General features: G+C 71.6%; 54 protein-coding genes. 4 read left to right on the forward strand and 50 right to left on the reverse strand.

Features of this window, described 5'->3' with window-relative positions:
- Nucleotides 1-121: 121 nt before the first annotated feature.
- From hemC to ABZ719_RS32155, 4 genes are read right to left on the reverse strand one after another with little or no spacing between them, the layout of a single operon-like run.
- On the reverse strand, nt 122-1,096 hold the full coding sequence (gene hemC, locus ABZ719_RS32140) for a hydroxymethylbilane synthase (protein ID WP_366728676.1): 975 nt from the start codon (nt 1,094-1,096) through the stop codon (nt 122-124).
- The gene (locus tag ABZ719_RS32145) at nt 1,093-1,563 is read right to left on the reverse strand and encodes an NUDIX hydrolase (RefSeq protein ID WP_366728677.1); all 471 of its coding nucleotides are present in this window, start codon (nt 1,561-1,563) and stop codon (nt 1,093-1,095) included. The genes hemC and ABZ719_RS32145 overlap by 4 nt, the downstream gene beginning before the upstream one ends.
- Nucleotides 1,564-1,574: 11 nt before the next feature.
- The gene (locus ABZ719_RS32150; RefSeq protein WP_366728678.1) at nt 1,575-2,096 is read right to left on the reverse strand and encodes a hypothetical protein; all 522 of its coding nucleotides are present in this window, start codon (nt 2,094-2,096) and stop codon (nt 1,575-1,577) included.
- Nucleotides 2,093-2,527 (reverse strand): ATP-binding protein, encoded by a 435-nt coding sequence (locus ABZ719_RS32155; RefSeq protein WP_366728679.1) that lies wholly within the window; start codon nt 2,525-2,527, stop codon nt 2,093-2,095. Before ABZ719_RS32155 ends, ABZ719_RS32150 begins: the two co-directional genes overlap by 4 nt.
- A gap of 158 nt (nt 2,528-2,685) precedes the next feature.
- On the opposite strand from ABZ719_RS32155, the gene ABZ719_RS32160 reads away from it, so the two are divergent.
- On the forward strand, nt 2,686-4,038 hold the full coding sequence (locus ABZ719_RS32160) for a transcriptional regulator (protein WP_366728680.1): 1,353 nt from the start codon (nt 2,686-2,688) through the stop codon (nt 4,036-4,038).
- A 57-nt stretch (nt 4,039-4,095) separates the two neighbouring features.
- Here the strand turns inward: ABZ719_RS32160 and ABZ719_RS32165 are convergent, their stop codons facing one another.
- From ABZ719_RS32165 to ABZ719_RS32390, 46 genes are all read right to left on the reverse strand, one after another.
- Complete coding sequence (locus ABZ719_RS32165; protein WP_366728681.1) at nt 4,096-4,440, reverse strand: hypothetical protein; 345 nt, start codon at nt 4,438-4,440, stop codon at nt 4,096-4,098.
- The gene (locus ABZ719_RS32170; RefSeq protein WP_274031391.1) at nt 4,437-4,676 is read right to left on the reverse strand and encodes a hypothetical protein; all 240 of its coding nucleotides are present in this window, start codon (nt 4,674-4,676) and stop codon (nt 4,437-4,439) included. Before ABZ719_RS32170 ends, ABZ719_RS32165 begins: the two co-directional genes overlap by 4 nt.
- A 61-nt stretch (nt 4,677-4,737) precedes the next feature.
- A complete protein-coding gene (locus ABZ719_RS32175) occupies nt 4,738-5,814 on the reverse strand; it encodes a peptidoglycan-binding protein (RefSeq protein WP_366728682.1) in 1,077 nt (358 codons plus the stop codon).
- A gap of 76 nt (nt 5,815-5,890) precedes the next feature.
- Entirely contained in the window at nt 5,891-7,492 is a 1,602-nt protein-coding gene (locus tag ABZ719_RS32180; protein ID WP_366728683.1) for a hypothetical protein, read from the reverse strand.
- Between the two features lie 108 nt (nt 7,493-7,600).
- Entirely contained in the window at nt 7,601-8,326 is a 726-nt protein-coding gene (locus ABZ719_RS32185; protein ID WP_366728684.1) for a hypothetical protein, read from the reverse strand.
- Nucleotides 8,326-9,441: a hypothetical protein gene (locus tag ABZ719_RS32190; RefSeq protein WP_366728685.1), complete on the reverse strand. Its 1,116-nt coding sequence runs from the start codon at nt 9,439-9,441 to the stop codon at nt 8,326-8,328. Before ABZ719_RS32190 ends, ABZ719_RS32185 begins: the two co-directional genes overlap by 1 nt.
- Nucleotides 9,438-10,439, reverse strand: coding sequence for a hypothetical protein (locus ABZ719_RS32195; protein ID WP_366728686.1), 1,002 nt, complete (start codon nt 10,437-10,439; stop codon nt 9,438-9,440). The genes ABZ719_RS32190 and ABZ719_RS32195 overlap by 4 nt, the downstream gene beginning before the upstream one ends.
- A gap of 13 nt (nt 10,440-10,452) precedes the next feature.
- Nucleotides 10,453-11,763: a hypothetical protein gene (locus ABZ719_RS32200; protein ID WP_366728687.1), complete on the reverse strand. Its 1,311-nt coding sequence runs from the start codon at nt 11,761-11,763 to the stop codon at nt 10,453-10,455.
- A 2-nt stretch (nt 11,764-11,765) separates the two neighbouring features.
- A complete protein-coding gene (locus tag ABZ719_RS32205; protein WP_366728688.1) occupies nt 11,766-14,174 on the reverse strand; it encodes a phage tail tape measure protein in 2,409 nt (802 codons plus the stop codon).
- Nucleotides 14,175-14,430: 256 nt separating this feature from the next.
- Nucleotides 14,431-14,910, reverse strand: a complete 480-nt coding sequence (locus ABZ719_RS32210) for a hypothetical protein (protein ID WP_366728689.1) — start codon at nt 14,908-14,910, stop codon at nt 14,431-14,433.
- The gene (locus tag ABZ719_RS32215; protein WP_366728690.1) at nt 14,907-15,380 is read right to left on the reverse strand and encodes a hypothetical protein; all 474 of its coding nucleotides are present in this window, start codon (nt 15,378-15,380) and stop codon (nt 14,907-14,909) included. The genes ABZ719_RS32210 and ABZ719_RS32215 overlap by 4 nt, the downstream gene beginning before the upstream one ends.
- 13 nt (nt 15,381-15,393) lie before the next feature.
- A complete protein-coding gene (locus ABZ719_RS32220; protein ID WP_366728691.1) occupies nt 15,394-15,807 on the reverse strand; it encodes a minor capsid protein in 414 nt (137 codons plus the stop codon).
- Complete coding sequence (locus ABZ719_RS32225; RefSeq protein WP_366728692.1) at nt 15,800-16,153, reverse strand: hypothetical protein; 354 nt, start codon at nt 16,151-16,153, stop codon at nt 15,800-15,802. Before ABZ719_RS32225 ends, ABZ719_RS32220 begins: the two co-directional genes overlap by 8 nt.
- Entirely contained in the window at nt 16,150-16,470 is a 321-nt protein-coding gene (locus tag ABZ719_RS32230; protein ID WP_366728693.1) for a hypothetical protein, read from the reverse strand. The genes ABZ719_RS32225 and ABZ719_RS32230 overlap by 4 nt, the downstream gene beginning before the upstream one ends.
- Nucleotides 16,467-16,856, reverse strand: a complete 390-nt coding sequence (locus tag ABZ719_RS32235; protein ID WP_366728694.1) for a hypothetical protein — start codon at nt 16,854-16,856, stop codon at nt 16,467-16,469. The genes ABZ719_RS32230 and ABZ719_RS32235 overlap by 4 nt, the downstream gene beginning before the upstream one ends.
- A gap of 4 nt (nt 16,857-16,860) precedes the next feature.
- Nucleotides 16,861-17,259 carry a hypothetical protein gene (locus ABZ719_RS32240; protein ID WP_366728695.1) on the reverse strand — a complete coding sequence of 133 codons (399 nt, stop codon included), beginning with the start codon at nt 17,257-17,259 and terminating at the stop codon, nt 16,861-16,863.
- Nucleotides 17,260-17,261: 2 nt separating this feature from the next.
- On the reverse strand, nt 17,262-18,224 hold the full coding sequence (locus ABZ719_RS32245) for a major capsid protein (protein ID WP_366728696.1): 963 nt from the start codon (nt 18,222-18,224) through the stop codon (nt 17,262-17,264).
- 20 nt (nt 18,225-18,244) lie between these two features.
- Nucleotides 18,245-18,991 (reverse strand): hypothetical protein, encoded by a 747-nt coding sequence (locus tag ABZ719_RS32250; protein WP_366728697.1) that lies wholly within the window; start codon nt 18,989-18,991, stop codon nt 18,245-18,247.
- 105 nt (nt 18,992-19,096) lie between these two features.
- Nucleotides 19,097-19,258, reverse strand: a complete 162-nt coding sequence (locus tag ABZ719_RS32255) for an Rmf/CrpP fold protein (RefSeq protein ID WP_366728698.1) — start codon at nt 19,256-19,258, stop codon at nt 19,097-19,099.
- 10 nt (nt 19,259-19,268) lie between these two features.
- Nucleotides 19,269-21,497 (reverse strand): phage minor capsid protein, encoded by a 2,229-nt coding sequence (locus tag ABZ719_RS32260; protein ID WP_366728699.1) that lies wholly within the window; start codon nt 21,495-21,497, stop codon nt 19,269-19,271.
- A 17-nt stretch (nt 21,498-21,514) separates the two neighbouring features.
- Nucleotides 21,515-22,939 carry a phage portal protein gene (locus ABZ719_RS32265; protein WP_366728700.1) on the reverse strand — a complete coding sequence of 475 codons (1,425 nt, stop codon included), beginning with the start codon at nt 22,937-22,939 and terminating at the stop codon, nt 21,515-21,517.
- A 49-nt stretch (nt 22,940-22,988) separates the two neighbouring features.
- On the reverse strand, nt 22,989-23,168 hold the full coding sequence (locus tag ABZ719_RS32270; protein ID WP_366728701.1) for a hypothetical protein: 180 nt from the start codon (nt 23,166-23,168) through the stop codon (nt 22,989-22,991).
- Nucleotides 23,165-24,418, reverse strand: coding sequence for a terminase family protein (locus ABZ719_RS32275; protein ID WP_366728702.1), 1,254 nt, complete (start codon nt 24,416-24,418; stop codon nt 23,165-23,167). Before ABZ719_RS32275 ends, ABZ719_RS32270 begins: the two co-directional genes overlap by 4 nt.
- A gap of 4 nt (nt 24,419-24,422) precedes the next feature.
- Nucleotides 24,423-24,953: a helix-turn-helix domain-containing protein gene (locus ABZ719_RS32280; RefSeq protein ID WP_366728703.1), complete on the reverse strand. Its 531-nt coding sequence runs from the start codon at nt 24,951-24,953 to the stop codon at nt 24,423-24,425.
- A gap of 148 nt (nt 24,954-25,101) precedes the next feature.
- Nucleotides 25,102-25,524, reverse strand: coding sequence for a hypothetical protein (locus ABZ719_RS32285; protein WP_366728705.1), 423 nt, complete (start codon nt 25,522-25,524; stop codon nt 25,102-25,104).
- Between the two features lie 57 nt (nt 25,525-25,581).
- Entirely contained in the window at nt 25,582-26,226 is a 645-nt protein-coding gene (locus ABZ719_RS32290) for a hypothetical protein (protein WP_366728706.1), read from the reverse strand.
- Nucleotides 26,227-26,283: 57 nt separating this feature from the next.
- On the reverse strand, nt 26,284-26,610 hold the full coding sequence (locus ABZ719_RS32295; RefSeq protein WP_366728707.1) for a hypothetical protein: 327 nt from the start codon (nt 26,608-26,610) through the stop codon (nt 26,284-26,286).
- 56 nt (nt 26,611-26,666) lie between these two features.
- Nucleotides 26,667-27,020, reverse strand: a complete 354-nt coding sequence (locus ABZ719_RS32300; protein WP_366728708.1) for a hypothetical protein — start codon at nt 27,018-27,020, stop codon at nt 26,667-26,669.
- 54 nt (nt 27,021-27,074) lie between these two features.
- Complete coding sequence (locus ABZ719_RS32305; protein WP_366728709.1) at nt 27,075-27,935, reverse strand: hypothetical protein; 861 nt, start codon at nt 27,933-27,935, stop codon at nt 27,075-27,077.
- A 166-nt stretch (nt 27,936-28,101) separates the two neighbouring features.
- Nucleotides 28,102-28,920, reverse strand: coding sequence for a hypothetical protein (locus ABZ719_RS32310; RefSeq protein WP_366728710.1), 819 nt, complete (start codon nt 28,918-28,920; stop codon nt 28,102-28,104).
- Nucleotides 28,921-28,973: 53 nt separating this feature from the next.
- Nucleotides 28,974-29,777, reverse strand: a complete 804-nt coding sequence (locus ABZ719_RS32315; RefSeq protein ID WP_366728711.1) for a hypothetical protein — start codon at nt 29,775-29,777, stop codon at nt 28,974-28,976.
- Nucleotides 29,774-29,986 carry a hypothetical protein gene (locus ABZ719_RS32320; RefSeq protein ID WP_366728712.1) on the reverse strand — a complete coding sequence of 71 codons (213 nt, stop codon included), beginning with the start codon at nt 29,984-29,986 and terminating at the stop codon, nt 29,774-29,776. The genes ABZ719_RS32315 and ABZ719_RS32320 overlap by 4 nt, the downstream gene beginning before the upstream one ends.
- Complete coding sequence (locus tag ABZ719_RS32325; RefSeq protein WP_366728713.1) at nt 29,983-30,639, reverse strand: hypothetical protein; 657 nt, start codon at nt 30,637-30,639, stop codon at nt 29,983-29,985. The genes ABZ719_RS32320 and ABZ719_RS32325 overlap by 4 nt, the downstream gene beginning before the upstream one ends.
- Nucleotides 30,640-30,735: 96 nt before the next feature.
- Nucleotides 30,736-31,212: a single-stranded DNA-binding protein gene (locus ABZ719_RS32330; protein ID WP_366728714.1), complete on the reverse strand. Its 477-nt coding sequence runs from the start codon at nt 31,210-31,212 to the stop codon at nt 30,736-30,738.
- Nucleotides 31,213-31,214: 2 nt separating this feature from the next.
- Entirely contained in the window at nt 31,215-31,730 is a 516-nt protein-coding gene (locus ABZ719_RS32335; protein ID WP_366728715.1) for an HNH endonuclease signature motif containing protein, read from the reverse strand.
- Between the two features lie 118 nt (nt 31,731-31,848).
- A complete protein-coding gene (locus tag ABZ719_RS32340) occupies nt 31,849-32,019 on the reverse strand; it encodes a hypothetical protein (RefSeq protein ID WP_366728716.1) in 171 nt (56 codons plus the stop codon).
- The gene (locus ABZ719_RS32345) at nt 32,016-32,495 is read right to left on the reverse strand and encodes a hypothetical protein (protein WP_366728717.1); all 480 of its coding nucleotides are present in this window, start codon (nt 32,493-32,495) and stop codon (nt 32,016-32,018) included. The genes ABZ719_RS32340 and ABZ719_RS32345 overlap by 4 nt, the downstream gene beginning before the upstream one ends.
- On the reverse strand, nt 32,492-33,199 hold the full coding sequence (locus ABZ719_RS32350; RefSeq protein WP_366728718.1) for a cell surface glycoprotein: 708 nt from the start codon (nt 33,197-33,199) through the stop codon (nt 32,492-32,494). Before ABZ719_RS32350 ends, ABZ719_RS32345 begins: the two co-directional genes overlap by 4 nt.
- Nucleotides 33,196-34,146, reverse strand: a complete 951-nt coding sequence (locus ABZ719_RS32355) for a mucin-2 (RefSeq protein ID WP_366728719.1) — start codon at nt 34,144-34,146, stop codon at nt 33,196-33,198. The genes ABZ719_RS32350 and ABZ719_RS32355 overlap by 4 nt, the downstream gene beginning before the upstream one ends.
- Nucleotides 34,147-34,371: 225 nt before the next feature.
- A complete protein-coding gene (locus ABZ719_RS32360) occupies nt 34,372-36,066 on the reverse strand; it encodes a DNA cytosine methyltransferase (protein ID WP_366728720.1) in 1,695 nt (564 codons plus the stop codon).
- A complete protein-coding gene (locus tag ABZ719_RS32365; RefSeq protein WP_366728721.1) occupies nt 36,063-36,767 on the reverse strand; it encodes a hypothetical protein in 705 nt (234 codons plus the stop codon). The genes ABZ719_RS32360 and ABZ719_RS32365 overlap by 4 nt, the downstream gene beginning before the upstream one ends.
- Nucleotides 36,764-37,846, reverse strand: a complete 1,083-nt coding sequence (locus tag ABZ719_RS32370; protein ID WP_366728722.1) for an ERF family protein — start codon at nt 37,844-37,846, stop codon at nt 36,764-36,766. Before ABZ719_RS32370 ends, ABZ719_RS32365 begins: the two co-directional genes overlap by 4 nt.
- Entirely contained in the window at nt 37,843-38,217 is a 375-nt protein-coding gene (locus ABZ719_RS32375; protein ID WP_366728723.1) for a hypothetical protein, read from the reverse strand. Before ABZ719_RS32375 ends, ABZ719_RS32370 begins: the two co-directional genes overlap by 4 nt.
- The gene (locus ABZ719_RS32380; protein ID WP_366728724.1) at nt 38,214-38,588 is read right to left on the reverse strand and encodes a hypothetical protein; all 375 of its coding nucleotides are present in this window, start codon (nt 38,586-38,588) and stop codon (nt 38,214-38,216) included. Before ABZ719_RS32380 ends, ABZ719_RS32375 begins: the two co-directional genes overlap by 4 nt.
- A 69-nt stretch (nt 38,589-38,657) precedes the next feature.
- A complete protein-coding gene (locus ABZ719_RS32385) occupies nt 38,658-38,861 on the reverse strand; it encodes a hypothetical protein (RefSeq protein ID WP_366728725.1) in 204 nt (67 codons plus the stop codon).
- Complete coding sequence (locus tag ABZ719_RS32390; protein WP_366728726.1) at nt 38,858-39,082, reverse strand: XRE family transcriptional regulator; 225 nt, start codon at nt 39,080-39,082, stop codon at nt 38,858-38,860. The genes ABZ719_RS32385 and ABZ719_RS32390 overlap by 4 nt, the downstream gene beginning before the upstream one ends.
- Before the next feature lie 276 nt (nt 39,083-39,358).
- Here ABZ719_RS32390 and ABZ719_RS32395 point away from each other — a divergent pair, with 276 nt between their 5' ends.
- The 3 genes from ABZ719_RS32395 to ABZ719_RS32405 are packed head-to-tail and all read left to right on the forward strand — an operon-like array spanning nt 39,359 to nt 41,949.
- A complete protein-coding gene (locus ABZ719_RS32395; RefSeq protein WP_366728727.1) occupies nt 39,359-39,805 on the forward strand; it encodes a helix-turn-helix transcriptional regulator in 447 nt (148 codons plus the stop codon).
- A gap of 15 nt (nt 39,806-39,820) precedes the next feature.
- Nucleotides 39,821-40,240, forward strand: a complete 420-nt coding sequence (locus ABZ719_RS32400) for a hypothetical protein (protein ID WP_366728728.1) — start codon at nt 39,821-39,823, stop codon at nt 40,238-40,240.
- Entirely contained in the window at nt 40,237-41,949 is a 1,713-nt protein-coding gene (locus ABZ719_RS32405; protein WP_366728729.1) for a recombinase family protein, read from the forward strand. The genes ABZ719_RS32400 and ABZ719_RS32405 overlap by 4 nt, the downstream gene beginning before the upstream one ends.
- Nucleotides 41,950-41,990: the final 41 nt, after the last annotated feature.

Here is a 41,990-nt window from a genome sequence, read left to right on the forward strand (position 1 = left end):
CAGTTCCACAACTGTGAGCGCAAAGGGGCATCCCCACCAGGGCCAGTATCACGGCCCTACGACACACGGCGCCCCCGCCGGGAGAGATCCCCGACGGGGGCGCCGCCGCGTTACCGCTCCGTCAGTGCGGAATGCCCTCGATGATGTCGCGGGCCCCCTGCCGCAGCAGTTCGGCGCAGACGCGCGAGCCGAGTACGGCGGGGTCGTTCATGGACTCGCCCCAGAAGTGGGCGTGAACGAACTTGGAGCCGTCCCGCGAGAAGACCATCCCCCGCAAGCTGAGCTGTCCGTCAGGGTCCGTGACGCAGTGCCCGGCGATCGGGCTGTTGCAGTGGCCCCGTAGGCCGTGCAACATCACGCGCTCGGCGGTGATCTCCGTCATGGTGGGTTCGTCATTGAGCTGCTGGAGCAGGTAGGCGACCGCGTCGTCATCCTTGCGGCATTCGAGGCCGAGGGCGCCCGCGCCGACCGCAGGCAGCATCTCGGCGACCTCGAACACCTGGCGGGCCCGGTGCATGAGGTCGAGGCGTTCGAGACCGGCCCGCGCGAGGACCATCGCGTCAAGCTTGTGATCCATCGGCTTCCGCCCGTCGAGCTTGTCGATACGGGAGCCGACCAGGCCGCGCACGCGTACGACGTTGAGGTCTGGTCGCACGCGGTTGATCTGTGCCTTACGGCGAACCGCGGACGTGGCGACCGACGCGCCGGGCGGGAGGTCGGCGAGCGACTGCACGTCGGACCCCTCGGGCACGAGCAGCACGTCGCGTACGTCGTCGCGAGGCAGGTACGCGGCGAAGATCAGGCCGCGCGGCATGGGCACGTCGCCGGGTACGTCCTTCATGCAGTGAACGGCCATGTCTACGTGCCCGCGCTGCAACATCTGGTCGATTTCGCGGACGAACAGGCCCTTCCCGCCCAGCTGCGCCAAGTCGCCCTGCCACTTGTCCGCCTCGGTTGTCACCGGCACGACCTCGATATCGAGGTCGGGCTCGAACTTGCGCAGCAGGGCCGACACCTGCTCTACCTGGGCGAGAGCAAGCGGCGAGCTGCGCGTACCGATGCGCAGTTTCCGGGCGGGAAAGTCGGTCGTGTTCATAACGTCCCTTCGTGTCTGGTTTCAAGGTAGACCGCGCTGCCGGGGGTCTGGAGCGGCCCCACGATCCGGCGGGCGATGGCGGGGTGCAGGAGCGTTTCCGCTTCGGCGCGGTCGGCCCACCGCCAGGCGGAGAGTTCCGCGCGCTGCAAGGTGATGCGGTCGGTGTCGGCCGGCTGGAGTACCGGGCCCGCGAACAAGAAGGCGAGCCGGTTCCGGCGGCCGGGTCGGGTGGCTTGCAGCCACTCGACGGCGAACAGGTCGAACGGTCGTATGTCGAGGTCGAGGCCGAGTTCTTCCCGGCCCTCACGGCGGACGGCGTCGAGGGGGGACTCGGGTTCCTCGACGATGCCGCCGGGCAACTGCCACGGTCCATCGTCGCTCTTAGCCGTGTGGACGATGAGCAGGTCGTCGCGTGGATTCGTGATCAGTACGGCGGCGGTCACGGGGTGGCCGGGGGCTGATGGCATGGCGTATCCCCTCACCGGTTCCGGATGGTCGTCGCGCCCATGTAGGCGCGGCCGGTCGCGCACACGCGGGCGAGGTACGCGGAAACAGCGTCCGGGCCCGCGCCGGGCGGGATCGGGTCGAGGCCGATCGTCAGGCACACGTGACCACCAGAGTTCACGTGCGTGCGCCATGCGTCGGAGGTGTGGGGGAGCCGCATCGTGTAGCGGGGGTGCCCGTAGTCGAGGGCGACGTACGGGCCGCGCAGGATCAGGCGGGCGCCGACGATCGGCACGCGTTCGGCGGCAGGCCGTAAGCGCATCGCGTCGACCATGCCCAACAGGCCGGTCTCGACCGTCTCGGCCGACTCGTTGGCGCGGCGTGGCGGTGCGTGGCCGATCAGTACGTACGCGACGGGTACGGCGAGGGTGTCGCCTGCGTGCAGCCACGTTGACACCGTGCAGCCCACGACGAACCCGGGGCCAGGGACGGCCCGGATGGTCGGGGCGCTTCCGGGGCCCTCATCCTGCCGAATCGCGATGCTGTTGTCGGTCACCGTGTCACCTCTGCCCATACCTTCTTGCCGAACGGCCGGTCGTTCACGTCCCACCGCGCCGCGAGGGCGTCAACGATGTGCAGACCGCGCCCGCCGGTCTGTTCGGCCGACACATCCCGCAGTTGGGGACGGCGGCGACAGGGGTCGTCGACCTCGACGCGTACGGTCTCGGCCGTCGTCAACACGGTGACGAGTAGCGAGTCGCCCGGGTCGGTGCCGTGCACGTGGGCGTTCGTCACCAACTCGGAGACGATCAACAGCACGTCGTCGAGCCGGTCGTCGGCGAGCTTCAAGTCGTCGTCTGCCAACAGCTCGCGCACATAAGCGCGGGCGGCGTGCGCTGCCTCGGGGCCCGTGGGGAACATCGCCTGTGCTGGCGTCCCAGGGGGCGGCTCGCAGCAAGGCGAGGTATCCCGCCGTCGTTCGGTCATGCTTAACCCCTTCGGGCAGCCACGACCCGTTGCCGCGGCTGCTTTACGAGCGAATGAGTTTGCCCGTCTAGGCAACACCGGCCACAAAACCGGGGGTACCGTCGAGGGGGGTGTCGAAGGGTGTCGCTTTCGTCGCCCACGGTCGCGGAGGTGCGGGGATGAATACGCCAAACGATCAGCTCGCCTACTGGCTCGGGCGCTCGACCATCAGCAACAAGGAGCTAGCGCGGCTCGCGCAATCGAAGGCGCGGGAGTGGGGACAACCCAACATCGCGCCCAATGCGACGCGCGTACGCCGCTGGTTGGAAGGTGAGACGCCTCGCCCGCCTGTCCCCGACATTCTCGCCGGGGTGTTCTCGGATCACTTCGGCTTCCGCGTCACAACGTACGACCTCGGCCTCGGCGAGGGGAGTTCGACCGACGCCGCCCTCGCCTACGACCCTTCGTTCGCCGTTACGGTGGAAGTCGTAGCCGATCTGGGGAGAGCCGACGTGGATCGTCGTAAGTTCCTTGCAGCCGCACCGTTTGCGGCCGTGGCCGGTGTCGGTCCCTCGCGGGACTGGCTGTTGAACACCCTCGACCAGGAACCGGAACCGGGCCCGCGCGTACGCATCGAGGATGTGCTCTCGGTGAAGAACATGTTCGCGTCGTTCCAACGGATGGACGTGCTACAGGGCGGAGGGTCTGGGCGCCTGGTCCTCGCCGAGTACATGAACCACCACGTCTACCCGCTGTTGCGGCGGTCGCATGACGACACGGTGCGACGCGCCTTGTGTGAGGCAGCAGCCGAACAGACCTATCTACTCGGTTGGATGGCCTACGACAACGGCGAACACAGCACTGCACAGAGGTACTTGATCCAGTCGCTACGCCTCGCCGAGGAGTCGCAGAACGCCCCGCTGGGCGCGCACGTCCTCGCTGGCATGGCGGACCAGGCGACGCTACTCGGCAACCCCGCCGAGGGGCGACGCCTTGCACAGGCGGGGCGACAGGGGCTGTCGAGGTCGGAGTCGCCGGCGTGCCTCGCCGACCTGTGGTGCCTGGAAGCGAGGGCGCTCGCCCTGCTCGATGACAAGGTCGCCGCAGCCCGCGCGGTCGTCCAGTCGGAACGGGCGTACGAGCGGGTCGACCTCACCACGGAACCGGACTGGGCAGCGTTCATCGACCCCGCGTACCTGCACGGCGAGCACGCGAACACCATGCGGGACATGGGCGACGCCGAGTCGGCCGAGCAGCACGCGCGCCGGTCTATCGAGCACGCGAAGAAGCAGAAGCGGGCCCGCCGGGGCGCCATGTCGCAAGCGGCGCTTGCGGTGTCCCACCTGCAACGGCGCGACCTCGACGGCGCGTACGCGGCCGGTCTGCGGACACTGAGCCTGTCGGGTCAGGTGAAGTCCTCGCGCGCGGTCGAGGCGGTACAGGACTTGCAGCGGCGCATGCAGACGTTCGGCAGTGACCGCCTGGTCGCCGACTTCAACGAACGGGCGCGCGCGCTGGTCGCTGCGGCGTAGGCGGCTACGGCAAAACGCCCCCCGTACGGCCATGCGCGGCCGTACGGGGGGCGTTGCTCATGTGCGGGTGGCGATCTGCCACAGGGTGAGTGCGAGGCCGACCAGGGCGACCAGGGCGGCGACCGATGGCAAGGGCCACCGGGACCGTTCGAGGTCTGCGAGGCGTATGTCGTTGCGCTTCTGGCGCTCGGTCTCGCCGCGTTCGAGGGTGTCGAGGCGGGCGTCGTGGTCGTCGAGCCGGCGGGCGTGTTCCTTGATCGCTTCGTCGGTCTGGTCGTGGCGTTGTACGAGCAGGGCGAGGGCGCCGTCGGTGCGCGTGAACCCGACCTCGATCGTCCGCCTGATCCGCTCCAGTTCGAGGGCGACTGCGGCCGGGTCGGACGGCGAGGGCTGGGTCGTCACGGCGCGGTGTGCTCCTTGTCGTCGTCGACCAGGCCGAGGCCGAACCGGTCGAGCAGGGCCTCGACGCTCGGCAGGGCCATGACGCGGGCGAGGCCGCCGGCGGCGGCGAGACCGGCGGCGACCCACGGCAGGGACTCGGGCACGCCGGACGCGTCCACGATGGCGGGCAGTGCGACGGCGAACCCGACGATGCCCTGTATGACGGTCCGCGCGGTGCGCTTGTTGGCGTCGGTCATGTGGTGGTGCTCCTGTTCTGGGTGGGCCCGCCCCGCGCGCGGCGGGGCGGGCGGGGCGAGGTCACGCGGTGACGGTGAACCCGTGGTGCTTGGCGAGGGTGTCGAGCGAGGCGCGGCCGGGCAGGCCGTCGGCGTCGGCACCGTGGTACCCGCAACGGCGCTGCCACGCCGCATACGCGGCCTTGGTCTGGGTGCCGAAATGGCCGTCTACGTACTTCTTGGCGAGCAGCCCCTCGGCGGCGAGGGCGTCCTCGACGATCCGAGCGCCCGCGTACGAGACCGGCGTACCAGCCTTGGCCGGGTCGGTCCGGGCGGCGGCGAGCAGCTTGGACAGGTCGACGACCTTCGCCGCCGGCTTCGGCTTGCTGGGCAGGGTGCCGAGCAGCTTCCGGAGCGTCGTTTCCCCCGGCACGCCGTCGGCGTCCGCTCCGGAGTAGCCGAGGCTGCGCTGATAGTCGGCGTAGTTCTGCGTATCGGCGTCCGACCAGGTCGGGCCGGGTCCCTCGGCGTAGTGCTTGCCGAACCCCTTCGCGACCAGGGCGCGGCCGACCTTGGTCACGTGGTCGCCCTTGGCGCCGTACCCGTAGGCGAGGCCGCCGATCGTGACCGTGTAGCGGGCGACGCCGGTCGGCTCGCTCGGCGCGGTGCTGCCGGTGAGCTTCTTCGCCCGGCGGACGATCTCGGGCAGCTGGGCGACAATCCGGGAGCCGGGGCACGACGTGTGTCCGCCCCACGCGCTACCGCCGAGGCCGTGGTACGCGAGGCCGCGGTCGCTGGTCGACGTGGCGACCTTGAGCGGTACGCCGTAGGTCACGTGGGCCCACGCCAGTACCTCGGCGTTGCGGTCGAGCTGGTCGTCGGTGAGGGTGTCGCCGCCCTCGCCTTCGTTCTCGACGGACAGCCACGCCGTGTTGCCCGCGGCTTGGGCCCATGCGCGGTCGCTCGTGTCGACCCACTGATACAGGGCGCCGCCCTTGCCGGTGCCGAAGTGGCTCGACGCGCGGGCCTTGCTGTCGCGAAACCAGCTGTCCGTACCGGCGAGGGTTCCGGCCATGATGTGCACGACGACGCCGCGTACCTCGGCCTGTCCGCCGTCGGTGTAGTTGATCGGGATCGGGCGCCATGTAGCGCCGGGCATACGTGCCACGGTGGGTGTCTCCAGACATGAAAAAACGCCCCGGCGCGGTGCGCGAGGCGTACGGGTCGAGCAGGTGTCAGACGTTGGCGAGAGCCATGATCGGGATGTCGTGGTCGGCGAGGACGGCGGCGGCGGACTGGCTCACGGTGGTGGGCAGTGCGGCGTTCGCCTGGCCTTCCGTGTACCAGGCGCGCGCGAACGGCGTTCCCGGCATCCAGAAGTTCGCCGTGGCGACCGGCGCCTCGTTCTGCACGTGGTAGAACGCGAAGTCGGCGGTACCGCCCACCACAAGCGCCCACGCGGCCCAGTACCGGCCGGGCGTCAGCACGGTTTGTGTGACCGCGAGGGGCACGGCGCCGATGTGGTTCGAGACCATGGCGGGCATCGAGCCGGATTCCTGCCCGGCCATGGTGAGCGCGACGGCGGCCGACTCAACGACCTTGGTCCCGTTCTCCCGGTAGATCCCCGCGCGGTAGCGGTTGGTGGACACGCCCCCGTAGCCGCGGGCGAACATGACGATCCTGTCCACGGTCGTGGATTCCGTGATGTTGAACCCCACGAAGTACAAGCGGTTGGGCTTGAGGTACTTCGCTACGGGGTTCGCCACGGTGTACGGGTCGCATGACCACGCCTCGAATCCGAGGGCCTGCGGCGTCCACATGTTCCGACCGGCGGCGGCGGGAAGCTGCGCAATCGGGACGCGGGCCGAGGCGTCGAGAGACGCGACGCCGTTCGCCGCTGCTCGCGCGGTCGTGGCGAGGGCGCCGACCTGGGCGGCGGTGTGCGTGTGCCCGGCGGTCGCCGCGCCCACGTCGCCGGCGGCGAGGACGACAACGCCCGTGTACCCGTTGACCGATGCGACGGCGCCCCCGCCGCTGGACGCGGGGAGCTGGGCGGCGGGCACCTTCCCGGACGCGTCCAGCTGCGCGACGCCGTTCGCCGCGCCCGGCGCGGTGGCCGGTACGGCGCCCACGGCGGCAGCGTCGAGAGTGACCTCGGCGGCGCTGATGCCGTTGACCGACTGCACGACGCCCGGCGCTCCGGGCGCTCCGTCTGCTCCGTTCGTGCCGGGCGTACCGGCGGCGCCCTGGTCGCCCTTGACGCCCTGGGGGCCGACCAGGGACGCGAGCCACTGGGCGCGGGTGCCGCTGTAGCCGGCGGCGACGGCGACCTCGTACGCGTCGTTGCCCTCGGGGCCGGTCGCTCCGGTGTCGCCCTTGACGCCCTGGGGGCCGACCAGGGACGCGAGCCACTGGGTAACGGTGCCGTTGAAACCCTCCTCGACGGCGACCTCGTACGCGCTGTCGCCTCGTACCGCGACGTAGTTCGGCGTCGATGGGTCGGTCGGCGCGATGTCGGCGAGGTCGACCTCGGGGGCCTCGGCGGGCAACAGGATCGAGTACACGCGGTTCGTCGCGACGCCCGCGAGCTGTTCGGCGACCTGGTACGACCAGTCGTCGGGGATCATTCCGGGGGCGTCGGTCGCCGGTAGGACGACCTCGAACGCCCCTGTGGAGTCGAGCGGCGCGGTAACGGGCCCGCCGAGGATCACGTCGAACTCGCCGAACGTGACCAGGGACGGCGCCCGCACCACGACCTGTCCCGTGAGGGGACGGCCGTCAGGGGTCAGGAACCGGCCCGTCAGTTGGACGGTCGGTATCCCCTCGGGGAGCGGCATCGGTGGGTTCCTCCATGGTCGGCGGTGCGTAGGTGTGGGGGTCGTTGCCCGGGTCGGGCATAACGCCGCTGCTCGCGGCGTCCGGGGCGGGGTCGGGCGCGGCCGTGGTCACGGGGCCTCCGCTGTGGTGAAAGCGTTCCGGGTGTAGACGCCGAGGCAGTTCGTCTGAATCGGGCCGTTGCCGCTCCGTACGGAGTGCTTCAACCGGTAGTTGACGTGGTCCATGAAGCCCTGCCGGACCGGCTTCGTGATCTGGCGCAGCGTCCAGCCGTTCGAGGTGTTCGCGACCCACGACTCGATCACGCCGTCGCTGTCCTCGAACTGAACATTGGCCGTGGTCCCGGCAGGCGTGTAGGTCTCGAACGCCGCGTACAGAACGCTGTTCATGAGCCTGGTCGCGCCGGTCCACGCGGTGGTTGTGCCGGTGTTCGCGGTCTGCTGCCCGGCGGTCGACTGCATGGGGATGGGCATCGAGGGGCGGCCGAGGAACCCGTCGGCGTAGGCGTCATCCATGACGATGACCTCGCCGTCGCGTGACCACATGCGGATCATTTGCGCGTCGGCGCTGTTCACGTCGTCGCCGACGGTCAGGGCGGCGGTGCCGCTCTCCCGGCCGAGGCCGACGCCCCAATCGCCCTGCGGTGTCTGCCCGACGATGAACGTCCGTTGACCGCCCGGGGTCTGGGCGATCAGCTGCCCGCCCTCGCCGATCACCACGTCGCCGGCCATGACCTGATTGAGGGCGGGGCGCATCTGCGCGCGCCCGCGCAGCTGCCTTACCTCGCGTTCGAGGGCGGCGATCCGGTCGAGTACGTCCTGTGGGACGAACGGCATTACGGGGCCTCCAAATACAGCTGGGCGGTTTCGGGGCGCCCGCGCTCGGGCGGGCTCACGCTGATGCCGACCACGCGGTACCGGGCGTCGAGCGCGGTCGGGTGCCACAGGTCGCGGATGCGTAGGCGGATGGTCGAGCCGACCAGGCCGGGCGTGATCGCGCCGCCGAGCCGGACCGTGATTTCCGGGATGGTCACTGGGTTACGGGCGGCGGCGTGGTCGGCGCGGGCGTAGGCGTCGAGGGTGTCCTGTCGCTCAACCGTGGTGTAGTCGCTCGATCCGTCGAGGCGCGGCCACCCGGCGGCGAGGTCGTCGTCGGCGACCAGGACCGGCGAGGTAAGGGGGAAGGAGTCGGCGGCCTGGTTCGTGTTCACGGACGCGCCGCGCGTCTGCCACGCGTTCGCCTTCTTGGTGGCGTCGACCGGCCACGTGTAGGACAGAACGGGGCCCGGATGGTCGAGGACGACCTCGGACGCGCCCGTACGAATCGTGGGGTGCCCCAGCTGCAACCGCTTGATCCGGCGGCCGTCGCTGTCGCGGAAGCTCGCGATACGCCACTCGAACCCGTTCTCGACGGCGGCGAGGTCGTCGAGCAGGTCGCCGATGCTGGGCAGGTCGTACCGCAGGTACGTACGGTCACGCGCGATGCCGGACGGGTCGGCGTCGTACGTGATGCCGATGTCGCCGCCGGCCGCGCTCTGCGCGTAGTCGACCAGGCCGCGCGCTATGTCGAACTGGTCGACCTGCTGCGCGATCTGGGTGTCGTACAACAGGCGCCGGTACAGGTAGCTTTCCCACCCGCCAGCCTGAATCTGAGCGCCGAGGAACCCGCGGGCATCCGAGGCGAGGGCGAGCGTCCACAGGACGCCGCCCCACCACAGGTCGCGCCCGCGCTCGACCCATATCCCCGTACGGCCGGGCAGGATCGCCCGGCGGGCACGTTCGGCCACGGCGCGGTTGGGGATCGGCACGGTGCCGGTGAACCGGCCGGTCTTGCCGATGTAGTCGTCGAGGCTGACACCCTGCACCGGCAAGGCGTCGAGCAGCTGGTCGGACCGTAGATCGCAGAACAGGACCCGGTACGGGGGCGCGGCGCGCACGGCACCCCCCGTCACGGCAGCAGGAACGTGCACGACGCCCTGATGTTCCGGTCGCTGCGCAGCGCGCCGCCCCCGGACCACGTTCGCAGCGTGAGCACACCGGACGTGGCCAGGCGGGCGGACCCCTCGCCGTACCCGTCGGACACGGATATGTCGGCGTCGATGTTCGGGCGCCACCCGCTCGGCAGGGTGCCGATCGTCTCGTCGTTGATGTTGCCCGCCGCGTCCACGTTGAGTTGCGCGCCCTTGCGGCTGACCTCAACCACGAACGAGCACACGCCCGCGTCGGGATTTCGGCGCGCGGCGAAGGTGTTCAGCGTGTAGCCGGACGAGACGACGAACCCGGTCGAGGTCGACTCGGTCCGACGCGGGGCGCGGTAGGTCTGCCATTCACCGGCCGTGGCGTTCCAGCGTTCCAGCACGCTGCCGTTGTCGCGGTACTGGCCGTCGTACGCGCCGTCGAAGCCGAGGCCCCACCCGCGCGGGATGATGCCCCCGGCGGCGGTGGTGTAGCGCCGCCGGTCGGCGAGGGCGGACGCCCAGTTGATGCCGCCCACGCCCGCCGAGGTGCCCGCGGGTACGGTCACGTCCCACAGGCGCAAGCTCGCCGATTCCAGGGTCGGCGCGGTCGGCGTCGCGTCCGGCTCGCCCTCGACCACCTCGATACGGGCGAGGTTCTGCCCCTGCTGGTCGAACAGGCTGTCGAGCACGCGCACGGCGACGGTGTCGATGCGGCCGAACTGCGCGTCGCCGTCGGTGAATGTGAGGGTGACCGGCCCGTCGTTGGCGATCGGGTACGCGCCCTGGGCGTCGGTGCCCTGTACGTACGCGCGCCCGGCGCCGATCTGGAGTTGCATCGCGGCGGCGCCGGTTGCGGCGAAGGGGTCACCGCCGGGGAGGACGCCGTCACGGACCCTGATCGGGGACTCTTGCGCGACGGGCGACACGGGGGCGAGGCGGGTGTCTTCACGGGTCTGCGCCTTGGGCAGCAGCCATGCGGAACGCACGGTCACGGGGGGTGTCTCCTTACCAGTAGGCCGGGCGGTACCGCACGGTTGCGGTCGCGGCGGGGTCGCCGGACGCGGCGCGGAATTGCAGCTGCGAGGGGCCCGGCGGAAGAGTCCATGTCTGCTCGGGAACCGAGCGCGCGGTCGCGGTGTAGATCCGCGAGGCGGTCGCGTTGAGCGTGACCGTGCCCGCCGCGGTGTCGACGGCGAGCACGTCCTCGGCGGCGAGCGGTAGGTCGTATTCGAGTACGTCGCCCGTGTCCACGTTGGTGATCGAGGGCCGTTCCACCGGGCCCCGGAACTCGATCAGTGGATGGGTCGCGGCGTCCCCGACGTTGACGACCGACAACGTGCCGGTGCTGCCGGGGGTGCCGAAGTCGAGCGGCCACGACAGGCCGCCGGACGGCGAGCCGATCAGCAGCGACGACGTGCCGATCGGGACCGGCGCGGGGAGCGCGGCGGGCAGCAGTACGACCGGCTGCACCCACGCGGCCCCGGCGGGCGCCGTCGCGTCGAACGTGCCGTCGCCCTGGTCGCCGGTCGAGTCGGCGAGGTACGCGCCGGACGCGTCCCACCACCGGAGGATGATCGTCGCCCCCTGGGCGGCGACGAGCGCCGACGTGAACGCGACCTCGGCCCCGACGGACACCGGCCACCCGTAGTCGCTCGACTCGGCCGACCAGACCAGTTCACCGCCGGCTGTCTGGGGGTGAACGCTCACCGTGCCGACGCCGTCGCCGGCGAGGACGGGGTCGCCGTCCGTCCACCAGCGCCACAGCTCGCCGACGCCGGCGGCCTGCTCGCCGTCGAGAACCTGCTCGGGGTCGGTGTCCCACGTCAGGCCGCTTTCCGGGGCGGGCAGGGTCGCGGGGGCGACCTGCTCGACCAGGCCGTACCGGCGCGGGTCGGTCGCGACGAACTCGACCGCGCCGCCCGTGATGGTGCCGAGCCGGTAGCCGAGGCTCGCGGGTATCGCCCGGCGGGTCGCGCGGGCCCACACGAGCAGGGGCCCGCGTTCGTCGATCCACACGACGAGCGGTAGTTCGTCCTCGACCGGCACCGTGCCCCGGTTGAGGGCGGCCACGACCGCGCCGACGGAGGCGCGCGGGGCCCGGATGACCAACCCGTCGAGGCCGATCGTCCGGGCCTGTGCGAGCAGGCCGCCGGGGAACGCGCCGTGCGCGTCGCTGCGCGGGACGGTTCCGGAGTCGAGGCCGGGGAGGTCTTCCCACCCAGTGAGAGTCCGCCACCCGTAGGGGGTGCCGGGGCCGAGCAACAGGTCGCCGTACTGGACGTGTCCGGGCCGGGTGACCTGGTCGCCGACAGCCATCGTCACCCCCTCGCCTTGGCAAGCCAGTTGAGCGCGCGTGCGTTGTCGTCCGGGCTGCCGTTCTCAGCGGCGTGCCAGTGCTCGACGTGCACGGTCGGGCCGGAGGCCGGCGCGGCGGCGAACGGCGAGCCGTAGCCGGGCACGACCGCGCCCGCGAGGGCGGGCACGGCGGGCGGCTCGACCAGGTTTTGCATGGTGCGGGCGACCGCGCCCGCGCCGCTCTGGATTCCCTTGACCAGACCGGCGGGAATCCACCGGCCGACCTGCTTTGCCATGACGCGCGACGGCGAGTGAATTCCCAGAGCCTTTGCGATCGGTCCAGGGATCATGTTTTTCGCAAAGGAAATCAGCTGGCTTTTCAGCCAACTGCCCATCGAGCGAACGCCGTTGTAGAGGCCGCGAATCAAGTCGCGTCCCTTGTCCGACAACAGATCCTTGAGGCTGCCGACAGCGGAAACGATTCTGCCGGGCAAGCCGCGCACCCAGTTGACGAGTTCCGTCGCCTTGCGAACGCTTCCATCCTTGATGGACTGCCAATGCTTGATGATCAGGCCGGGCAAGGTCCAGTTAAGAAAGAAGTTGATCAGCTTTTGCGGCAGGCCCTTGACCCAATCCACAATTCCGTTCCAGACCCGAACGGTTCCCGACTTGATGGAATCCCAATGCTTGATGATGATTCCAACAAGCGTGAAATTCAGGAACAGGTCGAGGAGGAACTGACCCACGGACTTGATCTTGTTCCAGATCCAATCCCATGCGGCGCTCGTGGCGCTCACGATGGTGTCCCAGTTGGCGACGATGAGCGCGACCAGGGCGACCACGGCCGCGATGATGAGCCCGACGGGGCCCATCGAGATAACCCACGCCGCAGCCATCCGGGCGGCCTGAATCATCGACTGTGCGCCCATGAGGACCCACGCCCCCACCACGCGGGCGGCGGCGGCGACGGCCCCCGCTCCCTGGGCGATCCACCCAGCGAGCATCGTCGCGTTGGCGGCGAGGAACGCGCCGACCGCACCCGCCCCGGCGGCACCCTGGGCGATCCAGCCGGCGACGACCGCTGTCGACGTGGCCCACGCCTGTGCGGCAAGGGCGATCAGCGTCGGGAGCAGAAAGGTCATGATGAGACCGGCGGCGACCGTGAACGCCGTCGAGTGGTCATCGACGAACCCGGCTGCTGCGGCAACGCCCTTGCCGAATTTGAGGGCGTAGTCGTAGCCGGTCATCAGGGCGGGTACGACGTAGTCGCCCATCACGCCGACAAGCCCTTGCATGGCGCCGCGCTTGAACATCTCGAACTTCGTTGCGGCGTTGTCCCGCATCGCGTTTCCGGCTTTGTCGGTCGCGCCCTTGACGTCGCCGAGTCCCTTTACTGCGGTGGAGGGATCGAGCTTGAACAACGCACCTTGCAAATCCTCGGCCTTAGTGCCGAAGAGTGCGACAGCGGTCGCATTTCGCTTGGCCGGGTCCTCAATAGCCTTGATTCGCTGGAGAACGTCGCCGAGTGCCTTACTGGCCTCGGGTCCACCCTTGGTGAACGTCTTAGCCATTACATCAGCGTTAAGGCCAATATCCTTGAAAGCCTCGACGCTTCCCGCAGACATGTCCTTACTGCGGATCGCGAATTCTTTCAACGCGTCCGCGACTGTGTCCGCGTCGCGCGCGCCGCCCTGCAACCCCTGTTGCATAAGGCCCATCGCGGTTTGCGCGTCGAGGCCGAGGTCGCGGAATTGCGTCGGATATTCGCTGAAGGTGTCGAGCAAATCCTCGGCGGAATTGACGCCCTTCTGTGTTCCCTTGACGAGAACGTCCATCGCCTCATCCGCAGACGACGCGATGCCGGTCTTGAGCATGGTCCCGACGGCGCGGGACACCTTCCCCACGTCCTCGCCCATCACGGCCGCGGTGTCCGCGACCCGCTTGGACATGGTCTGTATCTGGGCCTGTGTCGCCTCGGGCGGCAGCAGCCCGTTTTGAGCAATGCCCTTGATGACCTCGGCGCCGTCCTCGACCGAGTCGACGATCGCGCCCGCGTACAGGTCGCCGGCGACCTTGCCGTACTTCGCCGCGACGGGCCCCGTGGTGCCGAGTTGGGCCTGTAGCTTGCCCTGCACCTTGCCCTGTTCGAGGGCCTGGCCGACTCCGGCCATGAGGGCCGCGCCGATCGTCGCGCCGACGGCGGCCCACCCGAACGCCGCGAGGGCGCTCGATCCCTGATCGGCGGCGCTGTCGGCGCCGTCGGCCATGCCGTCGCCGAGTGCGTCCCCGGCCTGCTGACCGGCGCGGTTGGCGTCGGCGACCATGGTGTCACCGGTCCGGCGCATACCGGCCTCGGCGCGCTGCATGCCCGCGGCGGCGGGGCCGTCGTCGACAACGATCGTGGCGAGGAGTTCGCCGACGGTCAGGGACACGCCGGATCACCTCCTGTCGGGGGTCATCCGGCGCGGTGCCGGTGGTGCGGTTACGCGGCGGGAATGCCGGTGATAGCTGCGATCTCTGCGGGGTCGGTCACCTTGCGGGGGGTACGCGACCAGGCGCGGGCGAACCGTGCCTCGCCGGACAGGCCAGAGATCAAGGCCAGGAACCGGCGGGTGGACAGGGCGGCGAGGTCACGGGCGGCGAGGCCGTACTCGCGGGCGAGGTCGGCCTCGACGGCGGTCCAGTTGATCAGGACCGCGCGCCAGAACTCCGCCCCTTCTTCCCCTTCTTCTTCGCGGTCGTCCGGCGCGCCGCCCTGTTCGGCGCGGCGGCTTTTCCCGCTTCCTGCTGCTCGTACAGTTCGGCGGCGCGCGCCATGGTGCAGCTGCCCGGCTTGCGGATGTTGGCGGCCGAGTAGATGAGCACGACGCCGAGTTGCCGGTCGGTCAGGCCGTGCTCGGCCCACGTATCGAGGACATCGGCCCCGTACAGGGTGGCGAGCATCCGCCGCACGTCGTTGGGGTCGCTCGACTCCTGCACGCGCTCCATCTGGAGTGTGAACATCAGGGGCAGGGACTCGGGCAGGGTGTACGTGCTCCCGAACAGGGTCAGCCGCTCGCGCGGCCGGGTGGCGGACTCCTCGGCGAAGAACGCGTCAAAGTCGGCCAGACCGGCGGCGTCGAGGTGCTGCTCGTCGTCCTGGTCGAGGGCGAGGTCGAGGTCGGTCACGGGCTCACCACCGCGGCGGTGGTCGGCGTCCCGCATCGCGTGAGGGTCGCCGACCAACTCGTCTTGTCGTTGTTGCCTCCGCCCTGCTCGCCGGGTGTGACGGTGGACTCCCACACGACCCACTGAGTCTGTGACTCGTGGCGCCACCGGACGCGCCCGCGCGACTCGAATCCGAGGCGGTTCGTCCACACGGTGTCGATGTACGCCTGTCCGGGGTCCTGGGCCTTGGTGGTCTTGTCGATGCGGTACTGACCCTCGATCGAGAGGGACGCGCCCCGCTGCATGACGTCCTGTTCAAACATGCCCTCGGACTCGAAAACGGTCGTCTCGGTCGTCTCTTCGTTCTCGCCCGGATTGTGCGTGAACGTGTTGATACCGGCGATCGGGAGCCATGTTTCCGAACCGGCCTCGGCGTCCTCGACCTCGAATATCCAGCCGCGGGCGTCGATGGGGCGCGAGTTGCCTGCCATCGGGTGGTTCTCCTTACGTGGGTGCGGGGCCGGACACGTCAAGGTCAAAATTGACGACGTGCTCGTGTCGGCCGGTGGAATCGGGCCCCAGCGGGGCGGGAGTGCCGCGCGCGGCGGCGAGGGTGAGCCACAGGCCGCCGGGCAGTTCCACGCCTGCGAGGCCGTGTACGGCGCGGTACAGGGACTCGCACCGGGCGCGGGACAGGCGGGGGTCGGGACCGCCCCGTACGCGGACCTGTAGGCGCCGCTGTTCGGCGTCGTCGCGCGCCTCGGGCGCGGGCCCGTCGTACAGGGCGAGCGACACGGCGGCGTCGGGCGCGGGCGGCATCGCCTCGATGAACAGGTCGCCCGCGCGGCCGGTGGGGTCGTAGGCGACCAGGCCGAGGCCGTCGAGGTAGCGGGCGAGGGCGTCGAGCAGGTCAGCCACGGAGCGACCTCCGCACCTGGGCGGCGATGATGTCGGCGACGGCGCCGGCTTCCTCCGTGAGGGGACCTTCGAGGTACTTCGCGGTCCGGCCCCCGTCGTGCCGGTAGTGCAGGTTCTCGTGTTGCCTCACGGCGTACGGGGTGTCGTAGGACACGCCCGCGGTGAGCGCGCTCTCGTCGACCGAGGCGACGCCGCTCCGTTCGAGGGTGGCCTCTTCGATCGGCACCCGGCGGCGGGAGCGTTCGAGGACGTGCTCGGCGGCGAGGCGCAGACCTCGCACGGCCCCGGCGCGGGTGCCGCGCAGTGCGGCGGCCCCGTTCCACGTGAGGCGGGCACGTGCGGTCACTCGCAACTCACCTCCGTGCACGCGGGAACGGGGAGCCCCGGCGCGGTGTGCTCGGCGGTCGTGATCGCCGTGGTGGTCCGGCCGTCGGGGAGCGTGATCCGGGAGCCGGGCGGGCTGTCGAGGCCGGGCTCGGCAATCACCTGCGTGGTGCTGACGACCTCGCGGCCGTCGGTGGCCCGGCGGACCTGCCGGACGGTGGCCGAGACCAGGGCGGGCACGTCCTCGACCGGCGGCCCGTACTGCGGTCCGTACGCGCTGTCGCCGAGGTAGGGCTCGACGGTGATCCGGTGGCGCAGCAGGTAGCGGGGGACGTTCACCAGATCACCCCCGGCAGCAGTCCGGCGCGCGTCAGGGCGCGGTGCGCGCGGGGGGCGAGGTCCACGTCGCCGGCTGCCTGGGCCCCGTCGCGCCGGTCGCCGAGCGAGACAGGGCCGATGGAGACGCTTCCCCACTTCCCGCCGGCTCCTGTGCCGTCGTCGCCCGTGGCGAGCTGGTACTCAACCTGGCTGCACACGGCGTCGGCGAGGACGGCCACGACGGCCGGATCGGTCGGCAGACCGGCGGCGTCGACCGCATAAACGCTGGTGAGTAGGGCGTCGTCGATGTCCTCGGACGCCCGCGCGAGCAAGCGCTCGGCGCCCGGTGGGGCCGGTGTGCCGGTCCAGGCGGCCAGTTGCTCGGGGGTGGCGTAGACGCGGCCCACCGGTTCACCCCCCGTCGGTCGTATCCTGCTCGGCCTTCCGGCGCGGTACGGGACGCTTGCGCTTGGGTGCCTCGACCGGCTCGGCCGCGATGCCTGGGGCGACGGACTCGGGCCCGTGCGGGTTGGCCTCGCCGGCTCCGGACGGCGCGCCCGTGTCGCCCGGACGCGGGTCGACCGCCGCATCGCGCAGCGCGGTACCGACCTTCTCGACCTCGACCTCGCGCGGGTCGACCAGCGCGACCGGCGGGGGCTGGATCGGCGCCGTCTTGTCGACGCCGTACCCCCGGCGGCGCGCGTACGCGATGACCGCCGGGTCGTCCGTGGTGGCCTTGCCGTTGCGGAACCGGAGACCGGCCGGGCCGTCGCCTGTGAACCCCTCAACGGGGCTGTGAAGGGTCGCCATGATCACGCCACCTTGACGCCGCGCAGAACGGCGGCGGCCTTGGTCGCCTTGAGCGCGACGCCCACGGGCCCCATCTCGACCTCGCCAGTCTTGACGGCGCCCGCGCTGTTGAAGTCGGGGAGCCACTGACGGACCAGGGCGCCGCCCGTGGTGCTGATGCCGTGGAAACCGTCGAGGCCGAGGCGTACGGCGTAGATGTCCGTGGTGCCCGCCTCGGCGTCGGTCGGGATCACGGGGTCGTTGCTGCCCGCCTTCGCGCCGAGGTCGACCAGCGGCACGCCGCGCCACGTGGTGATCGTGCGGCCGAACGCGTCGAGGGTGCCCAGCTGCGACACAAAGTCGCCGATGGTCTCCAGCGCCGCGAGGGCATCGGCGTTCATCAGGAGCGCGGTCGGGGCGCCGTCCAGCTTGGCGTACAGCCGGCGCAGGTGCTTGAGCGCGGCAATGCCGGTCACCTGGGAGTTGACGGCCGACCAGTCGTAGCCGGTCGTGGTGCCGACGGGCAGTTCGGTGCTCGACCCGGCGAGGGCCTTGTCGAGGCCGTCGAAGCTGTCGGCGTCGACCGCCGAATCGCCGTTGATCACGGCGTCGGAAAACGTGGCGTTCGCCGCCTTGATCTTCTGCGACATCTGGAGGCTGACCTCACCGGACGCGGCCGGGCCCATGTTGGCGAGGACGCGGTCGATCTGGAACGCGCCGCCCAGAACCTTGAGATCCGTGGTGTACCGCTGGCGCGTGACCTCGGTCTTCTCGTACTCGCTGTTGATCGCGCGGAACGCGGCGGTGGGCTGCGTGATCAGCCGGGTGTATCCGTACGTGAGCGTCGCCCCGCCCCCCGCCGGGTTGACCACGTCGTCGAACGTCAGGTTGTCGAGCAGCCACGACGACTTGCGGAATTCGTCGATGACCATCAGGTCGATGTCATCCTGTGTGTTGAGCTTCGCCTGAGCGAGGGTCACGGCCATGTGCGGTTACTCCTGGGGTGTCAGCCGCCCAGACGGGCGGCGATTGCGTCGGTGAGGGTGGCGGGCTTCCGGTCGCCGGTCGGTGCGCCCTGGAACTCGGCGCCGCCGCGCGGGGGCCCGGCGGGCGCGGCGCGGTACAGGTCGGGGTCGGTGGCGACCTCGTCCGTGATCGCCTTCTTCAGCTGCTCGGCGAATCCGTCGGCCGTGGGGTCGAGGGCGGCGAGCTTGTCCACGAAGGAGCGGGAGTTGAGCAGGCGCGAGGCGTTGGCGCCCTCGGCCCCGGCGGCGCGGTACGCGGCGAGTTCGGAGCGGGCGGCGCGCAGCTGCCCGGACAGGTCGGCAACCTGCTCGGTCAGCTTCGCCGGGTCCGGCGGGCCGTCGTCCTGGACCAGGCCGAGGGCCTTCCCGATCTGCTGCGCGATCTCGGTCCGGGCCTCGTCGGCGGCCTTCTGCTTCGCCGTGATCCGGCCCTTACCGGCCTCGGCGCGCGCGTCGCTGAGTGCCTTCTGTGCCCATGCGGGAAGGGTCTTTTCGTCACCCTCGGTCGGCTGCTGGGGCGGCTCGGCGGTCTTCTGCTGGGTCGGGTCCTGCCCGCCCGGCTGGCCGTTCGGGTCGCCCTGCTGGCCGGTGCCCTGCCCGCCGTCGCCGCCCTCGCCGGTGCCCTGCCCGCCGTCGGCGTACAGGACCGGAGAGAACGGGTTCACCGCGTAGGGGTGGGCCCAACCGGCGCCGTCGAGGCGGCGGCGGGCGAGGGTGCGCGTGTTCATGGGGTGCACTCCTGGTGCGTCGGGCCCGCTCCTGGCGGGCGCGTTCGGGCATGCAAAAGGGGCCCGCTCCTGGCGGGCCCCTCGGGGGTGTCGGTACTGCTCGGGCTACTCGTTGTCGGCCACCGGCCGAGCGCGGGCGTAACCCTTGATCCACGCGGTGCGTAGCAGGGAATCGGACGGATGCGGGCACGTCCTCACGTCGTCGCCTCGGCGCCCGGCCTCGGCTCCCTGGATGACTGCCCGCGTGATGTCCTCGCGTGTGCCCACGCGTCCCCCTTCACCGCTTGTTCTGGTGGTCCGTCTCGTTCTTGCGGGCCCCGGACGCCCAGCGCTGTTCGCGGCCGGTGACCTGCTCGACGAACTCGGCTTGAGTCAGCCGGCCATGGGCGGCCCACCACTCCTTGAGTTCATCCGAGGCGCGGGCGTACGCGATGCGCGCGGGCCCGCTGAACAAGGATGCCGGGTTGATTCCCGCCGCGGCTGCCTTCTTGTTGAGCAGGTAGCCGTTACAGGCGTCCTCGGCGGCGAGGTACTGCCGGTACACGTACTCGTCGTACAGCTGCCGGGCCTCGCGGCGGGTAATGAGGTGCCGCTCGTCGTCGACTTCCGCGACCTTGCCGTACAGCTTCTCGGCGGCCTCCCTGATGCCTGCCCAGAACCCGTCCTCGCCGTCCTCGGCGTGCGCCCCCCACGTGTCCGGGGGCGGCGCGGGGTCCATCACTTCGGCGAGGGCGTCGCCGTCGGCGAGCAGGTCGTCGACCGCGTTCCCGGTGACGGCCGGGGGCGGTAGGGCGACGGCGTCGCGGCGGTCCATCTCGGCCGCGATCCTGAGCAGTTCCTCGCTGTCGGCGTACTGCATGCACCAGGCGAGGGCGTCGTCGCCCACGTCCGCGAGGTCCGCGGCGAGGTTCCCGCCGGGGAAGTACCGGCCGAGCAGGTCGCGCCGGTCGGCCTCGGCGGCGAGGGCGGCGAGGTCGTCGCCCTGGGCGAGACGCGCGCGTGCGGCGAGGTCGTGGTCGGACAGGCCGACCAGGTCGGAGCGCACGCCCGGTAGCCGACTGGCGAGGTCGCGCCGGTTCATCTCCGCCATGACGCGCAGCGTGTCGCCGTCGTCGAGGTGGGGATACGCCCGCGCGAGGTCGCTGTCGCTGAACGCGAGCAGGTCGTCAGCGAGGCGCCCGCCGGGCCGTACGCGGCCGAGCAGGTCGTCGAGGTCGCGCCGGTCGGCCTCGGCGGCGATCCGGGCGCGGGCGCGGTCGTCGAGCAGGCGCGAACCCTCGGCGGCGGCGAGCTGGTCGTCGCTCATCTCCCGTACCGACCGGTCGTCGCCCGACCAGACGCGCGCGGCGTCGACCTGCTGCGGGGTCGCTTCGGTGCGCCGCTCGGGGAGGTTCGAGGCGCCCGGCTGCTCGCGGTGCCGCAGCCGGCGCAAGTCGGGGTGGGCGGCGAGGTGGTCGCGCATGGCCCCTTGCCACTGGCGGGTTTTCGCGCGGGCGGCGCGCTGCGCCTCGGGCGTGACGGCGGCGGCCTCGCGGTTCTTCCACTTCCTGATGTTCCGCTCGATCGCCCGCTGTCTCTGTCCCGCTTCGTACCCGGCGGGGTCGCTACTGGCCTGCTCGGCCACTGTCAGACCCGGGGTGTATGCCGACACGGAGTGCCTACAGTTCGGGTGTTGCAGCCCTGCCCGGCGCGCCTGGTCGAGCGACCCGGCGACCCGCACGCGGATCATTCGGCCGTCCTCGACGGCGTGCTCGACCTCGACCGTGTGCTCGCCGTCGGGCCCGCTCACGGCCAGTACCCGGCCTTCCCAGTCCCGGCAGAGCGGGCACTCGCGCGGTGCGTTGGACACGATGACCAGGTCGACGCCGTGCTCGGTGAGGGTGCGCGTGTGCGCCTCGGTCGCGGCGCGGCCGACGGATGTCCGGACGGCCATTTCCGCGTAAGAGGTGAGCTGCCAACGGCGGCCGGAGCGGTCGCGAAATGACGTGATGCCCTGGTCGGCGAACCTGCGCATGGCGTCCTGTGTCGCCTGCCTGCGGGTGCCGGTGCCCAGTAGCGGCGTGGCGGTGACCTCGGCGACGACGCCGCGGTACCCGTCCTCGACGGTCCGCAGAATCGAGCGGTGCCGCTCGGTGAGCAGGTCGACCGTTTCCTGTGCGAGCCGGTCGACGGCCTGAGCGTTCGGGGTCACGTCGTCGACCAGGCGGCGGGCATTGTCGGACAGGGCGCCCAACTCGGCGACGGCCGCGCGGTGCCCCGTGTTGTACGCGTCGGCGACGGCGTCGAACACGTCGAGGGAAACGGCCTTGCCCAACTCGTCGACAACGGCCTGTGAGGCGCGGCGTACGGCCTGGACGGCGGCGAGCTTCCGCTCGACCCACCCCGGCGCGTCGAGGCCGTCGGCGAGCTGCCGGGCGATGATGCCCAACAGCCGCGCCTCGGCGTCCGCGTACAGGTCGCGCGTACCGGCGGCGAGGTCTTCGACCATGCCCGGATGGATCGGCACGGCTCACCCCCCGTCGGTCACGCGGCCATGGGGAAGTTCCCGACGGGGTCGGGCGCGGCTGCTCCGGTCTCGGCGAGGATCGCGTCGACCTCGGCGCGTACTGCGGTGTCGTCCCAATCGGGATGCAGGATCTTGACCTTGGTCGAGGTCGACACGGCCCCGGCGCGGTTGAGCAGGTCGAGCGTGGTCGCGGTCGACTGCTCGCTCTCGGCGACGCCGTCGCCGAACTCGACGCGCGGGCGGGCGGGCGTGATGCGGCTCCCGAACAGCTTCACGTCGAGCTGCAAGAGCACGTGACACATGTCGGCGACGCCGTGTCGCCAGTACCCGGCCTTCTTGCGGCGGGTGACCATACTCCGAGCGTCGCGGCTGTCGACCTCGGTCGCGGTGACCGGCTGCCCCTCGCCGTCGAGCCCGAAACTCTGCGGGGAGTACCCGGCGGCCTGGGCGGCCTGTCGCATGATGGCCTCGGCGCTGCTGCGGTGCTCCTCGACCCGGATATCGAACTGAGCGAGGGTGATCCCCACGCCCTCGTTGGGCGGCATCGACAGTGAGTGCCAGACCTCGCGGTCGTCGTCGAACGACGCTCCGCGCCCCGGCCCGTCATTGCGCATGTAGCCATCGGGGATGATGAGCCGCGCGCGGGCGAGCCGGATGTCGCGCATCCACGATGTCCACACCTCGTCGAGGCTGTCGAACATGTCGTAGATCGGCGCACCGTAGTCGGAGCGGCCGAGCGGGGAACCGCGGTGCAGCCGGTTGGGCAGCATGTTGGGGATGTACGCGGCGGTCAGGTCCCGGATGCCGGTCGCGATACTGTCGCCCTCGCCGTCGGTGTCGAGCGAGCCGACCAGGTCGGCCGTGTCGGGGTGCTCCGTGAGCGGCACCCGGCGGCCGACGTTGTCGCTGCTCCCCTCGTACAGGGCGTGGATGATCCGGCCAGACTCGTGCCGCTCGAAGTGCCGCCATACGGTTGCCGAGGTCGAGCCGTCCAGCTCACGCCAGAACGACACGGCGCGCAGCATGCCGAACCGGAATTCGGGGATCGCGCCGTCGGGCTGCATGACGGTCAACAGCGGCCGGTCGGTCAAGTCGCGGTCCCACGTCACCCGGAGGAACACCCCGGACAGGGCGGCGGCCTGCTCGGCCGCGCCGAGGAACACCTGATGCGCGCGCCCTTCATCGAGCAGCACGTCGAGGCGTTCCTGTGTGGTGGTGTCCTCGACCTTGATCGTCGGCATGTCCGCGAACAGCAGGTCGGCCGAGGTCGACGCGATGTCGCCGGGCAGGGGGATGTGTAGGCGGTTGTCGCGCCGGTCGAGGCGGTGCTCGAACGACTTCCGCCCCCACAGCCGGCGGCGCTCGGTCGGCCGCTTGTGGTTCGTGTAGACCCGCGCGAGGCGCTGCCGGTCGCCGCTGTACCACGCGTCGTCGATGCGCATCGCGTCGTACAGCGGGGCCCACGCCGGGGGCGGCCACGCTGCGCCCTGGTCAGGGAGTGCCATCGTCGCCCCCTTCGTCGGTGCCGTTCTCGATCGCGTCGGCGGCCTCGCGGAACATCGCGGCGAGGGCGGGGCGCAGCTGCTCGCCGGGGGCGAGGGTGAGTTCGCCTACCTCGACGGTGTGCTCGCCGACGGAGAAACGTACGGGCAGGGTGAACGATCCGATCATGGGGCGGCGGCCTTCCTGGGCGCTGTGAGCAGGTGCCGCCACTCGTGCGCCGTCGAGTGGACGGCGTAGCGCAGTGCATCGGCGCTGTGGTCGTCCACCTTCAACGGGGCGTCCTCGCCGCGCTCGGTGGCCTTGGGGTTCCAGCTGTAGCCGGGCAGTTCGTCGAGTAGTCCCTCGCACGACTCGTGTACGAGCAGCCGGTCGGCTGCGAGCAGGCTCGACACGCTGCGGATGCCGTCGCCGACCTCGTTCGAGGCGCGGGCGAGGCCGGGGTGTCCGTCCTGCCACATCTGCGTTGAGAAAGAGGCGGCGCTCGGGTCGATGAACGTCCACTCGGGGACGATGCCGAGGCCGTCGAGCCATGCCCGGATGGCGGCGCTGTACTGCGCGTCGGTCATGGTGCGGTGGGTGGCGCGGGAGTCGTGCCGCCACTCGGCGGCGGCGTACAGCCGGCCGTCGACACCTTCGCCGAGCAGAATCGCGCTCGTGGGGTTCGTAGTGCCGTAGTCGATGCCGCACCAGTACCGGCGGATGTCCGGCAGCTGGGTGACGACGTGGCGGCCCTCGTCCCACATGTCGTAGATGGCGCCCTCGGCGACGACCCATGCGCCGTCGATCATCCGGCGGCGCCAGAGTCCGACGTACTCGGCGGCGAGGCTCGCGACGTACTCGGCGCTTAGCGACGGGTTGTCGGACAGCTTGAAGTGCCACGACGCGAGGTCGAGGTCGGCGGCGCGGTCGAGATAGCCGGTCTTGAGCCAGTGCCTCGGACTGTCCGGGTTCGTGGTGAGGTAGAGCCTCGCGCCTGGCACGGAGAGGCGGGCGAGCAGCTGCACGAAAAAGCCCTCGGGCAAGAGGGTGCCCTCGTCCACGTACGCGAGCTGGGCGGTAAGGCCACGTAGGCGGCCCTCGGCGCGGGCGTCGGCGGCGCCGATCAGGTGGACGGTGCGGCCGAGGACCGTCGCCGTGGTCGCCCCGCGGGTGTGCACGATGTGCCGGGCGAGGGGCCCGAACAACGCGCGGTCCTGTAGGGGTTCGAGGCAGTTCCGTTCGATGGTCTGGAGCGACCGGCCACAGATGATGATCAGGCCGGACGGGCCCGCCCCGGCGACGGCGATCACGAACGCGAGCAGGCTCGCGATGGTCTTCCCGCTCCGAACGCTGCCGTGCCATACGTTGATACGGCGGGTGGCCTGTCCGATGCTGCGCAGCTGCTTACGGGACAGGGGCAGGCTGTCGAGGTCGAGCACCGGCTCACCCCCCGTCGGCGCCCCCGTCCTCGTCGGCGTCGTCGTCGCCGGCTGCGCGCGTCAAGGCGTCGCCGAGGGCTCCCAACATGCTCTTGACCTGCTCGACGCCCTCGCCGCCCTCGACCGGCGCGAGCTTGAGCGACTTCTCAATCGCCGTGCCGGTCGCCGCGAGGATGGCGCGTTGGTCCTGGAAGGTGGGCCGGTCGAGCCTGGTGTCGTTCCAGACGTTGTCCTTACCGCCGAACGCCCCGATGGTGCACGGCTCCCACAGCTGCGCGCGCAGCTGCTCGGCGTCGGATTGCAGGGTGAGGGCGAGGGCGGTCCGGCGCGACGCGAGGTCGGCCCGGCGTACCTCGGTGGCGACGGCGACCTCGCCCGCGCGGTCGAAGGTGAGCGGGGGCTCGAACCCGGCGGCGATCTTGGACACGGTCGAGGGCGACCGGCGGATCGCCTTCGCGATGTAGTTCCGGCCCTTGCCCTGGGCGTGAAGGGTGCGCACCTGCTCGCGGTCGTCGTCGTCAATGGGTCGAGCCACGCGCGGCCACCTCCTCACCCGGACATGCGAACGCCCCGCCGCTGGGGTGGGTAGCGGCGGGGCGTTCGGGTGGGGCGTCCGTTTCCGGGCACGCCGAGGTCGGTCCCGACTTTAGGTCACGAACCGATAACGGCGCAACCCGGAACGATCACGTGCGCGCGGGGCGCTCCGCGTCCGGACGCGCGGGCGGCGGCGTACCGCCGAGCAGCGTCTCGGCGAACACGGGGCGCAGCTGCTCGGCGGGCGGCGGCGGGGGCATCCGTCGGGCGACCGGCCGTGTCCGACGCTGCGTCGCCGGGTTGGTCAGCTGGTACGCGAGCAGTACCGGCGCGGTGTCCGACGGGCACACGTTGTTCGCCCACGCCGTGCGGTACTGCGTGGCGAGCTGTCCGACGGCCCGTCGGACGGCGTCGGCGAACGTGGGGTGCACGCGCATGATCTCGGCGAGGTCGGCGGCGAGTTCGTCGTCGATACGCAGCGACGGCCGGTCGCCGGCTGCGGGCGGGCCCGCCTTCTTGGCCGGTCGACGGTCGGTAGAGTTGTTGTTGCCCATGGTGGGGGTCGCTCCCATCGTGTTGGTAGTCGGGCCCGTTCGGCGTGTGAGGCGCCGGCGGGCCCGCGTGGGTTCTTACTGGTCTTCGTCGTCCGGGTCCGGCTCGACGCCGTGCGCCTCGGCGGCCCGGCGACGGGCGGCCCTGGTCTCGCGCTCGTGCTCCTCGAACGTGCCGAGCATGCCGGTAACGAACTTCTCGACCGCCGTCGTCTCCGCGTCGGGCTCCTTGCGCAGCACGGCGTACACGTGCGAGTCGGACACCTTGAGCAGGCGCGCGATGTCGGCGGGCTTCATGCCCTCGGCCTTGGCCCGCCGGATCATGACCGGCGTCGACTCGATCGCCTTCTCGCCCGCCTTGCGGGTCTCGGCGAGCTGCGCGAGGGCGTGCGCCATGGGGTACAGAGCCTCGGGGAACTCGCGCACGATCATGGCGGCACGGTCGGCGAGCATCTGCGACCGGCGGCCCCGTCGGAGCGTGCTCACGATGTCGAGCGAGGACAGGGGACGGCTGTCGGTGACGACCGCTCCGGACTCGACGGCGGCCGTAAGCAAGTTGAGCGCGAGTGCGGCGAGCTGGGGGCGGCCGTCGAGCAGCCGGTCGAGCAGTTCGCGGGCGTCGGGCGCGGGCCGGGCCTCGATGCCGCGCTCGGCGGCGTAGTGGCGCAGCGCGTCGGCCTGCTGCTCGACGGACGCCTCGGGCTCGGGGTCGTTGGTGCTCATGTGGTGGTGCTCCTGTCGGTGGTCGGGCCCGCCCTCGGGCGAGGGCGGGCGAGGCGGTCAGGCGGCGAACAGGGCGACCTGTTCGGGCTTGTGGGGCAGGCCGTCGAGGGCGAGCTGTACGGGGCGCACGGGGCCCGTGAGGGGCGCGGGGCGCGGCTCGGGCTGCGGGGCCTCGGTGCGCCACTGGACGGCGACAGCGACGGCCTCGGCGCGGTCGCGGGCCTCGGCCCGTACGCACCGCTTGCACAGGTGCCACCCGCGCACGGCGGCGAAGATCGCGTTACGTCCGCCCGCCGGTCGGCCGCAGAACAGCTCTCGCGTTCCGGGGCGGCGATAGTGGCCCGTGGTCTTGAGGGCGGCGCCGCGCACTGCGTAGGTCTCCACTGGGGGTGTCTCCCTTGGCGGGGCCCGCCCTCGGTGGGCGGGCCCCTTCGGCGGCGTCAGGCGGCGGGGACGATCAGGACCAGGTCGGCGGCGGCCCACGGGTCGCACACGGCCCACGGGTTGTCGTCGCCGAGGTCGACGATCGGCCCCTCGTGGTCGGCCATGGTGGCGCACGACCCACACCCGCACGTCGGGTCGTACGGCTTGGGGCGGGCGGTGTACTGGTCGTTGAAGTAGTCGGCGACGGGCAGGCGGTCGCCGTACGCGACGAACGCCGCGAGGACCGTGTCGCCCTCGACGACCTGCTCGGCGCGCACGATGCGGGCGGCGGCGGGGTCGACCAGCAGGGGGGCGTGATCCTCGTCGGCGGGGAGCGCCGTCACGACCACGGGGAAGAACTCGACAGACATCGTGTATCCCTTCGGGGTGGGGGCGCCCGCGCGGGCGCCCCCTTCGGTGGTCGGTCAGCGGTTGTCGATGACGTGGGCGCGGACGGCGGCGGCGGCCTGCTCCCAGAACTTCCACTCGCCGTCGAACTCGATCCAGCGGCCGTCCTTGCCCGTGATGTGCGCCTCGATGGGGTGTCCGGGCCACACGATGCCGCGCTCGGTGCCGTCCTCGAACACGACGACGTATCCGGCGGTCGACCACGCGCAGTACCAGCCGTCACGCTGCACGTGGTCGGGGTACTCGGTGATGTCCTGGTCTTCCTGCGACATGCACACGTCGCGGTAACGCTGCGGCAGGAAGGTGAGCACGCCATACGGGCGCAGCTTCTCGACGGCGCGCTCGAACGCCCCCTCGCGGGTCAGCTGGCCGACGAACACGTACTCGCGGCTCGGCAGCTGCGAGCCGTCGGCGGCGACGCGCTCGACGGTCCAGTACCCGTCAAGCGGCTTGCCCGCCGTGTTGAAGACTCGGTACTCGGTGCCGTGCATCTGGAAGGCGGAACGGCCCTGCTCGTCGGGCTCGCCGAGGGCGGGCTCGGGCGCGGCCTCGCGGCTGTGGGTGCCGTTGCACTCGTCGGCGCGGCCCGTCTCGGCGCAGTCGCACGGGCAAGCGCAGTCCTCGACGGCGCGCACCCAGAACACGTACGCGTCACAGGTCCACTCGCCGACGATCTCGGCGTCGGGCAGCTGGGCGAGCTTGTCGAGCAGGGCGTCGAACTCGGTGTCGTCCTCGGCGTCCTCGGCCGTGTTCGTGATGTCGGCCTCAAGCCACACACGGGCGCCGTCGAGGTCCGGCAGGCACTCGATGCGGTACTCGGGGTCGAGGCCGATCTCGTTCATGCCGACGTGGTATCGGGTCCGGCTGCTGGCGTTCATCGGGGGTCGCTCCCTTGGTCGGTGTGGCGGGTGAGGGCCGCCGTTGTGTTGTTGTGGGAGCACTGTAACCACTTCTGAACTGACTTCACAAGTCGATTCAGAAGTCGGTTCACGAAAGGGGGTGCCGAGCAACTGCCCGGCACCCCCGGCCCGTTGGGCCCGGCCCCTACGCGGCGGGCTGCTGCCGGGCCTCGGCGAGGGCGACCCACAGGGCGACCAGGTCCGCCCCCCGCCACTCGCCGGACCGGCGGCCGTCGGCGGGCGCGGTGCACGCTGCGCCGGTCGAGCAGACGACGACCGGCTCGCCGCCCGGACGGGTCCGGCCGGTCAGGCACCCGGCGCACCACGGGCACGGCTCGGCGAGGGTCGTCGACCGGCCGTCGCGGCCGAGGGCGCGCTCGACGGTCCGGCGGGCCCGGCTCGCGGTCGCGGCAACGTGGTCGAGCAGGCGGACCGGCATCGGCTCGAACAGGTCGCCCGCCGGTTCGTCGAGGGCCCGGCCCTCAAGCCACACGGCGGCCCAGTGCAGACCGAACGCGCGGGAGCCGGGCGAGGTCTGCGCCTGGTAGTGCCATCGGGCCGGGTCGGCGGCGTCGGCCTGGTCCGTGACGGACCGGCCCCGGCTGTCGCGCGCCGGTCGTATGGGGCGCTGCACGTACTCGGCGACGGCGTCGGCGAGGTCGAACAGCTCGCGCTCGACCTCGGTCGCGGCGTCGAGGGCGTCGAGGTTGAGCGGGGCCGGGTGCTCGCGCAGCAGCAGGGGGAGTCGGCCGACGGTCGCCGCCGGCTGCTCGTCCTCGACGGTGTCGGCCTGCTCGGCGAGGTGTCCGTCGATGTACGCGCGGGAGTCGCGCGGCGGCCACTCGGCGGCCGGTCGGCGGCCAACGGCGGCGAGCAGGTCGCCCCACTGCTCGCGCACGGCGGCGAGGTCGACGGCGGCGCGGCGGGCGACCGGCGGCGCGGTGTGGTCGAGGGGGGTCGTCATGGGTGCTGCTCCTGTGCTCGGTGCGTACGGCGGGGCGAGGGCGGGGTCGCCGGTCAGGCGGGGGCCTGGTCGAGGACGTGCCGCACGCGTTCGGCGAGGTCGTGGCGGCCGTTGGCGTACGCGAGGTCGGTCGGTAGGCCGAGGCGCGGCCGGGGCTCCTCGGGCAGTGCGGCCCGGACGGCGGCGAGCTGCTGCTCAAGGGACTTGGCGCGCGCGTACTCGGCGCGGGCGTCGGCCCCGTTGTCGCGCGCGTCCCTCTCCAGACGGCGTATGCGCTGCTCGGCCGTGGCGAGGGCGATGTCGTGGTCGCGCTGCTGCTCGGCGAGGCATGCCCGCGTCGATTCGGCGGCCTCGGCGAACGCTGCGTGCATGGCGGTCTGTCCGGCGTCGAGGGCGGCGAGGTCGCCGTCGAGGGCCTGCTCGATGCGCTCGGCGTAGACGGCGGCGGCCCCCATGGGGGAACCGGCGCGCATCCGGTGGGCGAGGTCGCGCACGCGGTCGAGGGCGCGGTCGGCGGCGGCACGGTGGCGCTCGGCCTCGTTGCTGCACTCGTGCGCGGCGCGCGCTATCTCCTCGGCCTGCTTGGCGCGCTGCTCGGCCTCGACGATCGCGGCGTCGGCGGCCTCGCGGTGCCGGGCGAGGGCGCGCGTCGACCCGGCGTTCGCCTTACGGGACTCGTCGGCGGTGCGCCGCTCCTCGGCGACGTACTCGCGCAACAGGGCGGCCTCGGTGCGGCTGAGGGTGCCACGGTCGGCGCGGGCGAGCAGGATGTCGAGCCCGGCGCGCCGGTCGCTGCGCTCGTGGTCGCGCCCCTTGGTGCGAGAGTGCCGCCGGCGGCGCGGGGCGGTGGTGGTCACTGGTCGTTCTCCTCGGTGCGTTCGGTGAGCACTCGGCATGTGGTGCAGCCGCGGGGGCATCGGCCTTCCCCCTTGGCGAGGCGCAACAGGGCTCGGTCTGCGGTGCGGTCGCGGAGCGGGCCGGGGTCGCGTCGGCATGCCCACAGGCCGAGGGGCACGCCGGACGCGACGACCAGGGCGAGAACGATCGCCCACGCGGTGTCGCTCACTCGGTGACCTGGGCGTCGAGGCCGGTCGCGTGCCGGTCGAGCAGCTTCCGCGTGTGGTCCATGCCGGTGAGCAGGCCGCGCGTGCCGCGGTTCACCCCGTGCTCGTCGCGGTACTCGTCGGCGTCGCGCCGGGCGAGGTCGGACAGCTCGCGCGTGTGCGCGGCGAGCAGGACCAGGGCGGCGGCGAGGGCCTGCTCGGGCGACCGGCGGGCGTCGTCGAGCAGCACGTCGCGCAGCGTGATCACGACGGGGTGACTGGCCTCGGCGTTGAACGCGAGGGCGCTCCGTACGTCGGCGACCCAATCCGTCGCCGGCTGCTGCGCCTCGGGCTTGGCCATGGCGGCGAGGCCGAGGGCGGCGAGGTCGGGGTCGTCGCCGGGCAGCTGGTCGGCGACGGCGGCGAGCAGGGCGTCGAGACCGGCGGGGCGCGGTACGGGGGCGTCGTGAAGGGGGCACGGCGCGCCGGTCGCGTACGCCGTGTCGCACGCCCCGGCGGGGCTCTCAAGGCTGTTGGCGAGCTGTCGCAGGATGTCGGCGGCCACGGGGCGGGGGAGGTTGCACGCCACGTCGGCCGGTCCCTCGTTCGGCACGGTGACGATCAGGCGGTGAGTGTCGAGCGAGGCGAACGCGACGGCGTCGGGAATGCGGGTCATGGGGTTGTGCTCCTGTCTCGGGTCCGAGGGGGTCGAGGTGGTTCTCACGCGCGCGGGAGGGCCCGCGTCCGGACGCGCGGCCCGGACGCGGCCTGATCAGAACGGGGGCTCGGTGCCTCCCTGGGTCGCCCACGGGTCGCCCTGCTGCTGGCCGTAGGACTGCTGTCCGTACGACTGCTGGGCGGGCTGCTGGCCTCCCTGGCCGTTGCCGGTCGCCTTGGTGACAGCCGCGGTTGCGCGGAGCAGCGACGGCGCGACCTCTTCGGCCTGAATCTCGTAGCTGCTGCGCTTGCTGCCGTCGGTGGCTTCGTACTGGCGCTGGGTAAGGCGGCCGACGACGATCACGCGGTCGCCGCGCTTGATGGACTCGGCGACGTGCTCGGCCTGCTGGCGCCACACGGCCACGCCGAGGAACAGCGGCTCGCCGTCTTCCCACTCGTTCGTCTGGCGGTTGAACTTTCGAGGGGTGTTGGCCATGCGGAAGTTGGCGACGGCGGCGCCGCCGGGGGTGAACCTGAGTTCGGGGTCGGCAACCAGGTTGCCCACCATCGTGATCGTGGTCTCGCCACTCATGGTTATGCGGCCCTTTCGAGGGTGCGGGTTGTGCGGGGGTGTAGGGGCGCGACGGGGGCGAGGCGGTCCTCGCGGGCGCGGCGGCGGGCGGCTCGGGCGGCGGCGTTCTTGCACGCCCGGCACTTCCGCGTTCCGTCCTTCGCGCGGATCGTGTTCGGCTGGTCGTAGGCGTGACCGGCGGGGCAGTGCGTGACCGCGGCTCGCTGCGCGACATGGTTCGTCGAGCGGAGCACGTTCACGCGGTGGGTGACGGCCTCAAGGTGGCCGGGGGCGACGCACTCGCGGCGGCGGCACCGGTGGTCAACCTCAAGGCCGGCGGGTATCGGGCCGAGGTGCTGCTCGTAGGCGTAGCGGTGGGCCTTGACGGTGCGGCCGGCGACCCAAAAGGTGCCGTACCCCTTCTCGTTCTGCGCGCCGTCCCACAGGTGACAGGGGCCGGGGCAGTCCCGGCGGAGTGACCAGGGGCCCGCGGGGTTCACCTTGGCGGCGAACCGGGCGGCCGGGGTGGGCCGTTCCATGGATGTACCTCCGTCGGGATGTAGTGGCCTTGCGGGACAGACAGACTATCTGTCTGGACAGAAAGTTAGCAGACAGGGGGGCGCGCCGGTCATGGGTAAACGCCCCCCTGTTCTGCGGTTACGCGGCGGCCGGGGCGTCGCTCTCGGGCTCGTCGAGGGTGAGCGTCCACCCCACGGCCGTGAGTTCGCCGGCGACGGCCTCGGCCACGTCCTCGGCGTCCTGTAGGCCGTTGCCGTGGGCGACCTCGACGGCGGCCCGGATGGCGGCGAGGGCGGCGTCGGGCATCATCGCTGCGCGCCGGTCACGTGCCGTGCCTCGCGCCGTCCGCACTGCTCGCGGGCGACCGGCGGGCGCACCATCATGCGGGCGAGGGCGTCGAGGTCGCGCTCGGACTGCTCGGCGGCGGCACGGCGGGCGGCGGCGGCCTGCTCGGCGGCGCGGCGCTGCGCCTCGGTGCGGTCGCGGGCCTCGGTCTCGGCGGCGAGGCGGGCGGCGAGCCGGGCGGGCCCGTCGACCTCGAACCACGTCGACCAGCGTCCGTACCCGTGGTGTTCCTCGACGATCACGTACGCGCCCTGGTCGGCCATGTCGCGCGCGATGCGGCGGGCGGCCTTGCGGTCGCTGGTCGGCTTCACGGCGGGCCGGTCGGGCCGCTGGTCCCACGATCCGGTGATCCGGAATCCGGTCGTGTTCTTCGTGCGGTCGGTCGCCTTGGCGCGGCGGCGGTGCGTGGCGCGCTCGGGGTGCTTCTTGTTCCGGTTCATGCGGCCGGCTCCCTCGGGGCGTAGTGCTGGGCGGTGGCGAGTTCGAGGCGGGACGGGTGCGGCGTGGTGCGGTCCCGGCGGCGCTTCCCGCCCTGCTGGCACGGCTGGCCGGGGCGGGCGCGGCACGTCACGTACGGGCACGTCACGTCGAGCGGGTCCGGGAGGTTGGCGGCGGCGCGGCGCTCGCGCTCGGCACGCGTCTTGCGGAAGTCGGCGAGGGCGTCGGCGACGGCGCGCGGCATGTACTCGACGCCGAGGGCGGCGAGGCGGGCGGCGGCGAACTCGTTCCGTTCGTCGCGGGTGCTTCCGCCGGTCAGTTCGCGGTAGACCGTCGGCGCGGCCTGCCCGGTGGCTATGGCGGTCCGGGTGTCGGCGAGGGCGGCGCGGTACGCGGTCTGGTCGTCGGGATCGACCGGCGGCACGGGGTCGGTGTGGCGGCCGAGTACGTCGGCCTTGAAGCTGTGCCACGGGCGCGATACGTCGCTCGGCTGGATGCGGTACGGGCTGGTCGCGATGTGGTGGCGGACGACGTGACCGGCGTGCCAGTCGCGGCCGTCGGGGTGCGGGGCCGTCGTCGGTACGTCGGCGAGCAGGTCGAACCACTGGTCGAGGCGTTCGTCGGCCTCGGCCTGGTCGGCGGGGGCGAGGCGGGGGTCGAGGCGCACGGCGTAGGCGAGCAGCGCGGCCACTTCTTCGACCATCATCGGGCGTTCTCCTGGGGGTTGAGGGCGGCGGCGAACATGTCGGCGGCGCGGGCGACACGGCCGGGGCGGGCGGCATCGAGGGGGATCACGTCGGCGCCGGGCGAGGTCGGGGCGCCGTCGGGGACGGGCGGGAGCGCGGTCCAGCCGGGCAGGAAGTACCGGACCGAGCGCGGGCGGGAGCGGGCGCGGCCGAACTGCCCTCGGGCGTGCTCGACCAGGGCGGCGACGGATGTCCTCGCGACGATTGCCTCAAGGCGGAACCACTCGGCCGTTTCGAGGGACCACTCGACGACGATCCCGGCGGCGGTGAGCGCGTCACGCAACGGAACGACGTTCACCGGAACGGCGGGGGTCGAGGCGTAGCTAGCTCGCTGTACCTCCGTAGGAGGTACAGCGGGACGGGACGGGTCGGGACGGGGGGACCGTGACGGTTCTTCGCCGTCACGGTGTGACCCGTGCTCCTGACCTGCGATGTCGTCGGGAAACTCGATCTGATTCGCGGACGGTTCGCGATTTTCGCCCGACGGATCGTCGTCGATTCGCGGACGATTGGCCGACGGATCGCGCGGATTACGCTCCTGGTTCCGCTGTTCTGCGGCCCGTTCGCGGGCGCGTTTCTGGCGCTCGGCGGCGGCGGCGCGGTCGTCCTCGACTCGGGCGCGGGTCGGGTTGTAGGTCAGGAAGTCGTGCATCACGTAGTCGCCGGCGGGCGGCTGCTCGCACCGGGCGCAGCTGTGGCCGTGGGCGTGCCACAGGCCGGACGCGACCAGCTTCCGGGCCTGGGGCGCCGTGCCGTACAGCTGGGCGACGACACCCGGTATCACGCCCTCGGTGAGGTGCTGGGCGGCGTACGCGCCCGCGCGGACCCACAGGCCGAGGGCGGCGTTACCGGCCTTGAGCAACTTCGGGTTCGTGTGCGCCGTGTCGTCGACTTTGAACCAGGTCACGGGGGTTGTGCTCCTGTCGGGGATGGGGCACCCGGGGCGAGGGGCCGGGCGGCTCGTCCTCGCCCCGGGGCGTTCACTGGGCGCGCTGGCGCTGGAAGTACGGGCGGGTCCGCGCGGGCTGGTGCTCCTCGCACCGCCACCCGCACACGTACGGGCGGACCGGCCGCGCGCCGCATCGGGGGTTGCCGTGGTCGCACGCGGGCGGCGGCGGGGGCTCGGCGGCGCTCATGCGGCGAGGCCGAACCGCTCGGCGATTCCGGCGCGGTGTAGCAGGAACCGGATCGCGTGGGCGGCCTGCTGGGGCACGACGCCGTTCCCCAACGCCTTGAGCTGGGCCGGGCGGGACAGGCCCGGTACGCCGGTCACGTGGCCGTGGTCGAGGCCCATCATCCACTCGACGAACTCGGCGGTCAGGCGGCCTCGATCGTCAGTTGGCCGGGGTGCCGGTCGGCCCGTGACCGCTTCCCACCGTTCGACCGCGGGGGCGTAGGTGCCCCAATCGAGGCCGCGGCGTTCGCCAGTGTCGGCGTCCCATCCCCGTACTTCTGGTTCGGGCTCGCCTTGGTTCCGTCGCTCGCCCTCGGCGTCGGGAACATCGGCAACACGACCTCGGACAGCGGCGGTCGAAACCCCTCGCTCGACCGGCGTCCCGGCGTCCCCGTGTCGCTCGCCCTCGGCGTCGGCAGCAGGGGCGCGGCGTCCGTCAACGTCTCCCCGTACCCCTGCCCGTACGGCGTCCCGTCCTCGCGCCGGTTCCTCGACCCGCGCGAGTCGGCGGCCGTCGGCGTCGGCAACAGGTGCTCCACCTCGTCCGCGAGCGTCGGGCCGTGCCCGCCCCGCTTCCTCTTCTCCGGGTGCTGCGACCCCCCGTTCACCGCGAGTTGCGCCGTCGGGGTCTTGAGCAGCCGCACGACCGCCGGTAGGCCGTCCTCGAACCCGACTCCCTTGCTGTCCCTCGCCCTGGGCGTCGGCAGCTGCGCGATGCGCGCCCGCAACGTGTCGTTGCGGTTCCCGTCCGGGGCCCCCGGCCCGTTCCACTCGCTCGTTGTGGGGGTCGGCAGCAGGCCACGCGATGATGAAAACGCGCTCACGCTGGTGCGGGGCCCCGACTTCGGATGCGCGCTGCACGTGCCATTCCGCATCGAGCCCGAGGTCGGCCAAGTCGCCGAGAACGGCGCCGACAGCTCGAAGAGTGTCGGTGTCTCCGTCGTCCTCATCCACAGGCGCGCCGTCGAGTCCCAGACTGCGAACGGCCTTGGCGGAGAGGAGTCCGCGAACATTCTCGATCACTACCAATCGGGGTCGGAGGATGGCTATCGCGCGGGCCACGTGGAACCACAGGCCGGACCTGGTGCCCTTGATCACGCGCTCGGGCGGCGGGCCCGCCGGGTCGGCGAGGTCGCGGGCGTTGAGTTCGGCAACCGCGGCGGCGGCGGCCATGCCGGACAGGCGCGACGGCACGGCACCGGACGGCGAGGCGGCCTCACACGTCGCGTGGTCGTGGTCGCCCCACCGGCAGTTGCCGCAGAGCAGGGCGCCCGCGGGTATGACCTGGTCGCCGATGACGCCCGCCCGCTTGCCGGCGAGGCTCACGTCTTGGCACGGGAAACCGGCGCACAGGATGTCGACCGGCTCGACGGCCGACCAGTCGACGCGGGTCACGTCGCCGTGGTTCGGCACTTCCGGCCAGTGGTGCGCGAGGATGCGCGCGGCGTACTGGTGCTTGTCGTCCGGGTCGTACTGGCAGTGCCACGCCACGGTTGCGCCGAGCAGCTTCATGACCGCCATGTCGAGGCCGCCGTACCCGCTGCACAGAGACCCGATCCGCAACCGGTCGGACACGTCGAGCGCGAGCTGTCCGGGAACGTCGGTGAACCGCTCGGCGATCAGCTGCTCGGCACGGTCGAGGGTGCGCGTCATGCGGCCTCGCCCCCCGCCGTGATCGCGGCGAGCTGCTGCGCGAGGGCACCGGAACGCCACGCGGCGGCCGTCGTGTCCTTCCCGCCCTTGCGCCACGTGATCGCGTACGTGCGCGCCCTGGTCGGCTTGATGACGACGCCGGGCACGTCGAGGACTTCACCCGTGGTCTTGTCGACCAGCTTCGCGGCCTCGGCCGCGTCCATCTCGGCGAGCAGTTCCGCGAGCTTCCACGGCTTGACCTCGCGCACGATCCGGGTCGTGGTCCACTCCTCGTCAGGCCACTGCTGCCGGACCCACCGGGCGAGGGCTTCCTCGTCGGTGACGACCGGCCCCGTCTCCCCCTTGCGCAGAGAGATCGTGGCGACCTGCTCGCCGGTCGGCAGGGACGCGACGACGCGCTCGGTCCCGTCGCGCTTCTCGGCGGCGTCGAGGGCCCGCTGTGTGCGCGCCTTCACGTCCTTCTGCGCGGCGGCCACCCGCTCGGCGAGCAGCTTCAACACGGCGGCCTCGGTGGCGAGGTCGCGCAGCGACTCGGCCGGCTGCGCGACGGCGGGCTCGGCGTCGAGCGGCTGCTCGTCGAACGTCGGCTCGCGACCGGCGGCGGCGTCCGCCTCGACCTTGAGCCGCTGCACGCCGAGCGCTTCCGTGATCGTGTCGTAGTGGTGCTGGGCGATCGGGTCGTCGAACGTCGGCTCGCTCATGCGCTCGCCGCCTTCGCGGCGTCGAGCAGGTCGTCGCGCATCTCGCGCAGCTGCTCGACGGTGCCCTCGGCCGACTTGCGCCCGTACTTCGAGCTGAACAGCTGCTCGACCTCGGCGCGGTCCGTCACGCCCGCGCTGCGGGCGGCGTCGTACAACTCGCCCACGGCGGCGGCCTGTTCCTCGTTGCCCTGATGCGGGCGCGGCTGCTGACCGGCGGGGGCCTGCTGCGACTTCTGGGCGGCCTGCCTCTTCGCGGCGTCGACCTGGTCCAGCTGGGCGACGAACTCGGGCGGGGCCCCGGCCGCGACGGCGGCGGCGCGCACCTTCGCGAACGCCTCGGGCGTCGGCGCCTTCCGGGCCTGGGCGAGGTAGTCGGGGCGCTGCTGCTGGCGCTGCTGCTGGGGCGGGGCCTGCTGCTCCCACGGGCCCGCCTCGGCGCGGTTGCTGCGGCGCGGCTGCTGCCCGCCCTGCTGGCGCTGCTGGCCGTTGCGGCGCTGCTGCTGACGCTGTCCGCCCTGCTGGCGCTGCTGGGGCGCGGCGGGGATCGGCGCGGTGTCCTGGTCGCTGTCGTCGATCGACCGCGAGTCGACCGGGATCATGAACACCCAGAACAACATGTACTTGAGGGCGGCGCTCATGGCCTTGTTGGTGCTCTTGTCGCCGCTGTCCATGGCTTCGCCGGGCAGGGTCACGAGCAGGCAGTCGCCGGCGGGCCCATAGATGCGGTACAGCATCTTGAGGACCGTGTGCGTGCCCTTCTCGCCGCGCGGGCGCTGCCGGTGCTCGACGACCTCGGGCGCGATGAAACAGCCGTGGTTGCGCATCGGGCCCGCCATGGCCGACATGGCATCGTCGACACCCCGGAAGCTGTAGTTCTGCTGGGTGTTCTGCTTGTCCTTGCTGACCGGCATTACGTCCTGCATCACGCCGTGAATGACCTGGAACACGCGCGGGGCGTCGGCGGCGGCGCCGGGCGGCGCGGGCTCGTACGCCGTACGGATGGCCGGGGCACCCTCGACGGCCACCGGGGCCATGGGGCCGGGGGCGGGCTGGTTCGGGTGCAGCTGGGTGACGGTCACGGGCGCGTGCTCCTGGTCTTGCTGTGCCGGATGCGACCGGCGAGGCGGGTGATACGACCGGCGAGGGTGATCGCCGAATCGGGGTCGAGCAGGTCGTCGAGGTCGGCGGCGATCGGGGCCTCGGCGGCCAGTGCCTCGCGGCTCCCGTCGGCGGCGGCGGCGCGCATCGCCCGTTCGTACTCGGGCACGTCGTGCCCGTAGATCGCGCGGTCGAGGGCGGCGACGTTCTCGCCGTGTTGGGCGAGCAGGGCGCCGAGGTCGTCGGGGGCCTCGACGTACGCGAGGGCGAGGTCGTCGAGCAGCTGCTCGGCGCGGGCGGCGATCGGCAGGCGGACGGCGAGGCCGTCGGCGGTCAGCTGGGGGCGGATCATCGGTGCAGCTCCTCGGGCATGGCCGGGTCGTCGAGGGCGAGGTCGCCCGTCGCGGCGTCGTAGGCGTGCGGGCGGGTCCAGTCGGCGGCGGGGAACGCGCGGCGCAGCAGGCCGAGGGCGGCGCGGTGTGCGGACCGGTCGGCCTTGAGCGGCAGGCCGAGCGCGTCGTCGAGGGCGACCCACATCGCGACGCGCTGCTCGCCGTCGCGGTCGGTGCGCACGGGGACGATCCGCACGCGGACGGTGCCGGGGGCGATCTCGTCCAGCTGCCGGGCGAGTACGCCGGTCAGGGCGAGCCGCTTACGGGCGGCGAGGGCGCCCGCGATGGCCTCGGCGGCGCGGGGGCGGGCGGTAATCTGGGGGGCGTTCACGATCGGTACCTCTTTCGGGGTTCGGTCGGGGAGGGCCGTCCGGGTCGCGACCGGGCGGCCCTTCGCGTTTCAGGCGGCGGCGCGGTGCGGGGCGTCCTGCTCGGCCTGCTGGGCGCGGCGGTTGCGCTCGATGCGGCGTATGGCGAGTTCGGCCTCGGGCGCGAGGCGACCGGCGGCGCGGTCGCGGGCGATCCGGTCGAGGGCACGGTCGAGAACACGCCGTGCGTTGGCGAACGCGACCTCGCGCGGGATGACGGTCGAGGGGCCGGTCATGCGGCGGCCTGGGTGCTCGACTCGCGCAGTTTCAGCAGGCGAGAGGCGGGGATGCCGTACTCGTCCTGTACGGCGGCGGCGAGGCGGGCGCTCGGCGCGGTCTTGCCGGTCCACAAACGCCAAGCCGTCACGGGGGCAACTTTCAGCCGGGCCGCGAGGTCTGTGTAATGCCGGTCGCCTTTGTCGGTGGCAACTGCCACAAGGTGCGCACGGTCGTACATGGGCCGTTCCTTTCCGGTCAGACAGTCTGCCTGTCTGGACAGAAAGTAACACCTATCTTTCAGGAGTGAAAGTTAGGGCAGGGGGTCACGGCCTGTGACGTTGGGTGTTTTGGCGTTGACAGGCCGGTACGCCCGATACAGAATCGGACGTACGTTCGAGGCATGAGCGCAGGTCACGGCCTGTGTTCGGGCCATAAGGGGGTGAACCGGTGCGCCGACGCGCCAAGTCTCAAGCGCTATGTTTCGCGCGAGACAGCTACGCGCTATCTTTCACCCATGAAAAACAGAAAGCGCGGCGCGACCGACCGCGCCGAGCAGTTCGCGGCCTGGCTTCACGACCAGCTGACCGCCAAGGGGTACGACCTATCGGGGGCGCGCAGCGGGGGCAAAAGCCGCTTCGCCGAAGACTCGGGCCTTAGCGCCTCTACCGTCGGCCGACTGCTCGACGGTAAGCGGGTCACGGACATGGACGTACTCGCCCGGCTCGCCGACCAACTCGGCATCACTCTGGGCACGGTCCTGCTCCGTGCGGGCATCGTCGAGGACGAGGACCTGATCGCCGTACGGGAGCCGGAGACCGGCCCCGACGCGATGACCCCCGAACAGGCAGCAACGGCCCTCAACATCACCGACCCCCATAAGCGCGCCGTCTTCGTGTCGATGACGGAAACGCTCCAACAGCCACCCCCCGACACAGGCGAGGAACGACTCGCAGAGCACTAACGCACGGAGGCACCGTTGAACGGCCGCAGGATGTACGCCCCCACTGTCGCCATCCTCATAGCAGGCATCACGCTGGGCCTGCTCGGGATCTTCCAGGACGGGGGCGACCTTTCGCGCGCCGGAATCCTGATCGCATTCGCCGCCCTCCCCCCACTCTGCTACTGGCAGACGCAGCGAGCCCACGACGGAGTAGAGGACCAGGTCGCCGACGCCCACGAAGCCGGCTACCGCCTCGCCCTCGAACACGTCGCTAAGGGCCTGCTCAGCAGGAAATCCGCACCGCCGGACGGCGGGACGCACGTCGAGCCGGTCGACGACCGCGCCACCGTGAACGACGACCGCGCCGCCGGCGGAGCCGCGGGCCCCGTTGTCCCCGACAACGTGCGCCCGCTCCGGCTCATCCGCCACGACCACGACGAACGGAAGATCGTATGACCCTTCCCGACATCCCGACCACGTTCCACGGCTCGGCGCACGCCGGCGAGCCGTGGATCGGCTATATCCGCGTGTCGACGTGGAAAGAGGAGAAGATCAGCCCCGAACTGCAACGGACCGCAATCGAGCAGTGGGCCGCGCGCACCGGCCGCCGCATCGTCGACTGGATCATCGACCTTGACGAATCCGGGCGCCACTTCAAACGAAAGATCATGGGCGGCATCGAGCGAATCGAGCGCCGCGAGGTGCGCGGAATCGCCGTGTGGCGGTACTCCCGATTCGGCCGCAACAGAACCGGGAACGCCGCCAACCTCGCCCGCGTCGAGGCCGCCGGGGGCCTGCTGGAATCGGCAACCGAACCTGTCGACGCCTCGACCGCCATCGGCCGGTTCGCACGCGGCATGTACATGGAGTTCGCCGCGTTCGAGTCGGACCGCGCGGGCGAGCAGTGGAAGGAGACCCACGAGCACCGCCTCGCCGCCAAGCTCCCCGCCACCGGGCGCGGCCGGTTCGGGTACATCTGGCACCGCCGGGCCGTCCCCGACGCGACCGCGCCGAACGGCATCCGGCTGCAACAGGAGCGGTACACCCTGCACCCCGACTACGCGAGCGTTGTTGAGGAACTGTACGAGCGGAAGACCGAGGAGTACGAGGGGTTCAACGCCCTGGTGCACTGGCTCAACGAAGAGTTGGTCATCCCCACCATGCGCGGCAAGGCGTGGGGGGTGAGCAGCGTCTCGCGGTACCTCGACTCAGGGTTCGCCGCCGGTCTGCTCCGTACGCACGACAAGTCGTGCCCGTGCGGGTACAGCAGTGGCAAGCGGAGCGGATGCCCCGACAACCGGTTCATCTACCTGCCCGGCGCACAGCCGCGCATCATCACGCCCGACCAGTGGGAGGCGTACAGGGAACACCGGAAGATCACCAAGCTGACGCCCCCGCGGGCCCGAAAGGCCACGTACCCGCTTACCGGCCTGCTCCGACACGGGTACTGCCGACACCACATGAGCGCAGCGTCGTACACGTACAAGGGCGAGCAGATGCGCGGCCGGAACCTGGTGTGCAGCCGGAACAAGCACACGAGCAAGGTCGAGTGTCCGAAGGGGATCAACGTTCGGCGCGACTACGTCGAGCGCGAGGTCAAGAACTGGCTTGAGCGCGAGGCCGCCCCCGGCATCGACGCGTCGCCGCGCCTGCCCGTGCAGCGGTCGGAGCCGGCCGAGGACCCGCGCGCCCGCGCGCAGCGTGAGCGGGCACGGCTGCAAGTCGAGTTGACCAAGGTCGAGAAAGCCCTCGACCGACTCGTCATGGACAACGCGTTGAACCCGGAGAAGTACCCGGCGGACAGCTTCGCGCGCGTGCGTGACCAGCTGGCCGGACAGCGCGGGTCGATCATGAACGCGATGAACGAACTCGGCGAGGTCGAGGCGACGCCCACGCGCGAGGAGTTCGTACCGCTGATCGCGAGCCTGATCGAGGCATGGGACCTCATGCAGCCGATCGAGAAGAACGCACTTCTACGACAGATCGTGCGGCGCGTCGTGTGCCACGACATCCGTACGCCGGGGTCGCGCTGGATTCAGGTGCGGGTCGAGGTGCACCCCATGTACGAGCCGGACCCGTGGGCCCCGATCGCGGGCGAGGTCGTCGCCCGGAAGGACGAGCCGACCGAGGTCGACGACCGCGCCGACGGTGAAACCCTGTTCTGACCTGGGGTTTTTTATTTGCCCCTTTAGAACCACAGTTCCAC

The sequence above is a fragment of the Streptomyces sp. NPDC006743 genome, assembly GCF_040703815.1.
Lineage (GTDB): Bacteria > Actinomycetota > Actinomycetes > Streptomycetales > Streptomycetaceae > Streptomyces.

Coding starts and splice junctions, on each gene's coding strand:
- ABZ719_RS32365 (WP_366728721.1), bottom strand. CDS start 36,767: ATGAGCGAGCCGACGTTCGACGACCCGATCGCCCAGCACCACTACGAC.
- ABZ719_RS32270 (WP_366728701.1), bottom strand. CDS start 23,168: ATGATCGGATCGTTCACCCTGCCCGTACGTTTCTCCGTCGGCGAGCAC.
- ABZ719_RS32395 (WP_366728727.1), top strand. CDS start 39,359: ATGAAAAACAGAAAGCGCGGCGCGACCGACCGCGCCGAGCAGTTCGCG.
- ABZ719_RS32215 (WP_366728690.1), bottom strand. CDS start 15,380: ATGGCAGGCAACTCGCGCCCCATCGACGCCCGCGGCTGGATATTCGAG.
- ABZ719_RS32285 (WP_366728705.1), bottom strand. CDS start 25,524: ATGGGAGCGACCCCCACCATGGGCAACAACAACTCTACCGACCGTCGA.
- ABZ719_RS32250 (WP_366728697.1), bottom strand. CDS start 18,991: ATGAACACGCGCACCCTCGCCCGCCGCCGCCTCGACGGCGCCGGTTGG.
- ABZ719_RS32300 (WP_366728708.1), bottom strand. CDS start 27,020: ATGTCTGTCGAGTTCTTCCCCGTGGTCGTGACGGCGCTCCCCGCCGAC.
- ABZ719_RS32345 (WP_366728717.1), bottom strand. CDS start 32,495: ATGAACCGGAACAAGAAGCACCCCGAGCGCGCCACGCACCGCCGCCGC.
- ABZ719_RS32145 (WP_366728677.1), bottom strand. CDS start 1,563: ATGCCATCAGCCCCCGGCCACCCCGTGACCGCCGCCGTACTGATCACG.
- ABZ719_RS32330 (WP_366728714.1), bottom strand. CDS start 31,212: ATGAGTGGCGAGACCACGATCACGATGGTGGGCAACCTGGTTGCCGAC.
- ABZ719_RS32245 (WP_366728696.1), bottom strand. CDS start 18,224: ATGGCCGTGACCCTCGCTCAGGCGAAGCTCAACACACAGGATGACATC.
- ABZ719_RS32325 (WP_366728713.1), bottom strand. CDS start 30,639: ATGACCCGCATTCCCGACGCCGTCGCGTTCGCCTCGCTCGACACTCAC.
- ABZ719_RS32170 (WP_274031391.1), bottom strand. CDS start 4,676: ATGACCGACGCCAACAAGCGCACCGCGCGGACCGTCATACAGGGCATC.
- ABZ719_RS32265 (WP_366728700.1), bottom strand. CDS start 22,939: ATGCGCATCGACGACGCGTGGTACAGCGGCGACCGGCAGCGCCTCGCG.
- hemC (WP_366728676.1), bottom strand. CDS start 1,096: ATGAACACGACCGACTTTCCCGCCCGGAAACTGCGCATCGGTACGCGC.
- ABZ719_RS32175 (WP_366728682.1), bottom strand. CDS start 5,814: ATGCCCGGCGCTACATGGCGCCCGATCCCGATCAACTACACCGACGGC.
- ABZ719_RS32180 (WP_366728683.1), bottom strand. CDS start 7,492: ATGCCGCTCCCCGAGGGGATACCGACCGTCCAACTGACGGGCCGGTTC.
- ABZ719_RS32185 (WP_366728684.1), bottom strand. CDS start 8,326: ATGCCGTTCGTCCCACAGGACGTACTCGACCGGATCGCCGCCCTCGAA.
- ABZ719_RS32405 (WP_366728729.1), top strand. CDS start 40,237: ATGACCCTTCCCGACATCCCGACCACGTTCCACGGCTCGGCGCACGCC.
- ABZ719_RS32290 (WP_366728706.1), bottom strand. CDS start 26,226: ATGAGCACCAACGACCCCGAGCCCGAGGCGTCCGTCGAGCAGCAGGCC.
- ABZ719_RS32390 (WP_366728726.1), bottom strand. CDS start 39,082: ATGTACGACCGTGCGCACCTTGTGGCAGTTGCCACCGACAAAGGCGAC.
- ABZ719_RS32160 (WP_366728680.1), top strand. CDS start 2,686: ATGAATACGCCAAACGATCAGCTCGCCTACTGGCTCGGGCGCTCGACC.
- ABZ719_RS32305 (WP_366728709.1), bottom strand. CDS start 27,935: ATGAACGCCAGCAGCCGGACCCGATACCACGTCGGCATGAACGAGATC.
- ABZ719_RS32240 (WP_366728695.1), bottom strand. CDS start 17,259: ATGGCGACCCTTCACAGCCCCGTTGAGGGGTTCACAGGCGACGGCCCG.
- ABZ719_RS32385 (WP_366728725.1), bottom strand. CDS start 38,861: ATGACCGGCCCCTCGACCGTCATCCCGCGCGAGGTCGCGTTCGCCAAC.
- ABZ719_RS32360 (WP_366728720.1), bottom strand. CDS start 36,066: ATGACGCGCACCCTCGACCGTGCCGAGCAGCTGATCGCCGAGCGGTTC.
- ABZ719_RS32310 (WP_366728710.1), bottom strand. CDS start 28,920: ATGACGACCCCCCTCGACCACACCGCGCCGCCGGTCGCCCGCCGCGCC.
- ABZ719_RS32350 (WP_366728718.1), bottom strand. CDS start 33,199: ATGATGGTCGAAGAAGTGGCCGCGCTGCTCGCCTACGCCGTGCGCCTC.
- ABZ719_RS32375 (WP_366728723.1), bottom strand. CDS start 38,217: ATGATCCGCCCCCAGCTGACCGCCGACGGCCTCGCCGTCCGCCTGCCG.
- ABZ719_RS32335 (WP_366728715.1), bottom strand. CDS start 31,730: ATGGAACGGCCCACCCCGGCCGCCCGGTTCGCCGCCAAGGTGAACCCC.
- ABZ719_RS32155 (WP_366728679.1), bottom strand. CDS start 2,527: ATGACCGAACGACGGCGGGATACCTCGCCTTGCTGCGAGCCGCCCCCT.
- ABZ719_RS32340 (WP_366728716.1), bottom strand. CDS start 32,019: ATGATGCCCGACGCCGCCCTCGCCGCCATCCGGGCCGCCGTCGAGGTC.
- ABZ719_RS32200 (WP_366728687.1), bottom strand. CDS start 11,763: ATGGCTGTCGGCGACCAGGTCACCCGGCCCGGACACGTCCAGTACGGC.